Below are 57,671 nucleotides of genomic sequence, written 5' to 3' on the forward strand. Positions count from 1 at the left end.
AGGCGCTTTTGTGGCGTTGGCATGTACGCGCAGAGGACAATGACTGTCCGCGGTTGTGCACGCGGAAGACAGTTGGGCGCCTTAGCCTGCGAGACCAGTCATTCACGGCGACTAAGTGCAACGAATCGATGTGCTAGCATGGCGTGCCACACGAACACTCAAGCAGGCCCATCCTGCCCGCCGTGAGAACATGAAGCTCGACAACATCGATCGCCGGATTCTGAACGCCTTGCAGGAGGATGGACGTTTGCAGAACGTGGATCTGGCCAAGCGGGTGGGGCTGTCTCCTTCGCCCTGTTTGCGGCGCGTCAGATTGCTGGAGGAGGCGGGAGTTATCGAGCGCTACGTTGCGGTTGTGAACCCGGCGAAGGTGGGCGTGGGCCTGACGGTCTTCGTGCGAGTTTGGCTCAAGGGGCAGGACGAGGAGACGGTCAACAGCTTCGTGGCAGCCATCAAGGACATGCCCGAGGTGACGGAGTGTCACCTGATGGCGGGCGACTGCGACTTTCTCTTGCGCGTCGTGAGCCAGGATCTGGACGCGTACCGGCAGTTTCAGATGACCCATCTTGCCCGGTTGAAGGCCGTCCAGAACGTCAAGAGCGAAATCCCGATGCAGCGGATCAAGCAGACGTCCACGATCCTCCTTTGAAGCTGCATTGCGTGGCGCGATGCAGATCTCGCCGTATCAAAGCCGTCGAGGCTGCATGTGACCGCCGAGGTGGCCACATGCTCGAGTCAGCCCGCGGCAGGGAAGTTCCAGCGTTGCGCTAAATCGTGGCGCCTTGGATTTTGCGCAAGGTAGCCGGGGCACCGCACAAGAATATGTCGACCTTTTGTCGGATGACCGCTTCCATGTCGTCCGGCACACTGAGTCCATACACCCACTTGCGCACGCCCAGATAGAAGATTGCCGCGTGCAGGCTCCAGACCATCTCGATCGCGGCATCGTTTTCCGCGGCATTGCGCGGCGCGGCAATGCCGAACGCTTCGCGTATCTCAGCCAGGACCGGCAGGAAGACCTTGCTGCGCAGCATGTCCATGTACCTGTCGTTGATGCCCTCGTGGGTCAGGCCGGAAAAGATGAACAGCCGGATCCATTCTTCGCGCAGGATCACTGACGAGTAGTCGATATAGAAGGCATAGAGCCGCTCGATCAGTGGGAGCGAACAGTCGGCGATCTGCTGTTCCCATTCGGGACGCCACTGGAAGACCTCGTTGTACACGCGCTCGATGAGGGCCTCCTTGTTCTCGAAGTACCGATAGAGCAGCGGCTGGGTGATCCCGATCTGCCTGGCGAGATCGCGCGTACTGCCTCCGAAGCCGCTCCGGGTAAAGTGTTCGATCGCCTTTTCGACAATCTGCTGTTGCCGTTCCGCGGGCAGGAGCCGACGGGCAACTTTGTCGGAGGCGCTATCCCAATCCGCTACTTTGCTTGTTTCCATGATGTATGGCCCGACTTTGCCGCGGATCGCGCCCGTGGGAACCCGACCATGCCGCGGATGCTCCGGTTAAGGGCCCCTCTCCCAGGTGGGAGAGGGTAGAAGTCATGCCCTTACGCCTCGGCCGTCCCCTTGGTCCCCATCCCCAATTCACAAGCCACGCGCTGATTCTGATACGCCGCACGCTCCCACGCGCCTCTTGCCGAACGGTCCGTCACCGAGAAGGCGTAGATGCCGGCGAACGCGACCAGCATGGAGAACAGTGCCGGATACTCGTACGGGTAGATTGCCGAGGCATGGCCCAGTACCTGCACCCAGACCGTTGGGCTCAGGATCGTGAGAACCACAGCCGTGACGAGTCCCAGCGTCCCGCCGATTACGGCGCCACGCGTAGTCAGTCCCCGCCAGTAGATCGACAGCAGCAGCACCGGGAAGTTGGAGCTGGCGGCAATCGAGAACGTCAGGCTGACGATGAAGGCGATGGTCTGCTTCTCGAACAGGATGCCGAGCAGGATCGACAGCACACCCAGCACCAGCGTAGTGGTACGCGAGACCCGCATCTCATCCTTCTCAGATGCCTTGCCTTGGCGAATGACCGTTGCATAGAGGTCATGCGAGATGGCGGAAGAGCCAGCCAGGGCGAGCCCGGCAACGACGGCAAGGATAGTCGAGAACGCCACGGCGCAGATGAAGCCGAGGAACACGTTGCCGCCGACCGCATGGGCCAGGTGCACGGCCACCATGTTGACGCCACCGATCACGGCACCTGTGCCATTGTGGTACAGCGGATCGCCGGCGACCAGTGCGATCGTGCCGAAGCCGATCACGATGATCATGGCGTAGCCAGTGCCGACGATGCCGGTGGCATAGAGCACGCTCTTGCGCGCGGCCTTGACATTGCTGACGGTGAAGAAGCGCATCAGGATGTGCGGCAGGCCTGCGGTGCCGAAGATCAGCGCCAGGCCGAGCGACACGGCCGACACCGGGTCGGACACCAGACCGCCTGGACGCATGATGGCGTCATGCTTGCCATGCGTGGTGACGGCATGCTCGAACAGGCTGTTCAGGTTGAAGCCAAAGCGGCTCATCACCATGAAGGCCATGAAGGCGCAACCGGCAAGCAGCAGGACGGCCTTGATGATCTGGATCCAGGTGGTGGCCAGCATGCCGCCAAAGAACACGTACACGACCATCAGCACGCCGACCAGCACCACGGCCGAGGTGTAGCTGAAACCAAACAGCAACTCCACCAGCTTGCCCGCGCCCACCATCTGCGACACCAGATAGAGCAGGACGATCACGATCGAGCTCGACGCCGAGAACGCCCGGATGGGTCGCTGCTTGAGCCGGTACGAGAGCACATCGGCGAGCGTATAGCGGCCCAGGTTGCGCAACGGCTCCGCGATCAGGAACAGGATGATCGGCCAGCTTGCCAGGAAGCCGATCGAATAGATCAGGCCGTCATAGCCGCTGGTGAAGACGAGCGCCGAAATGCCGAGGAGCGATGCGGCGGACATATAGTCGCCGGCAATGGCCCAGCCGTTCTGCATGGCGGTGATCTTGCCGCCCGCGGCGTAGTGGTCGGCGACGCTGTTATTGCGCTTTGCCGCCCACCGCGTCACGACAAGCGTCGCGGCTACGAACACCAGGAACATGGCAATGGCGATCAGGTTCAGGCCCTGGCCAACCGGCGGGGTGGCTGCCAGCACGGGAGTGGCAGCCGTGAGGGCAGCGGCTGCAGTCAGTACGCGTTTCATGACGGCTCTCCCTGGCGGATCTCGTCGATCATCTTGTCGTAGACGGTGTTGCTGCGGTACACGTAGACTGCCACCATCGCGAACGTGAAGGCAAACATGCCAAAGCCGATGGGAATGCCCACCGTCATCGGCTGTCCCGGCGTCAGCGGCACGGCAAGCAAGTCCGGGCGGAAGGCCAGCGTGAGAATGAAACCGAAGTAGACCAGCAGCATGACAGCGGTGAGCGTCCAGGAGAAGGCGCGACGCGCGCGGTGCAAGCGCTCGAAGCGCGGTTGCCTCAGCATCGGGTGCGGGTCCACCGAGCCGTCGATGCGGGCTAGTCCTGGCGCCGAAGGAAAGGGGGCGGTGTGGGTCATGACATTGTCTCCATATGCCTGTTGTCTGGATCTGCGTCAGAACTGACGGGATACTGCTGTCTCGCGCATGACCGCCTCCGGTGTGCGATAACGTTCGGCCATTTCGCGGTCCTGATCGCTCTTGAGCTGGGCCTGCATGTAGGCGCCGAGGTGGCGCGCGTGCTCGACAATCGCATGTCCGAACTGGACGCGCTCGGTACTGTACGCGTCGAGGGCCGTCTCGACGGTCGAATGTTCGCTGAGGGCGCGCACGATTGCCATCGCATCTCCCGCAGCCTTGGTGACGCCCATGCCGCAGTGAGGGCGGGCGACAAAAGCGGCGTCACCGAGCAAGGCAATCCTGCCGAAAGCCATGCGCGGCACCGTCAGATCGAAGATCGGCTGGAACAGTGGTTGGGCTGTCTTGGTGACGACCTCGGCAAACTGCGGGGCGAGCAAGGATGTCGCCGCATCTTCCATGTCGGCGATCACGTCGGGGCGAATCAGGCCCGGCGGGATGCCGTTGGGCCAGCGCTTGCCGCTGGCGTCAGTCAGCAGATCGGGCAATTCGTCGTCCTCGCGCGTCGCGCGATACCAGACGAAGTTGTAGCGACGCTGCCCAGGTTCGGTGCTGTTGGCTTCACCCGCCACCGGATACCCGAGGATTTGCTCGCGCGGAGGCAGGCAGAAGGCGAACTTGTCAAAGATCGCCGCGTGAGTGTCGGGCGAAAGCTGTGACTCGTCGACCAGGCCGCGCCACGCAATGTATCCGGCGTATTCCAGGCCGGCCGAAGGCAAGAGCTGTTCGCGCACGCTGGAACGGAAGCCGTCGGCGGCGATAACCAGATCGGCCCGGTGGGTCGAACCGTCCTGCAGCGTCACCGTAGCGTGGTCCCGGTACGTATCGACGGACGTCACGAACGCGCCCGTCCGATAGGTGCCCGTGAAAGCCTTGCCGAGCACGTCATACATCTTGCCCCAGGCGGTCAGCGTCTGAGGCATGTCCCGATCGGCAAGCGACACACCCTCCCGGGAGAGCGTGATTCGGGTATTGACGTGCACGCCAATGCTTTCATCGACCACCACGCCCGCCGATGCCAGCGCGTCGAACAATTCCGGGTGCGTGACGATGCCGGCGCCGCGCCCAGTCAGCGCTTCGGGCGTGCGCTCGAAGATCTCTACATTCCAGCCATTGCGGCTGAGCATGTTGGCCGCAAACAGCCCGCCCAGCGATCCACCTACGACAATCGCCTTCGGCTTGTTGTGCAATACGGTATTCATGCCAGTGCTCCAGTCTTTGCTTGTGCACTGTCGGGCAGTGCCAGTCCTGCCACTTCGGCAGCGGGGTAGTTGAGTTCGATCGTGACGCCGGAAGGATCCTCGAGGAAAACCTGATGCAGGCCGAGGCTTGGTACCGTGCGATCACGCCAGGAGATGCCTTCAGCACGCAGGGTCGCCCACATCTGCTCGACGCCCGTGGCCAGGAAGGCGATGTGGTCCAGCGTGCCGGTGCCAGACGCGGGCAGGGATTTGTCGCCCAGATAGGCGGACAGGCCGGAAGGGTTGTCCGGATCCACGCCAATGATGTGAACCGTCCCGTAGTCGCTCTCGTCGTCACCCATATAGAGCCATGCGCCGGGAAAGTCGAAGGGTGGTCGATAGCCGCGCCGGAACCCCAGGACGCGTTCGTAGAACGCGCAGGACCGCTCCAGGTCCGTGGTGCGTATCGAATAGTGTGCTAGTTTGGCCAGTGCCATCGAAGCCTCCTGTAAATTATCAACCGATCAGTGATCGATGGATAAATAGTAGGGCGGAAGCTGTTGGAGGCCAAGAACCTCTAGGGTGGGACATACCCTAACTTCCTGATTATTTTCGGCCGATAAATGACCTGGGGTGCACCTTTAGACGCCGAAGCGTGGAAGCCGGCGAGTTCGTCAGTCTGATTGCTGCTGCGCAAACTGAAAAGCGATCCGTTGGCAGGGTAGACGGGAGGTCACAATCACAGCGGCAGCCTTGCCCAAGGCGTCCTCAGACCAGGTGTACTTCTCCGGGTTTTCCCTTCGTATTTATCATTTGACAAGCAATTTGACGTATATCAAAGTTATCGATAGCTAAACAAAGAACCGGGCTGCATCGAATAGCTGCGGCCTAACAGGAGACCTTCATGGGACATGCAGTCATGGGTGCGCAGCGCACCGCTCGTCGCTTCTGTATTGGGGTGTTCGCTGGCTTGCTCGCCGTGGGTGCGCAAGCACAGACGATCAAGATTGGGCTTCCTGTACCGCTTACCGGTCCCTACGGCGCGGAGGCAAAGGACCAGGTGCGAAATGCCGAGCTGGCCGTCAAGGAATTCAATGATGCCGGCGGTCTGAACGGCCGCAAGGCCGAGTTGCTGGTGCGTGACGACAAGCTCAATCCCGGTGAGGCAGCCACGCGGACCCTGGAATTGCTCGAGAAGGACGGTGCGCAGTTCATCGTAGGTGGTCTTTCTGCCGCGACGCAGCTATCCATCAACAACGTTACCAAGCAGCGCAAGGTCATCTATATCTCGATCAGTCAGTCCGACGTCATTAATGAGGCGACCGATGCGAGCCCTTACACGTTTCATGAGGCAATGAATCCCCACATGACGACGCAGGCCGTGGGCCGCTATGTCTTCAAGAAGGGGATGCGTATTGCCTTCCTGACCGCTGACTACGCCTATGGCCACGAGATGACGCGCGGCTTCACGCGAGTGGCCAAAGACCTTGGCGCCGAGGTGGTTGGCGAAGTGCGGCATCCGCTTGGGCAACAGGACTACTCCACCTTTCTGCCACGGCTGATGGCACTCAAGCCGGATGTGCTGATATTCAACAACTTCGGCCGCGATAACCAGATCTCCATCAAGCAGGCCTCGGACTACGGCATGAAGAAGTCCATAAAGTTCGTCACCCCCGTGATGACTTACACCTCTCGCGTCGCAGGCGGGGCTAACACATATGAAGGTGTCATTGGCGGGACGCAGTACTTCTGGGAGATGGAAGCGACAACGTCATCCGCGAAAGCCTTCAATGCGGCTTTCCGGGCCAAGAACGAGGGACGCTACCCGTCTGACTATGGCGCGATGGCATACTCGGCCGTCAAGTCATTGCTCCTGGCGGTCAAGTCCGCCGGTAGCAGCGAGACGGAAAAGGTCGCGACGGCGCTGCGCAACCTGAAATATGACACCTACAAGGGGCAGCAGTACTACAGACCCTGTGACCAGCAATCCGTTCAGTCGGTACTTGTGATCCAGTCGAACTCCAAGGAAGCGGCCAATCCCGACGACGTGTTCAAGGTTTTGCACGTCGAACCAGCCAGCGAGAAGCTGTTGCGTCCGTGCACCGAACTCGGCTTCAAGGGCTGAGCTATCGGCAGGTCGGTATGGGGCGATCCGTTACAACGCTGGTCGTCCCTACGGAGCATGATGTCACTGATCGTGGCTAGCGCCTTGCACCTGCAGCGTCGCCAGAGGAAGTTTTAGGGCTGTCGTAGCGGGCGCACGGCGAGAGGCGGGAAAGCGATGGAAATCTCATTAGATCTACTGGCACTGCAGCTCTTTACAGGGCTGGCGCTAGGTGCAATTTACGTGCTGCTGGCGGTCGGCCTGTCCCTTATCTTCGGGATGCTGACAGTTGTCAATTTTGCGCACGGCGCCTTCTACATGATAGGCGCCTATGTTGGGCTGCTGGCTGTCGAAAAGACAGGAAGCTTCTGGGCTGCGCTCGTAGTTGCTCCGTTGACCGTTGCGGCCATTGGCATGCTATGCGAGCGATGGCTGATTCGCCCCTTGTATGGTCGCGGTATCGACTACCCGCTTCTGCTCACCTTCGGCTTGTCATACATCATGGTCGAGGCCATACGTATCTGGTTCGGAAAGGCCGGGCTGCCGTTCGACACCCCGGAAGTCCTGCAAGGGGCTACTAATCTTGGCTTTGCCGATTTTCCTACCTACCGATTGTTTGTGATCGGCGTCGTTTCGCTTCTGCTGCTCGCCTTGTGGTTGCTGATCGAGCGGACGCCATTCGGCCTGATTGTCCGGGCAGGAGCCCGTGACCCGGTCATTGTTCGCGTACTTGGCATCGACGTCTCACGTGTCTGGCTGATCGTGTTCGGGATGGGTACTGGCATTGCGGCGCTGGCTGGCGTCCTGTCGGCGCCGTTGCAAGGCGTATCGCCGGAAATGGGGACGTCCGTTCTCACTGTAGCTTTCGTTGTTACCGTTGTGGGCGGGATGGGGTCCTTGATGGGTGCCGTCGTGGCGGGCTTGCTTGTCGGCGTTGTGGAGAGCATGGCCGTACTCTTCTTCCCTGAGGCAGCGAAGGTGTCCATGTTCGTGATCATGGCCGCAGTGCTTCTCATCCGGCCGCAAGGACTCTTCGGCCGAACAGGATTGATGACATGAAGAACTTCCATGTTCATGGCGCCATTCGCCTAAGGAATGAAGCTACCGGACTTGCAAGCCAGATGTGCAGGGTTGTCGCGATGCACCGCGTCCTGGCGACTGTCGTCTTCTTCGCGGCATTTCCATGGCTGGTGCCCTACCACTCATTGGCCATCAACGTTCTGATCTATGGACTGTTTGCAGTCGGCTTCAACCTGCTGTTCGGATACACCGGTCTCCTTTCGTTTGGCCATGCCGCATTCCTCGGGGTCGGTGCATATTCGGCGGGCATTCTTATCGCACAGTACCAATTGGCATGGTGGGCGGCGATTCCCGCGGCCATGGTCGCTGGCTGCATGGTAGCCCTCGTGATGGGACTCCTGGCCATTCGGACCAGGGGCATCTACTTTGCGATGGTGACGCTGGCGCTGTCCCAATGTGTTTACTTCCTGGTTTATCAGATGCCAAGCTCCGGGGGGGAGAACGGATTGCGAGGCGTGAACATTGCCGAGCTGGATCTCTTTGGATTCCGTCTGGACCTGCTCGATCCGTTGCAGAAGTACTACTTCATCTTCGCGCTCGTCTCGGTCTCTCTTTGGGTGCTCTCTCGCATCCTCGCATCTCCTCTGGGTGGCGTTATCGAAGCCGTCCGCGAGAACGAAGCTCGCGCCCGTGCCTGTGGTTTCGATATTGAACGCACGAAGCTGTTGGCATTCGTCCTTTCCGCCGCCTTCTGCGCCCTTGCCGGAGCGCTCAACGCTATCCATCTCGGAAGTGTTCCCATTGAAACACTCCATTACTCGACGTCCGGGATGGTTGTAATGTTGTGCCTGCTCGGAGGCATGGGCACTTATTTCGGTCCGTTCGTCGGCGCGGCGCTGTTCCTGCTTATTCAGGATTTTGCTTCAGGCTGGACTGAGCACTGGCAGCTGATTGTCGGGGCGGTCTTCGTGGTCTTCGTGCTCTTCTTCCCAAAGGGCGTCTGGGGCACGTTTCTGGAGAAGGTGCACCATGAGCGCTGACGCCATTATTGAAACCAGAGGGGTCAGCAAGCGCTTCGGTGACTTCAAGGCGCTCACTGATGTGAGCGTGAGCATTCGCCCCGGAATGCTGACGTCTATCATCGGCCCTAACGGCGCTGGAAAGAGTACCTACTTCAACCTGCTGTCCGGTGCGTTCGCGCCTAGTGAAGGTCGGATTCTGTTCATGGGCAGGGATATCACCGGCATGCGGCAACACGAGTTCGCGCATATCGGGATCGCCAAGTCGTTTCAGATCACCAGCCTTTTTCCGAACTTCACCGTGCTCGAAAACGTACGGATTGCTTTGCAAGCGCACGTTTCGCGCTACGGTATGTGGCGCCGACGCTCAGCCTTGTCGGGGCTGACGGAGCAAGCCAGCGTCCTGCTGGAGACAGTGGGACTTTCTGGCCGCGCAAAGAGCTTCGCCAGGGAACTCGCGCATGGGCAGCAACGGTGCCTCGAGATCGCCGTCGCTCTTGCTGCTCAACCGAAGTTGCTACTGATGGATGAGCCGACCGCGGGAATGAGCCCGGAGGAAACAAAGGTGATGATGGGACTTATCCGCCGACTCGTGGAACAGCGGACGGTCGTGCTTGTCGAGCACAAGATGAAGCTTGTCATGGGGATCAGCGAGCGTGTCGTAGTCCTGCATCACGGTGAACTGATCGCGGAAGGTACGCCGGATGATATCCGGGCCAATGATTTGGTGAAGCGCGTGTACCTTGGACAAGGCAACCATTGAGGGCACATCATGCTGGAAGTTGCGAATCTCAACGCCTGGTACGGGTCGAGTCACGTATTGCAAGGTGTCGACCTCAAGGTTGGTGAGGGCGAGCTGGTCTGTCTTATCGGCCGCAATGGGGCAGGTAAGACCACTACCGTGAAGTCCATCGCTGGTCTCATGTCCAAGGTCACCGGGTCGGTAAAGTTTGAAGGCGTTGAACTCCTGGGGCAGCCTGCGCATAAGAGATACTTGCGGCAACTCGCCTACGTCCCGGAGGAGCGTCGCATCGTACCTGGTCTCACTGTTCGGGAAAACATTCGACTCGGACTGCTCGCGTCGCCGCACCGTACACGAGAGTCGGATGTCATTGATGAAATTGCCGAGACTTTTCCTCGACTGAAGGAGCGGCTCGACCAGCAGGCAGTGACAATGTCTGGCGGTGAGCAGCAAATGCTTGCCATTGCGCGGGCAGTGGCATCGAAGCCGAAGATGGTGCTGCTCGACGAGCCGTCCGAAGGGATCATGCCAGTTCTCGTGGATGAAATGTTCGAGTATTTCGCGGCATTGAAGCGCGCCGGAGTCACGATTCTCCTCATCGAACAGAACGTGGGCCTGGCCTTGAGAATTGCCGACCGCGCCTATATTCTGGATCAGGGCGAGGTAGTCTACAGCGGTACGGCGCAAGCAATGCTGGGCGACGAGGAAATCCAGGAGCGGTATTGCTCGGTCTGATCAGACGAGTGACGGAGGGCCAGAAGCCATGAAGACTGATGACACCGAACGGCGTGCGAGAGTTGTCCTTACCGGCGCGACGGACAGCAAGAAGGCCTTCGAGTTGAGGGACTTCCTGAACCGTAGTGTTGTCGCGTTCGACTGGAGGCCTTTGCAGTCGGATGAGGACGCCAGGACGATACCCGGCATCCGTGGATTGGACGATACACGTTTGCCCGTTTGTGAGTTTCCGGACGGAACGCGCTTGTTTGATCCGAGCGTCAAGGAGGTCGCCGCGCGACTGGGATGGGTGCAGGTACCGCGGCTGCGAGAATACGACGTTTCCATCTACGGTGCGGGCCCAGCCGGATTGAGTGCGGCCGTTTACGCTGCAAGCGAGGGGCTCAAGACCGTTCTTATCGAACGTCACGCGGTAGGTGGACAGGCGGGCTGCTCATCGCTGATCGAGAACTACATGGGTTTTCCGCAAGGCATCAGTGGTGCCGAGCTGGCGGAACGCGCCCGCCAGCAAGCCGTTCGATTTGGTGCCGAGATTCTCCAGATGCGCGAGGGTGTCAATGCTACGTTCGAGAATGGTCAAATCATCGTCGACATGGCCGATGGCTCGAAGCTCAGGGCAAAGACCAACATCTGCGCGACGGGCATCGAATGGCGAAGGTTGAACCTGCCGAACGAGAGCCGCTTTTTGCACGCGGGGTTGTTCTACGGGGCGGGCGCAAGCGAAGCACCCATATGCAAAGGTGAAACGGTTTATGTGGTAGGCGGAGGTAACTCCGCCGGTCAGGCGGCCATGCACCTGTCCGAGTACGCCGACGAGGTTGTGATGCTTGTGCGAGGCCCGTCGCTGGCCGCAACGCTCTCGGACTATCTCGTGAAGAAGATCGAGCGATCGAGTGTCGTGCGTGTCGTCAGCAACTGCGAAGTGGTTGCTGTCGACGGGGACCATCGCTTGCGAGAGGTAACGGTTCGCGATCGCGTGAACGGCGGGACGGAAACACTTGCCGCCACGCGCATCTTCGTGTGTATCGGCGGGGCACCACATACCGAATGGGCTCGCAATACCGACATCGTGCGGGACGCCGCCGGGTATCTGGTCACGGGGCCTGATTTGTTGCGGGATGGACGTGCCCCCGAGTCGTGGCCGCTGCAAAGAGCGCCGTTTTATCTCGAGACGAGCGTGCCAGGCTCGTTTGCAGCAGGCGACGTTCGGCACAACTCGATCAAGCGGGTTGCGTCGGCTGTGGGCGAGGGCGCCATGGCGGTGTCGTTCGTTCATCAGCACCTGGCCCATCAGGGGTGAGGCGCCGTTACTTGCGTCGTGCGTCAATTAGCCGAGCAAATATCGCAGTGTCCCCGCAGAAGCGATGCCGATCACGACGGTAGGAAGGATCGAGAGCCGCGTGGCGGCCGCTAAAGTCAGTGCGAGGGCTGCGAGGTCGGCGGGGCGATCCGATACAAAATATGGCGCAATGACTGAAATCAGTACGCATCCCGGTGCGACTTCCAGCGTGGCGGCAGCGCGCGGACTCAGTTTCCTGTTGTGCAGCAGGAGGTACCCTCCGATACGCGTCAGATAAGTGACCGAGGCCATAGCGAAGATCGTGGCAAGTGTAAGGAATGTCACTGCTTCGCCTCCTTGCGATCAGCCATCCAGTATGCGGCGGTGACGCCGGACAAGGCACCGGCCAACACATACCAGGCGCCAGGCACCAGAAGATGTGTAATCGCCGCGACGGCCAGGCTGACAAGCCATGGCCTGGCTGTGCGAAGGTCTTTCCACATGCCACGCATCAGCACCAGAAACACGGCAGGGAAAGCCATGTGGAAGCCGTAGGCCTCAACATCACCAAGTATCGGTCCAACTGCCGCGCCGATGGCAGTGCACCCGACCCATGTCAGATAGAACGGGGCTGCGACGCCCCAGTAATACGGCAGGCTCAACACGGGCAACACGGGCGTTCGCTGGCGTTGGGCGCGTTGTTTTGCATCTGCCAGCCCGAACGCCCAGCTTTCGTCGCACATCACGAACAGCGCAGCTAGTGCCTTGCGCCGAGGCAGGTGGTGAAGCAATGGTGCGAGCACTGCGCCCATCAGGAGATGGCGGCTATTGACCAGCAAGGTGATCGCAACAATCAGAAGAACGCTGGGCGGGGACGCCCACAAGGCGATTGCGGCAAATTCCGAGCCGCCGGCAAAGTTCAGGCCGGTCATCAGGGAGACTTCCGCAGGGTTCAGGCCGTGGCGAGCCGCCTGTGCGCCGAGTACGAGGCCAAAGGGAACAAAGCCAACCAGCATGGGCACGCTGTCCCTAGCTCCCCGCTTCAACTCCGCAAGTTGCTGAACCTGTGCCGGGCGTCTTCCAACGTTCTGGCCCTCTACTGCTTCCATCTCACTACAGTCCTTCGTTGGCCGGATTTGTCAGGCCACAATTCAAAGAAAGCATTGTATGCGCTTTTGGTAGCAATTTGCTTGTTTTGTTGTGGTAAATTGATTGGTTGCTTGGTGTCTGATGCCAGAAATGTCAGAAACGTTGGCAGTCAATGCCAGGTAGGTTTCTTGGTGCCGCGTGATACATTCGCCGGGGACTTGATAGGTTTCGCGGGGCCTCGTCAGAAGTGGAACGTGAGATCTTCTTCGCAATCGGAGGGCCAATGGTTCGCCCCTGCCTTTGCCTTACAATTTATCGCCTGATTGGTAGAATGGAGGCGTAACACGCCATTGTCTGGTGCCAGGGGGATGCATGGAGCGAGGGGAAACAGGGGCGAGGGGGGAAGCGCCCGAGAAGACCGGTAGACGGCTTCCACCAGAGGAGCGGGAAGAGCAGATTGTCCGCATGGCCATCGAGCACTTCACGCGCAATGGCTTCTCCGGCAGCACGCGTGAACTGGCCAAGCAGATCGGTGTGACCCAGCCGCTGCTGTACCGCTACTTCGAAAACAAGGAAGCGCTGATCGACCGCGTCTACAACGAGGTATTCCAGTGGCGCCGGGAGTGGGAGCGGCAGATTGCCGATCGGTCCGTGCCGCTCGTCGAGCGCCTGCCTGCCTTTTATGTCGACTACGCGTCGGTGATCTTGCGCGAGGAGTGGATCCGGATCTTTATTTTCGCCGGCCTGACGCGGGAAGGGATCAACAACAAGTATCTCAGCAAATTGCGCAACCGAGTCTTCCTCCCGGTGCTGGCCGAGGTGCGGGCCGAGTTCGGCATCGGCGAGCCGCGCAATGCGGCGGAGCTGGAGGCGGAAATCGAGATGATCTGGAGTCTGCATGCGTCGATCTTCTATCTCGGGTTGCGCAGGTGGGTGTATGGTCTGAAGGTACCGGTGGATATTGATGCGGCCGTGCGGCAGCAGGTTGATATGTTCCTTAACGGCGCGCCGGCAGCCATGCGCAAGCTGCGGCAGGCGCGCACCTGAGCAGGCGCAAGCTCGGAGACGCATGGCATGGATAAGCTGCTGGCACTGAAGATGTTTGTCGAGGCCGTGGATGCCAAGGGATTTTCGGCAGCGGCCAGGCGGCTGAACCTGGCCACCTCGTCGGTCACGCGCACCATCGATGGACTTGAGGAGGAGCTCGGCGCCGTGCTCCTGAACCGTTCGACGCGGCAGGTAACAGTCTCCGAAGCCGGTGCAGCCTACTACCAGCGGGCGCGCAAGATCCTTGAAGCCGTGGCTGAGGCGGATTCACTGATTGCTGACCGGGGCGATACGCCGGTCGGTCAGTTGCGCGTATCTTTGCCCGTCGCATTTGGACGTCGCTGCATTGCCCCGTTCCTCGGCGGCCTGATGGCCAAGTATCCCCAGCTGGAACTTGAGGTGACAATGACCGACGAGATCGTCGATCTGATCGGCGAGCGCATCGACGTGTCGATCCGGCTCGGCAGCGCGGCATCGTACGACGATGTCGTGGCGCGCCAGGTTGGCGTATTCCGGCGAAGGGTCGTTGCCAGCCCGGCATACCTGCTTGAGCGTGAAATCCCGGCATCGCCGATCGAACTGGCAAACCATTCGTGTCTGCGCTTCAACTACGGGGCCCATCCTCAAGTCTGGACATTCCATCGCGAGGGCGAGGAGGTTCAGGTGCCTGTCTCAGGGCGATTCCGCAGCAACAATGCCGAGGTGCTGCGCGAGCTGGCGCTCGCCGACGGCGGCGTCGGCCTTTTGCCGGATTGGATGGTCGATGAGGACGTGCAGGCTGGCAAGCTGACGTCATTGTTCGATGACTGGACGGTCAATCCCAATCGTGCCAGCTCGGCAATTACAGCGCTGTATCTGCCTAACCAGCGCGGCTCCCGCCGTATTGCGGCCTTCCTCGACTTTCTGGGCGAGATACCTGGCCCGACTCACAGGGACAGGGCCGCGGCTTAATTGCCCGTTGTGTACCTCGCATTGCGGGTTACATTCAAGCTGATTCTCCAGGCTTGCGATCCTGATGCCTCCTCCTCCAGGAGGATGTCCCCCAGAGGCGTGGCCAAGTCCGCGCTGTGCTTTACGACAACATTCCTGCAACTCGAGATTTCCTACACGGCGTATCCGATTCGCTTCTGATAAGTGAATGAGGCCGAGGGTGCTGCGGGCGTATGCCGTGTCGTCGCGACGAACATGTCGAAGACAAAGTGTCTCTCGCGCGGGCATTTCGCTGCGCGCTGCCAACGGCTGTTCCAGTTGGTCTTATGCAAACGCTTAATTGCGCCGTGGCATCGGGGTCCGTTGTTCTGCTGCTGGCATAGGCCTTGCTGATTGGCTCGGGCCCGATAGGCCAACAACAACAGACAGGAGATACCCATGCGTTCGAACTACAGCGATGCCGAGTGGAAGACGCGCTGCGAACTCGCAGCGCTCTATCGAATCCTAGCCCATCACAGAATGACGGATCACATCTATACGCACATCAGCGCGCGGGTGCCCGGCACGGATGAACATCATTTCCTGATCAATCCGTATGGCCTGATGTTCCATGAAATCACGGCTTCCAGTCTGGTCAAGATCGATATGCATGGCCGGATCCTGGAGAGCGGAAGCAAGGGACCGCAGCGGGTGAATACCGCGGGCTTCATGATTCATTCCGCAGTCCACATGGCCCGCCATGATATTTCCTGTGTCGTGCATACCCATACCGCCGCAGGTATCGCAGTATCCGCACAGGAACAGGGGTTGTTGCCCATTAGTCAGCACGCGCTCAAGTTCTACGAGCGAATCTCTTACCATGAGTATGAAGGAATCGCGTCAGACGAAGCGGAGCGGGCCAGGCTGGTAGCTGACCTTGGAAACAACAAGGCAATGGTCCTGCGCAACCATGGACTGCTGGCGGCGGGAACCACGGTCGCGGAGGCGTTTATTGTCATCTACTATCTGGAGCGTGCATGTCAGGCGCAAGTGGCGGCACTTGCCGGCGGCTCCAGGCTGACATATCCGCCTGTCGCGGTGAGGCAGCACACCGCGCAGCAGTTTGCAGAACTCGATATTGCCGACAACCTCGCCATCGATACCGGTGGCCTGCAAAGCTACCATCAGGTCGGCTTTGACGCAGCGATCAGATTGATCAAGGACGACGCTCCGAGATACGACAGCTGACGCCTGGCGTCGCGCAGCGCCGGGCCTCTCCGGCTTCCGAAAGTCTGTACGAAAGGTGTATCGCCCCGAATTGCGAAAGCGAGCAAGGCAGGCGGTCAACCGCGCACGCCTGCTCGCCTGGTACAACGCATAACTATATAAGGATGGAAGAGACATGACCCCAGTCGATCAGCGCTGTATGCGCAAGATCCTCATCCGGTTCCTCCCCTTGTTGCTGATCTGCTATGTGGTTGCGCACCTGGATCGCGTCAATGTCGGCTACGCGGCATTGACGATGAACCACGATATCGGCTTGACGACGGCGGCCTTCGGGCTGGGTGCGGGCCTGTTCTTCATTACGTACTTTGCTTTCGAGATTCCGTCCAACCTGGCCCTGGAGCGGTTCGGCGCGAGACGCTGGATTGCCCGCATCATGCTCACCTGGGGACTGCTGTCCGGTGCCACGGCATTCGTGCAGGGCGAGACGGGCTTCTACGTGGTCCGCCTGCTGCTTGGTGCGGCGGAAGCCGGGTTTTTCCCAGGCATCCTCATTTTTCTGACGCTATGGGTGCCGGGCAAATGGCGGGCAACCTTCGTCGGCAGCTTTATGGTGGCGATTCCGCTGGCAAGCGTGGTCGGTGCGCCGGTCTCCGCCTTTCTGATCAACAGCCCTGGACTCTGGGGGCTGAAAAGCTGGCAGACGATGTTCCTGATCGAAGCCGTGCCCGCGATCTTCCTCGCCTTCGTTGTGCTAAGGGTGTTGCGTGACACGCCGGACCAAGCTGAATGGCTGGATCCCGAAGAGAAGCGGTGGTTGCAGCAGGCACTGGCCGCAGAACGGCAGCAGGCGAGTGGAGGGCAGAAGGAGACGCTGGTCGATATCCTGAAGAATCCACGGGTCTGGTTGCTCGCCTTTGTCTACTTCGGCATCACGGGATTTTCTTATGGCATGGCCTTCTTCCTGCCCCTGATCTTGAAAGATGCAAATCTGTCCGTGATGCAGACCGGCGTGGCTACGGCGTTGCCGTTTGCCGTCGGAGCCATTGGCATGGTGGTCTGGGGCAGGCGCTCCGATCGGTTGGGGGAACGCCGGCAGCATGTCCTCATCCCGTTGATGATTGCCGTGGTGGGTCTTGCTGCGTCCACGATGGCGCCGTCTCCCTGGCTCAAGATCGTCCTCATCAGCGTTTCGGCCTTCGGGGTCATGGCGGCACTGCCGGTGTTCTGGACGTTGCCGCCACTGCTGTTCGGCGCCTCGATCGGGGCGGGAGGCATTGCGATGATCAATTCGCTTGGCAACATCTCCGGCTTCGCGCACTCGCTGCTTATGGGAGTCATCAGGGATAAGACGGGAAGCTACACATATGGCCTGATTCTCATCTCGGTGGTCGGTGCCTGTGGCTTCATCGTGTTGATGGTATTGACCCGGAAGCTGTCTGGCCGACCGGGGAACAGTCTCTCCCTGACACCACAGCGACAACCGACAGGTTGCGGGAGTCATACGGACTTCGTAACCACAGGAAGCCGCGCTAGCGCAGCCTATGGCGGGCCCGCCTCCTCCTTCGGCAGGGGCCGTTCGTCGACGCATGTAAAGGAAAGAGGGGAAGCGGATTCACATGCTGCTTCATGATCCATCGGGGCGCGCTCCGCGGCGCTACGCGTAAGGAAGCAGCGGCCACCAGCCCATCTTGCGCGCGCTGCCCATTCTCCAGGCGTGCCGCGGACAGGGTTTTCTGAGCCTGGCGGCACGTCTTTGCGGGAGAACAGGGTGGGGCATGTGTGCCGCCCGGGCTGACTTGAGCCAGACGTTGCGCCGCGCGCAACGCAGACTTGCGCTACGAACCCATTCTCAGCGAAGGGCGGCTTGCCTACGCTTCAAGGCACCGGAGCCCTGTCGGGCCAATTGCTCGCAGGACATCGAAGCTCCGCGCGTATCGTTCGCCGCCTCACCATCACCGGGAGCTCGCGGCGCAACAGGATCGAAAGCACTTCTCCACGCATCAGGAAGTCCATCCATGACTACTCATCTCTTCCGTCCGATCTCGGTCGGTCCGCTGTCCCTGCCGCATCGCGTGGCGATGGCGCCACTTACCCGTTCGCGTGCGGGCCAGCCCGGCAACATACCGACCGACATGAACACGACGTACTACCGGCAGCGTGCATCGGCGGCGTTGATCATCTCGGAAGCGACCCAGATTTCGCCGCAAGGTCAGGGCTACGCCTGGACACCCGGTATCCATACCGAGGCGCAGATCGATGGCTGGCGGGCCGTGGCCGATGCCGTTCACGCTGAAGGGGGCAGGATGTTCCTGCAGCTGTGGCACGTGGGCCGGGTTTCGCACCCCATGTTCCAGCCCGGCAACGCGTTGCCGGTCGCCCCCAGCGCCTTGCCTGTTCCTGGCAAGACCTTCGTAACCGATGCGGACGGCAATGGCATCTGGGCCGAAATACCGGTGCCGCAAGCCCTGACGGCGGCGGGGATTGCAGACATCGTGGCGGACTACCGCCAGGCTGCACGCAATGCCATATCTGCGGGGATGGACGGCGTGGAAATCCATGCAGGCAACGGCTACTTGCTCGACCAGTTCATCAATTCCGCCAGTAACCATCGGCAGGACAACTATGGCGGCAGCATCGAGAACCGCGCGCGCTTCCTGCTCGAGGTGGTTGACGCGGTCAGTGCGGAGATTGGTGCCGAGCGCGTGGCCGTACGCCTGACGCCAATGGGTCGCTTCATGGGCATGGGCGATGCGACGCCGGAGGACACCTTCGGCTACATCGTCGGGCGCCTCAACGACTGGCCGCTCGCCTACCTGCACCTCGTGGAGCCCGCCATCGTCGGCACTGTGCGGGATGAGCAGGTTGATCCTCGCTGGGACGCCATCATCCGACAGTTGCGCAAGACCTATCAGGGGGTGTTGATGCTGGCGGGCGGCTATGACGGTGAGAGCGCCGAACGAGCCGTCGCGGATGGCCGTGCCGACATCATTGCGTTCGGTCGTCCGTTCATCGGCAACCCCGACCTGCCTGAACGGCTGCGTGGCGACCATCCGCTGAATACGCCCGACCCTGCCGCTTTCTTCGGTGGCGGCGCGGAGGGCTACGTGGATTATCCCGAACTGGACCAAAGTCAGGCGGCGTGAATACCCCTGCCTTTCCGGTACACGACCCAATAAATAGCTGACATATGAACATGCCAATCAAATCAGTGGACACCAACAGAGTGCCCTGGGAGTTCCTTGAAATTCCTGAGTTAGGCGCAAAGCTGCCGGTCAAGACCTGCCATGTCGACGATGAAACCGGCGTCTCCATTTCCAAGATCTGCTACAAGGCAGGCTTCATTAATCGGTCTCACTGGCACAATTGCTCTCATGGTATCTACGTTCTGGACGGGATCCTGAAGACGCATGCCGGAGAGTTCGGCCCGGGGAGCTTTGTGTGGTTCCAGGAGGGCACCACCATGTTCCATGGAGCGACCGAGGACAATGACGTGACGTTCCTGTTCATTACCAACAAGGCTTTCGATATCCACTACGAACATATCGAAGGCGCCAGAGCCGGGTAGTTCAGCATAGTAGTGCTTCTCGCCAATGAGAAACCCGCCAGCCGGCGGGTTTCTCATTCTTGCGTGGCACTTGCTGGAAGGGGCCTTGCCCGTCAGGGCTTCAGTGCTAGTTTCACGACTCCATCGCGCTGATGACCGAATAGTTCGTATGCCGCAACGACGTCATCGAGCGAGTAGGTGTGCGTGACGAGATGATCGAGCTTGATACGCTGACTCGATACCACATTCAGCAGCCGCCGCATGCGTTCCTTGCCGCCTGGGCAGGTGGAAGTCACAATGCGTTTGTTCGCAAGGCCGGCCCCGAACCCGTCGAGCGGGATGGGGATGCTCTTGGAATAGATGCCGACGCTTGAGATCGTTCCGCCCGGGCGTGTCACGTTGACGCAGGTAGCGATCGTCTCATCCCTGCCCAGGCATTCGAGCGCGACATCCGCGCCCACGCCTTGCGTAAGCTTCATCACTTCCTCGACGACATCGCACTTCGTTGGATTGAGCAGGACATCTGCACCCATTGTCTTGGCCTTCTGCAGGCGGTCCTCGACCGGATCGACTGCGATGATCAGGCCGGCGCCCATCAGCCGCGCACCGCTTGTCGCGCACAGTCCGATAGGCCCTTGCGCCACCACGACCACAACGTCGCCGATCTTGACACCGGCAGATTCGGCAGCGGAAAAGCCGGTACTGACGATATCCGGCACCAGTAGCACGTCCTCGTCGGTGAGGTTGTCGGGGATCACGGTCAGGTTGGCTTGCGCGTCCGGTACAACAAAGTATTCCGCCTGGCAGCCATCGAGGTAGTTGCCGATCTTCCAGCCCCCCGCGACTTTCCAGCCGCTGGCGGAATTGCTGCCGCACTGGGAATGGAACCCCATCAGGCATGACGAGCACTGGCCACACGGGGTGACCGCCGCGCACAGCACGCGCTGGCCCTCATGATAGCCCTTCACTTGCGAGCCGAGTTTCTCGATGATTCCGATCGGCTCGTGCCCCAGCGTCAGGCCCTTCTCGACGGGATACTCGCCTTTCAGGATATGGATGTCGGTACCACAAATGGTTGTAGTGGTAATGCGGATCAGCGCATCGGTCGGACCGACGTCGGGAATGGGTTTGTCCTCCAGTGCGATACGGCCAGGCTCTACGAACACAGTTGCTTTCATGGTTGCCATGCGGGTCTCCTGTTGGCGGGGCATTCTGATCGCACTACGGGCCAGGGCAGCCCGTCGTACGATCGGCGTCTCCAGCGGCAATCAGCATGCCTCTGAGTCAATGACGCTTGATAGTTATCGATCGACCACTTATCGAGCGAGCGCCAACCATCCTGGTTCCTGGTTCGTTCTTGCCAGCAATGGTTTCAGGTGGGGAATGATCATGGTGCTGTCCGGGCAGGTCCCGTTCAGCGGCTCTCGCCAATGCAAGATGGTGATCGATGGATAAATTGTAGAATGCGCTTTCGAGGCAGGGTAGCTCTGTGGGCTAGTGGTTTACCCCTTTGGGTCGGCGTAATCATGGCGTTGGTACCTACAGTACTTCGACGATCTTAGGGGGCTGCACCGTGCCACCGATCATGCGGATGCACTCCAGGATTGAAAACTGGAGCCGTGCAATACATGTCGTCGGCTACTACAGTTTGTCCACAACGAATACACCGAGATCGTGACAACACGGAGAGCTCAAAAGCTATGCGCGGACGCTCCTCGTCCGTATCGCATCTTTTATCTCGTGCCATCAACATTGATACCGCGCTCGATGGAGTTGGACTATTCTAGTCACGGCCGCTCATACATTGCTATCAGCGCTTCGGGCGGTATCACTGTACCGTTAGCGTCTAACGTACTGATTTTCAGGCGGAGGAGTTCTTGTGGCTGCGGTTCGACTAAATAGGGAGCACTCTGCCCGCATTCAGCACGCCCACAAACATCCGGCGCGAGCCAATGAGGTCGCGCCATGCACCAAAGGAACCCCAACATGAAGAAGCTCACGACCGCATTTGGCGCTCCTGTCGCCGACAATCAAAATATCCAGACTGCCGGTGCGCGCGGACCTGCACTGCTACAGGATGTCTGGCTCTTGGAGAAACTGGCGCACTTCGACCGCGAGGTCATCCCCGAGCGCCGCATGCACGCAAAAGGCTCCGGCGCCTACGGCACATTCACGGTTACGAAAGACATCGCCAAGTACACGCGTGCCGACCTGTTCTCGGAAATCGGCAAGAAGACGGAAGTGTTTGTGCGCTTCTCGTCAGTGGCCGGCGAGCGTGGTGCGGCCGATGCCGAGCGGGACATCCGCGGCTTTGCGATCAAGTTCTACACGGAAGAAGGCAACTGGGACCTGGTGGGCAACAACACGCCAGTGTTCTTCCTCCGCGATCCGCTCAAGTTCCCCGATCTGAACCACGCCGTGAAGCGCGACCCGCGTACCGGCTTGCGAAGCGCCGAGAACAACTGGGACTTCTGGACCAGCCTGCCCGAAGCGCTGCACCAGATCACCATTGTCATGAGCGACCGCGGCATCCCGCGCAGTTGGCGTCATATGCACGTCTTCGGCAGCCACACGTACAGCTTCATTAGTCAGGACATGCAGCGCTACTGGGTAAAGTTTCACTTCGTGACCCAGCAGGGCATCCAGAACCTGACCGACGCCGAGGCTGCCGAAGTCACGGGGCAGGATCGCGAGTATCACCAGCGTGACCTGTACGAAGCCATCGACCGTGGCGATTTCCCGCGCTGGAAGCTCTGCGTGCAGATCATGCCCGAGGCCGATGCCAGCAAGGTGCCGTACAACCCATTCGACTTGACCAAGATCTGGCCGAAGAAGGACTATCCGCTGATCGAAGTTGGCATGCTGGAGCTCAATCGCAATCCGGACAACCACTTCGCCGAAGTCGAGCAAGCATCGTTTGCACCGTCGACAATTGTTCCTGGCATCGGCTTCTCTCCGGACAAGATGCTGCAGGGCCGTCTGTTCTCGTATGGCGACGCCGCGCGCTATCGTCTGGGTGTCAACCACCATCTGATCCCGGTGAATTCGCCGAAGGCCGCGAAGTATGTCAACAGCTATCACCGGGATGGCCGGATGCGCACGGACAACAACCAGGGTGGCACCATCGCGTATGAGCCAAATACGAAGGGCGAGTGGGCTGACCAGCCCGACTTCCTCGAGCCGCCGCTGACGCTGGAAGGCGCGGCCGACCACTGGAACCATCGCGCGGACGACGACTACTTCTCTCAGCCGGGGGCGCTGTTCCGCCTGATGTCGCCAGCGCAGCAGCAGTCACTGTTCGACAACACGTCTCGTTCGATCAAGGGTGTATCGAAGCACATTCAGCAACGCCACATCGACCACTGCACGGCCGCCGACCCGGCCTACGGTGCCGGCGTAGCTGCGGCGATTGAACGTATCGAAAGCCAAAGGTAAGAACGGCCCTGCGTCTGACCTGTACAGCTCTCTCCCGCCTTGCGGGGGAGAGAACAAGGATAATGACCCAAGCTATATCAGACTGGAAACGGAACATGACGCCTGAGGAAGAGGCTCGCGTGGTCGCCGCGCTGGCCGAGGTTTTCAACCTGGTGCGCCAAGGGGATGCGGGTTCGCTTGCTGCCCTGATTGCGCGCGGCTTGTCGCCGGACCTGCGCAACGAGAAGGGCGACAGCCTTGTGATGCTGGCCGCCTACCACGGACAGGTGGACACCCTGCGCACTTTGCTTGATGCCGGAGCCTCGCCTGACATGTGTAACGCGGCTGGCCAGACACCAATTGCCGGAGCGGCCTACAAGGGCTTCAAGGACGTAATTGAAGTACTGCTGGCGTATGGCGCCGACGTCGAAGGCGCGTCGCCAGACGGCCGCACTGCGCTAATGGTCGCCGCGATGTTCGACAGGACTGAAATCGTAGATCTACTAGTCTCAAGCGGCGCCAACCTCGGCGCGCGCGACAATTGGGGCATGACCGCCGCCGATGCAGCCGCCTTCATGGGAGGCCGGCACCGCGGTCATTGATACGCTGGCCGCGTCGCCTCTTAGCGATGCCGCTGAACGTGAGCCAATTTACCCCAATACCGACGCTAAAGTGGTATTGACGATTCGAGAGTTCGAGCAGTCTCTGATTCAGGAGATCGGAAAATTTACCGTCATGCCACCCACCGAGGTCTACAGGGGGACAATGGCGGGTAGCCACGCTACAGGTTCCCTTTACAAGTCACCCTCTGACGCCTTGTGTGCATTGTGCAGTCTCTGCGAAGGAAGTGCGGGACGATCCAATCCGATGGGTTTGCGCTGTTCCCTCTCCGCTACTGGCATCCGCTCTTTGCAGCTTGGCAAGTTGCAAAGCGTCAGGTCCTACGCGGCTGAGGAGGTCGCCCATGGACTAGCGGCTGAGGAGGTCGCCCATGGACTCCGCGGCATACTGGTGCGAGCGCATCCGCGCCTGCGGGTCGTAGATGCGGCAGTCGATCATCAGCTCGTCGGCACCGGTCTGGTCAACGATCTTCTCAATCCACGCGCCGACGGTCGGCTTGTCGCCGGCCACGGTGCAGGCCATGACCTGGTCCAGGACTTCGCGCTCGTGATCGGGCAAGCGCCGCACGTAGTCCTCCACGGGCTTGGGCAACAGGCCAAGGCGCCCCATGTGCAGGTTCAGCATCCATTGTTGGTGCGAACTCGCCAGGTACTCCGCTTCCTCGTTTGTCTCAGCCGCGAATATATTCACGCCGACCATGACGTACGGCGTGGCGAGTTGCTGCGAGGGCCGGAAGTTGTTGCGGTAGTGGGTGATCGCCTGGTGCAGGTAACGCGGCGCGAAGTGCGAAGCAAATGCATAGGGCAGGCCGAGCTTTGCCGCAAGATCGGCACCGTACATGCTGGAGCCGAGAATCCAGAGCGGTACGTCATGCCGTTCCGGAACCGCGCGCACCGGCTGCTTGCCGTTGTCGGCCAGATAGTCCATCAACTCGACGACATCCTGCGCAAAGTCGCGTTCCCTGGCGCCGCGTCGCAACGCCTGAACCGTCGGGCCGCCGCTGCCTGGCGCGCGTCCGAGGCCAAGATCGATTCGACCTGGATATAGCGCTTCCAGGGTGCCGAACTGCTCGGCGACAACCAGCGGTGCATGGTTGGGCAGCATGACGCCACCGGACCCGACACGGATGGACGACGTGGCCGAGGCGATATCGCTGATGATCAGCGAGGTGGCGGCCGAGCCAATGCCTGGCATATTGTGATGCTCCGCGACCCAGTAGCGACGGAAGCCATGCTGCTCGACATGCCGGGCCAGCTGGCGCGACTCATCCACGGCCTCGGCAAGACTCTTGTCTTGTCCGATCATTACCAGATCCAGGACGGACAGGGCGGTCATAGGAACTCCATTGAGAGGTTGCAAGGGGCAGGGCAGCGGCCCACGCCCCTGGTTTTGGTGAGCAAGTCTGAGGCGGCGCTATGCCTTGTCCGCCTGTCATGCCTGGCGGTGGCTGGCCTGTCTTTCATGGGTCGGCTCGTTTGCCGGTGCTCTGGCCGGATCGTAAGCCGGGTAGTCGATGTACCCACGGGCGCCGCCACCATAGAAGGCCTCACGCCCGGCTTCCGCCAATGGCCAATCGTTGCGCAAGCGCTCCACCAGGTCCGGATTCGAGATAAACGGCCGGCCGAACACAATCACATCGGCCTGCCCTGCGTCCAGGGCCTCTCGGGCGCTTTCCGAATTGAAACCGCCTGCCAGCATTAGCGTGCCCTGGTAGGCCTTGCGGAAAGCCTGCTGGAATGCGGGCGATTCGAGGTGACTCGCGTGCATGTAAGCCAGGCTGCGGCGGGACAATGCCTCGGCCAAAGCGAGCCAGGTCGCTTCCTCTTCTTCGAACGCATGCAGGTCGTTAAGCCGGGCCTGCGGCGACACGCGCACGCCCACGCGCGCATTGCCAATCTCACCGGCGACCGCATCGACGGTCTCCAGCAGGAGGCGCAGCCGGTTGTCGATGGACGCGCCCCCATATTGGTCGGTGCGGGTGTTCAGGCCGGCATTGATGAACTGCTCGAACAGGAACCCGTTACCCGCATGGATTTCGACGCCGTCAAAGCCAGCGGCCATGGCGTTGCGTGCGGCGTTGCGAAAGTCCTCGATCACGCCGCGGATGCCGGCCAGGTCCAGGGCCGCCGGCGCGCTGACCTGCACCTGGGCCGGCTGACCGTTGGTGTCGTAGGCGAGTACCTGGGTATCGGCTGCCGTTACCGCCACCGAAGAGACCGGTGCATTGCCGTCCGCTTGTAGCGAAACATGCGAGACCCGCCCGACATGCCAGAGCTGGATGAAGATCCGGCCGCCGGCGCGATGCACTGCGTCGGTGGTGCGCTGCCATCCTGCGATTTGCTGGGGCGTGTGGATCCCTGGCGTGTACAGGTAGCCGCGGCCCTGAGCCGAGACCTGGGCGCTTTCGGTGATGATCAGGCCGGCGCTGGCACGCTGGGCGTAATACGTGGCCATATCCGTCGGCGGGACGGTGTCGACTGCCCGGGCGCGTGTCATCGGCGCCATGACGACGCGATTTGGCAACTGCAGGCCGGCAAGGTCATAAGGATCGAAGAGGGATGTCATGGCAAGGGCTCCGGGTAGCAGGTGCGAGTATTGGCGTGCGTGCTGCCGGTTCACGGATGCGAAGGGAAGTGTGGCAACACGTACTCCGCCAGTTCGTCCAGGATCTCGCCATAGGGCTGGCGGCTGACCTTCGGATTGAGGGCAACGTGGGAAATGCCGGCTGCCTGAGCCAGTTCCAGATAGTCACGCAGCCCGTTGCGTCCGGCGCGGAAACCGCCAGGGAAGCGCTGGAACGGCACATCCGGGTCTTCGGCCAGGTCGAGGTAGCCTCCCAGCCCCAAAGGCTTGAAGGCTTGCTCACCCGCCGCAGCGTGCACGTGCTTGCGCCACTCTTCGCCGAGCTGTGCCAGCCCGTACGGAGCGGGCGCTCCTCCCAGGAATCCGTCCAGGTTATGCGCCAGCCATTCCATGCTTTGCTGTGCCTGGCCCACGGCGATGGCGGGAACTCGCCCGAACGGCGCCTTGGGAACCAGGTCGAGGGCGCCAGGCGATCCTCCGAAGCGTGCAGACTGAAAGCTCGGAAAGCTTTCTTCAGACAGCGTCCGGAAGACGCCATAGGCGTCGCGATAGCGCTCGCCGCGGCTCTCGTAGTCGATGCCGAACATCGGGTAATCGCTATAGCGGTCGCCTGAGGACAGCCCGAGCACCAGCCTGCCACCACTGAGTTGGTCCAGCGACGTCGCCTGCTTGGCCAGGTTCATCGGCTCGCGCGTTGGAAGCACGATGCCAGTGGTACCCAGGGCAATTCGTTCGGTCGCAGCAGCCAGGTACGAGATGTAGACCATTGGCTCGAAAATCTGTGCCACATCGCCGTAATTCGGATCGAAGAAGGGTACGTCGCGCATCCAAAGTGCGCCGAAACCCAGCTGCTCGGCGCGCTGGGCCATCTGCACGTGGCCGCGCATGGTCGGCGCGGGCCGTCCCGGATGGGTTTCGAGCGGGAGGATCAGCCCGATGGTCAGGGCACCTGGCTGGAACAGGCGCTGGAAGCCCGGATGCTGTTGCAGGGCCGGGTGCGGGCTCGGCAGCTCGGCAGGCAACGCCTTTGGGGTGGCAGAGGCTGGGACAGTCATGGCAGAGGACCACTGGGGATTGGGATGTCGTAAGTCTCATTGAATCCCGTGTGGAGATAAACCGCTTTGCGAGACCGGCACTCGGTCCTCATGGGCCCCAATCCCACCCCCCAACACTCTCCTGCAGCCCGCTGTTCAGCAAAGTGGCGCGAGTCAGGTATTGGCCTGTGTACCAGGCTCCCATGGCACACCAGCTTCCCACCGTGCCACCAGCAGGTCGATGAACGCCCGGATGCGCGGCGACAGGTGGCGCTTGCTGGGATAAACGACCCGGATGGGGTCAGGCGTTGTGCGATACGCGCCAAGCACTTCCACCAGCGTGCCCGCGCGAACGTCGGCGCCCGTGAGATAGGACGGCAGGCAGACCAGGCCGAAGCCAGCCAGCGCCGCTTCGCGCATCGCCTCCGAACTGTCGATGCTCAGGCGTCCCGGGCCATCAAACAGATAGTGGCCTTCAGGCGTGTCAAAGCGCCACGGACGTGGCCGCTCCGCGCTCTGGAAGACAATGGTGTCGTGACCGGCCAGGTCCTGCGGAACTTGTGGCACCCCACGCCGGGCTAGATACTCCGGTGAGGCGCACGTGAGGAACTGCTGCTCGGCAATCGTGCGAGTGAGGATCTGCGAGTCATCCTTCGGGATGCCGATACGGATGGCAATGTCGAAGCCTTCTTCGATGAGGTCCACGAAGCGGTCGGTGAACGAGATATCCGCACGCAGCTCGGGCCACTGCTTCAGGTAGGCATCAAGGACCGGCAGGATGTGGCGCTGTCCGAAGGACAAGGGTGCCGTCAGCTTGAGGGTGCCGGTTGGCCTGCCGCGGCGCAGTGCCATGGTGGCATCCACCTCCTCGAGGTCTTCCAGGATCTGGCGCCAGCGTTCATATACCACCAGGCCCTCGTCAGTCAGGCTCAGCTTGCGCGTGGTGCGGTTGAGCAGGCGCACGCCCAGTCGCCCCTCCAGGCGCACGATGCTCTTGCCAATGGCTGAACGGGTGAGGCTGAGCGAATCGGCGGCGGCGGTAAAGCTGCCAGCCTTTACTGCCGCCACGAACGCGGCGATGTCGCCGAATCGGTTGGGCTCCATGGTGTTGTGTCCTCACACCCACAGCGGGGCATCAGCGTTCCCTGACACGGGAATCCAAATCCCCAATCATCGCCTTATCCTTGCTACCTGTCCACAAGGCAGAGCAATGCGGGCTAATGCGGCGGGCCGAGTTGCTACCAAGGCATTGGGTCAACGCAGACCTCGGAGCGTGCCGCTCGCCGTTTAGCGGAGTCATCACTATGAATAACCCTTCAATCGGTCCAGTGCCTGCGGAATTGCAGGCCCACCCCGGATACCGCCGGGTCTTCCAGCCTGGCCGGCTGACGTTTGGCTTCATCATGCCCCTGGAGGGCTATCCATCGTCGCCGTTCCCCACTCTGCAAGACCATCAGCGCCTGGCCACGATGGCTGACGAGGCGGGATTTTCTGCGCTATGGATGCGCGATGTTCCCTTCTACGACCCCAACTTCGGGGATACCGGGCAGATGCTGGACCCGATGGTGTATCTGGGCTTTCTCGCTGCTCACACCAAAAAGATCGCGCTGGGCACAGCCGGCATCATCCTGACGCTGCGCGACCCGCTCATCGTCGCCAAACAAGCCGCATCCGCTGATCAGCTGCTGCAAGGCCGCTTGCTGCTGGGGCTTTCAACTGGTGACCGCGCCATCGAATATCCGGCGTTCGGGGCGGACTACGAGAGCCGCGGGGACCGCTTCCGCGAAGCCTTCGGTCTGATCAAGACGGTTACGGAGCAGTCCTTTCCGCGCGCGGCCACTAGCTACTACGGCACCTTCCGCGGCGAGATCGATCTGATTCCGAAGCCGGTGGGTGGGCGCATGCCCATGCTGGTGATCGGCCGGGCCCGCCAGGATCTCGGCTGGATCGCCAGGCACAGCGATGGCTGGATCTGGCACCTGAGCGACCTCGACCGGATGCCGCAGCTATTGGAAAGCTGGCGGGCCAGCCATGAGGAGGGGTGGCTGCGGCCATACGGCTATGCCGCGTTCTTCGACCTGTCCGAGAACCCCAACGCCCCGTTGCAGTACGTCGGCAACGGCATCCGCGCCGGCCGCAACGCTTTGATCGCCCTGTGGCGAAGGCAGCAGGCTCAGGGCGTCAGCCACGTCGCGCTTAACCTCAAGCCCTTGCGCCGGCCCGCGGCAGAGGTGCTGGAGGAACTGGCGGAATTTGTCCTGCCCCACTTCCGGGCCGACTGAATGGAGAAATCAATGTCGTCCACTGTTACACGTCATCAACTTCTGGATCTGCTTGCTGCCTTCTGCGATACGTGGGCCGGAAGACCGTCGATGCCTGCGGAAGATCTGCTGGCCGATGCAGTCGAGCTGTTCAGCAGCCACCGTGGCCATTTCCGGGGAGCCCATGATGTCCTTGGGGCGCTGGCCAGCGACTTCCCAGGCCTGGAGGCCGTGCATATCGCCGCGACCAATCGTGTTCCTCGGGCATATGGGAGCGAGAGCATGGTCAGCGCCTATTTTCATGGCGAGGCGCGGCAATCTGCCGGCAACGCTGAAGCGGTAGCGTTCGGCGGCGTGGTGATCCTGTCTTTCGAGAGCCAGGGAAGCCGTGCGCGCATACGCGAAATCAGGATCCAGCTCCATTGGGTCCATGGCGAGTCGGCCAGGCTGACGGGCTGGCAGCTGCCGCCGACCGACAGGGCATGGCAGCCCGGCGATCCGCCTGCCGTCGTCGTCAGCGAGCTGGATGCACCGTGGCATCGAATCCCGGTGTCGGAATTGGCCACCAGCAACGAGGAGGCGGCCGCCGAGGCTTGGTTCCGCTATGCCTGGGCCCTGGATCAAGCCGATTTCGTGTTGTTCGGTCAATGCTTCAGCGAGGATGCCGAGGCTGAACTGACGCCCATGGGACATCTGAAAGGGCGCCGCGAGTTGATGGCAACGCTCAAGGCGTTCCGCCTGCCGTGGCCGTGGATGCAGCATTATGGTGAGCCGCTGCAGGTCGAGATCCAGTCCGACGGGAGCAGCGCGGCGCTCCTGTTGGGACGCGTTATGCCCGGGCGGACGACAACGCCGGAGAACAAACCGCTCTACGGCGCGCACTATCGCATACAGCTGATCAAGGACGATGGCGAGACATGGCGGATTGGCCAGATGGCATACGTGCCGGGCTGGTTCAGCGTCTGATTTGGACACGTGCAACGGCGGGAGCGCCTCGCGTACAGATATTGTCCAGGTGCGCGAATCACACCTATGCTTCACCGAGTCTCCGGTTGTCGAGCGTAGCGCCAAAATCGGGGGCACCGAAAGCCACGTCACGATCGGGAACGAGCCATGGACCTACTCAATCACGCTTATGAGCGCACCCTTGCCGCCGGGCAATTGACCGTAGGCTTGATGACCCCGCTCGGGCGCAAGCCCGGTGAGATGGCCGACATCGAGTCTGAGCTGCGCCTGGCCGCACGCGCCGACGCCCTCCAGTTCGCTGCGCTTTGGGCCCGCGACGTACCTCTGATGATCCCGCAAGGATCCACCATGGAAGCCGCGGCGCTGGATGACCCGTTCGTGTGGTTGTCATTCCTTGCCGGGGTAACCCGTTCGATTGCACTCGGTACGGCCGCAGCGGTGCTTCCACTGCGACACCCGATCCACCTGGCGAAGTCCGCCCTGTCGCTGGACCGGCTGTCGCAGGGCCGCTTTATCCTGGGCTTAGGCTCCGGTGACAGGGAGGCCGAATTTGCGGCGTTTGGCCTCGACCCTGAACAAAGGGCAGAAGCGTTCCGGACGCGATGGGCGATCGTCAGGGCGGCGCTGTCGCCTTCGCAGGCCGATCGTGCCGCCTTGCTGAGCGCCACCGATGGCTACGATCTTGCTGTGCCGCCGGCTGCTCGCGTGCCGATGATGGCGGTGGGTTCAGCCCGGCAAACCTTGCAATGGATCGCAGCCCATGCAGACGCATGGGCCACGTACCACAGAGAGGAAGTTCGCCAGCAGGGGCGCATTGGCCTCTGGCAATCCGCGCTACGAGAACGGTCCCCTGGTATGCCAAAGCCGTTCGTTCAGTCCATACACCTGGACCTGGTCGACGACCCTTCGACCGAGGCAGTACCTATCGAACTGGGCCTGCGAACTGGCCGCTGGGCATTGATCGATTATCTGAAGCGACTGGAGGCCAATGGTGTCGCCCACGCCATGCTGCATCTCGCCCCCGGTCCGCGGCCTCTTTTGGGCGTTGTGGAAGAACTTGGTATGGCTGTTCTTCCGGCTTTGCGCCAGTGAATTGTTTCTGCCGGTCCGACTTTACCAGGCCTTCTTCACACCAGGCGATCCTCATCACTCGATTGCCGATGAGGATTCCCCAGTCGGTCATGTGCGTGCCTTTCGTCAGGCAGCCTTGCGGTTTCGCTCTTCGCTTCAGCGTATCGGCAACGATTCACAGCGGCGCCTCGATCAGGTCTAAACACCCCACCAAGTTCAAACACGAATGCTTGGACGCGCCTGCCAAGTGGAACCTGGTGCGCGCTAAACGGTGTGGAAGGGTCATAGTTCCGGAACGCAAACCAGCTGCCGATTAGGGATCCATTGTCCCGTATTCCGGGACACCATCCCTCTATATCACCAACATCAGATCCCTGACACTGCAGTCATTCAACAGCGGGGTTGGTGGGCAGCATTGAATAGCTGACTACCGCACCATCAACCGACGCACCGAGATGTCGTCCGGCCCAGGCAAGGCGGCATAAGGAGCGGAAGCCAGCCGAGTATGGCTACCCGTTGCACCACGCTCGCCTTTATCGAGGCGTTTCGTTTTCAGGCAGCGAACAGGGTATTCCTTTCGCGCCGAACACCCCGTGTCTTTTCAGGAGAAAGCGCACATGCCAAACCTATTTGATTCCTACCAACTCGGCGCGATCCCGCTCGCCAACCGTGTCGTGATGGCGCCGCTGACCCGCTCCAGAGCGGATGCAAACGATGTCCCTTCCGCATTGATGGAGCAGTACTACGTTCAGCGCGCCGGTGCAGGGCTGTTGATCTCCGAAGCGATCAATGTGACCCGCAACTCCCAGTCCTTCGAGGGATCGCCTGGCCTGTACAGCCCGGAGCAGACCGAAGCGTGGCGGCGCATCGTGGAAAGCCTGCATCTGGCGGGCGGGCGCATCGTAGCGCAACTTTGGCACACCGGTCGAGCGAGCTCTTTCGCGATCCTGAACGGGAATGCGCCGGTTTCTCCCTCGGCTGTCAACGATGACCTGCACCAGCTTCATGTCTGGGGAAAACTGCAGAACGGCGTATACACCAGGATCCATGCCACCCCATCGCGCGCAATGAGTACGCAGGAGGTGAAGGCCGCCATTCAGGAATATCGGTATGCTGCCGCCAATGCGCGCACTGCCGGCTTCGATGGTGTCGAAGTCCATGCGGCCAACGGCTATCTGCCACATCAGTTCTTGTCCGCAACGACCAACCAACGGGACGACGAATACGGAGGCTCCGTCGAAAATCGTGCCCGCTTCTTGCGCGAGATTATCGAGCAGGTTTCGCGAGTGATGCCGATAGATCGGATCGGGGTGAGAATCTCCCCATTCGCGGCATACAACAATGTGCGTGACCTCGATCCAGTGGGCACGTACCAATATGTCGCAGCCATGCTTCAGGATCTTGGCGTGGCTTACGTTCACATCGCGGATACCAATGGCTGGTTCGACCGTCCAGACTTGCCCAATATCCTCGAGATCGTGCGGCCAGCGTACTCCGGCTCGCTGATTGTCAACGGCGGTATCAGTCCGGAAAAGGCAAAGCAACTGGTGAGCGAAGGCACGACAGACCTGGTTGCATTCGGCCGTGCGTTCATCGCCAACCCGGACCTGGTGTCGCGACTGAAGCACGACATTCCGCTTGCACAATCCAGCCCGGAAGACTGGTATGGCGGTTCCGCCAAAGGCTACACCGACTACCCGGCGCATGCTGCCTGATGCAATGATCCTCCGTTCAACAGGAAAGGAGGAACACCTCATCGACCTGGTACCGGGAGCAATCGAGATTAATGATCATGAATTTTAGCAACCTGAAGAAATTTTCAAAGACCGCTGTTCTCGCTGTAGTTGGCGCACTCGCAATTGCCAATTTTAGTGTTGTGGTTTTAGAGCGCATTGAAGTGGCCGCCGTCGGCAGTCTGCCATCCATGAATTCAACGACAATGATTGCCGGAATGGACCGAACAGGGCCTTCGGAGCCGCCAAAGAGAACAGGCGAACACGAGCGCAATCGAGTGGCGTAACGGTTAATACTTGCCTCCTTCGTCTGCATTGAATGGCGTGATTCAGTGCAGACTTGGGCAGGAATCCAATCATGCTGACAAGAGAGCTGATTAGCACAGGTGCTTACCTGGAATCGTTTCAGGATCTGCCGGAGCAATTCCGCTGGTCCCGGGAGCGCATCGAAACCTCAATGCGCGAAACCCTGGCGCGACGTCCGCAACCTGAGGAACCGGTCTGGGTGTTCGCATACGGCTCGCTGATCTGGAATCCACTATTCCACTTTGCCGAGAAGCAACGGGCGACGCTGCATGGCTGGCACCGTAGCTTCTGCATTCGCCTCGTCACGGCACGCGGAACCAGCACGCACCCTGGTCGCATGCTGGGGCTCGAGCTGGCCGGAGAGTCGGTTGGTGTGGCGTTCAGGCTGAGAGAGGATGAATTGGTTCACGAACTCATGATGGTGTGGGTGCGAGAAATGGTGGGCGGTGTTTATCAGCCGACGTGGGGGGAGGTCAAGCTGGCCGATGGCAAGACCGTGAGCGCTATCACGTTTGTCGCCGATACGGCGCACGCCTTGTACGAGGATGATTCGTCGATCGCGACAACCGCTCCGATGATTGCGACCGCAAATGGGCATCTTGGAAGCAATCGCGACTATTTGCTGCAGCTCGACGAATCCCTAGTTGAGCACGACATTTCCGACGACTACGTTAAAAGTCTTGCCGAGGCGGTTCGTGTACACCGGACTTCGGGCGGTTCCTCTTCACCGAAAAGCTAACCAGGGCATGGTCACCGGCATTGGCTTGGCAAGCCAGAGGACATCCGTGCGATAGTCTGCCGATTAAGCCAGTTTGTCATACGCACGCATTACGGAAGTGCGTATGTGGACGCCTCCCGGGTTGCAAGCGGCTTGACATGGTGGTCAGCGGATCCGAACGTGAGGCTGGTGTTTCAGATCGAGCCCTGTGCAATCCATGGTGGTGATGCACCAGCGCCTTGATTGCCGGCATTCATGATCAAGTTCCGTGCCGTCGTCGCTTGAGACGGTGCTTGCAGGTATTCCCGGGGAAATTGGGTCTAATTGCTGTGTTGAAGCAGGCTTGCACCCTGTCCGGGCGAGATGCGCCGGACAAATCCGACCGATCGATGAGACCCCGCTGTCCTTCGAATGTCTTCCGTGACAGGCGAGCCTGCGTGAGAGAGCCGAACAGCTTTAAGGGAAAGGGGTGCACGCCGCAATCACGCGAAGATGTGCCGCGCGAGTTGGCTTGGCGAGGGGAAAGGAAGATGCGTCTCAACGGTCTGCAAGCCTGACCTTGGGGTGATATGGACGCATGCAGTACGAATTAATCGTCCTGGCCCGACGTGTACTGACCCGGATCGATATTGAGCTCGGCGAATTTTCGGTAGAGCGTGGAACGTGCGATGCCGAGCGCCTTGGCAGCGTAGTTGGCCTTCCGGTACTTGCGCAGCATCCCGATGATCAGTTGACGCTCATAATCCTGCATGGAAGACAGGTTGTCCGTTGGTGGCGGTTTCGGGCCGGCTTCTAGCCTCTCGGTTTGCTGAGGTGGTTGCGTGACTTCAGGCGGCAGGCAGGAAATATCGATGGGCCCTTCAGAACACAGCAGCGCCGCCTCGATGACATTGCGCACCTCGCGGGCGTTGCCTGGCCAAGTGTAGCGTTCGAGTGCCGCGCGGGCTTCTGGCGTGATGTCGACGGCAGCGATCCTGTGCTTCTCGCGCATGGCGCCGACAAACTGTTCGATCAAAGGGGGGATATCGCAAGGGCGCGCCCTCAGTGGCTTGACGGTCTTCTGCACGATCTTCAGGCGAAAGTAGAGGTCCTGGCGGAATTGTCCCTCGGCGACCAACTGCTCCAGATTCCGGTGGGTAGCCGCGATGATCCGACACTGTGCGCGCTGCGATTCGCACGAACCGACCCGTTGGTACGAGCCATCTTCCAATACCCGAAGCAGGCCGGCCTGCATTGCCAGCGGCAGTTCGCCGACCTCATCAAGAAACAGGGTGCCACCCCTCGCTGATTCGAAGTATCCGGCGCGGCCGCGTGGATCGGCGCCGGAAAACGCGCCTCTCACGTAGCCAAAAAACGTACTTTCCATCAACTCCGCGCTGATGGCGCCGCAATTGACTGGCAGATAGGGCTCATTGGAGCGGTGACTGCACGCGTGCAGATGTCTCGCCAGCAATTCCTTGCCGGTGCCGGTTTCGCCAATGATCAGCACATTGACGTCCGTCGTTGCCACGCGCTGGAGTTCGTCCAGCATGCGCCGGGTTTCCGGGTCGCGGGTCAGGAACTGGCCGAACCGCCTGACGGGATCCGCATCGCTTTGCGGAAAGGGCGCGCGTTCGGAAGTAGGCAAGCGGATTTGCGGCTCGCTGGCCAGCAGGATAATCGCGCCAATTCTCTCGCCGGATTCAGGCGAAGAAACGTCGATCGTTTGCCTGACCGGCGTGACCTGCAGCGATCCCGCCCCCCAGGCTGCGACGATCTTGCTGCAGCGATCGGTTGGCGAGTGAGCAACCACGCGTCCGACGTGATCCAGCGCTAACATTTCGTCGTGAGGGTAGCGGCGCGCCGTTTCGCCGAACGCTGAGATCAGCCGGCTACGCTCCAGTTCCCTGTACATGACCATGCGCGCTTGAATCGAGTTGGCCATCGACACAGTCAATGCCAATGCCTGGTCGCGGAAGGCGGATTCTTCAATAGTGAAGTCAACGACACCAAGGACGGTGCGCCCGTCAATGTCGAATATCGGCGCCGCGGCGCACGACCACGAATGCCAGCCTTCGCAAAAATGTTCCGTGGCAAAGACATGGACTGGCTGCCCCGTGGCAAGCGCGGTGCCCATTCCGTTCGTGCCTGCGGAAGCCTCGTTCCATTTGGAGCCCTCCACAATGCCCGAGCGAGTGGCAGCCTGTTCGCGGATCCTGGGAGCGCCCGTGATATGCAGGACACATCCCGTGGCTTCAGTAAGGATGATCAGGCCGGGAATCTCATCGAGAAAATGCCCTACATCCTGGATGACTGGCACAGAGGCGTTCAGCAGGCGCTGGCCCGACTGGAGACGCTGCCGGAACTCTTCCTCGTTGAGTCGCTGGGCTACCGTTAACGCAACGTCGACGCCGAGCGTGGTGCAGCGTTGCCATTCGTTGAGCAGAAACTGCTGGTAGGGCGGCCGCCGGTCGCTGATATCGATCAGCCCTGCATTGAAGCGTTCCCACAGGCTTCGCACGCCACGGGCATCTTTGTCGAAGCCGAAGTAGGGGCTTTGGTTTGAAGTCACCGCTTGTCTCCTTCTGGCTGCACAGTCTGAAGTGCGAGACCAGTTACCGGGCCTTTCCAGGCAGCCTTTTCTTTATCTTTAGATCATTACACAACTCCGTTTGGGAAGAAAGGGGGACGATTCGCCAGGCTTTGTCGCAGCCGGGTGAAGCTGCGGGCAAACTCGTGTGCACCACCACATCGTCCAGCGAGTACTTGTGCGTGACGAGGCAAGGAAGCCAGATGCGCTGGCTGAAAACGACATTGCGCATTCGGCACATGCGCTCCTAGCCGCCCGGGCACGACGACCGGGCCAGCGCCTTGCTTCGGCTCCATGACGTCGCGCACCACATTGCGTTTCGTCGGATCCAGCACGAAATCGGCACCCATCGACTTCTCGTTTCCAGGCGGGCGTCCACACGATCCACTGCGATGAGGCCTGCAACCTGCGGTCGTGCGCCAGCCATGCCGCTAGCAAGTCCACTCGCTCCAAAGCCGGCGTGTCCTGTCCCAAGACTCGCGAGACATTTTTGTCCGACCGGCCTCGGACAGATGCGGCACGTCCACTTGAAATCAGCGCATTTTCACAGGGAAAACCCTTGCTTTCTGTGCCAAAACCGGGTGGCACAGAACTTGATCTATGAGGTTTGCCCGTGATGTCGCATCTACAGGTAACACCAATGCATCTGGGGGCGGCGGTTCGCGACGCGCCGACCCGATGCAAAGGGAACTGACTACTACTCACAAGACTGAAAGGAGACGTATGGCTAGCGTTGAATCTGAAGCGCTCAAGACCTTGTATGCAGGTTGGGTCAAGACAATGAGCGAGAAGCCCGACATGTCGCTGGAAGAAGTGCGACAACTGTTCTCCCATTGGGGCGATGTCACCGCCGAACCTGGTGGTGTCGACTACATCGAAGTCAATGCCGCAGGCGTGCCGGCAATGTGGGCCATTCCCAAAGGGTGCGATCCGGACCGCGCACTGCTCTGCTCGCACGGAGGTGGCTATGTCGTCGGATCGATGTACACGCACAGGAAGATGTTCGCCCACATTGCCAAGGCCGTAGGCTGCCGGGCGCTGATTGTCGACTATGGCCGGGCTCCGGAGAATCCGCACCCGGGTCCGGTCAATGACATGACGACAGCTTATGAATGGCTCCTGAAGGATCAGGGCCTGAAGCCCCGGCATATTGCATTGGTGGGGGATTCGGCAGGCGGCGCACTTGCGTTGACAACCATTGCGTCAGCACGTGCGCGCGATCTTCCGCTGCCGGCGGCCACCATGCCGATTTCGCCGTGGGCGGGCTGGGATATCTCCGGGAAAACCTACGAGACCAACGCACATCGGGATGCCTTTGTGTCGAAGGACACCACGGAGTTTCTGGGGCCGCTGTTCATCGGTCCGGAGGGAGACCGCTACGACCCGTTGGCGAACCCGCTCTACACCGACTACAGCGGATATCCCCCGATCTACCTGACGGTGGGTAATGCGGAGACGCTGCTCGATGACAGCATTCGCATCGTCGAGAAGGCAAAGCAGGCCGGTGTCGAGGTGAAGTTCGATTGCTACGACGATATGCAGCACGTCTTCCAGTTCCTGGCCGGCGTGGCGCCCGAAGCGGATGACGTCATCCAGAGGATGGCGCAGTGGGTGCGCCCCCGCATCGGATTGGCATGAATGGATAACGCCAACCACGAACTTTCGACAATCGCCTTATACGAAGATTTCATCATGAACAGCGCTATTTCCTCAGCAACGACTCCTTCCGCCAGTCATGCAGCGGGCGACCACTATGACGTCCTGATCGTGGGCGCAGGCTTCTCGGGCGTCTACCAGCTCTACAACCTTCGCAAGCGCGGCTTCAAGGTGCGCCTGCTTGAAGCCGCGCCGGACATCGGTGGGATCTGGTACTGGAACTGCTACCCGGGCGCCCGGGTGGACACTCAGGTCCCGATCTACGAATTTTCCGATGAGACCCTGTGGAAGGACTGGACCTGGAAGGAACTCTTCCCGGGTTGGGAAGAGCTGCGCGAGTACTTCCACTATGTCGATTCCAAATGGCATGTGCGCAAGGACATGCAATTCAACGCGCGCGTGGCATCTGCAAACTTTGATGAGGCAAAGAAGCAGTGGACGCTGGAGACGACCGGCGGCGAGCAGTTCCAGGGCCGCTATGTGATCCTGTGCACGGGCTTTGCCGCGAAGCCGTATATTCCGAAGATCGATGGTCTGGAGTCCTTTTCCGGTCCGAAGCCGCATACCGGCGTCTGGCCGCAGGAGGGGCTGGACTTCAAGGGCAAGCGCGTGGGTGTCATCGGTACCGGTGCTAGTGCGGTGCAGGTTATTCAGGAGGCGGCCAAGACAGCATCCCACCTGACCGTCTTCCAGCGCACCATGAACATGGCATTGCCGATGGGGCCTCGCCAAACCAATTCCGAGATGCAAGCGAGGATGAAGGAAGCCTATCCCGAACGATATGCCTTGCGTCGACGGACATTCGCCGGATTCGATATGGACTTCCTGCCTGTAGGCGCCATGGAAGTGTCGCCGGAGGAGCGTCAGGCAACCTATGAGGCGGTCTGGGCGAAAGCGGGATTCCACCCATGGTTGGCGACGTTCAACGACGTGCTGTCAAACAAGGAGGCCAACGACACGGCGTACGCCTTCTGGCGGGACAAGACGCGTGCGCGCATCAACGACCCGGAAATCGCCAGTAAGATGGCTCCCGACACCGCACCCTATCCATTTGGCACCAAGCGGCCGTGCCTGGAAAACGGCTACTACGAGGTCTTCAACCAGACTAACGTCACACTGGTGGACATTCGCGAGAACCCCATCCACCACGTCACACCGACGGCGGTGGTCATGAACGACGGGGCGGAGCACGAGCTCGATATTCTTGTCCTCGGCACCGGCTTCGATGCGGTCACCGGCGGCATCCTGAGCATCGATATTCGCGGCACCGATGGTTCGACGCTCAATGATCGCTGGAAAGACGGCATTCGCGCTAACCTGGGCCTGGCAACCGCTGGTTTCCCGAACCTGCTTTTCGTGTATGGCCCCCATGCTCCCACAGGCTTCCTGAACGGGCCGACCGCTGCCGAAATACAGGGCGATGTGGTCATTCAGTGTCTCGAGCACCTGCGGGACAACGGATACCAGCGCATCGAGTCGACGACGGAAGCCGACGAATCCTGGGCCGAGCACGTGAATGACGTGGCATCCAAGTCGCTGTTCGTCCAGACCGACTCGTGGTACATGGGCGCCAACATTCCTGGCAAGAAGCGCGAGATGCTCAACTACCCGGGTGGCCTGCCTTTGTATCTGGAGAAGTGCGAAGAGAACGCCCGGAACGGCTATGAAGGCTTTGTGCTGTCGAGCTGAGCCGGCCAGGTAAGTCGGCAAGTCTGCCTGGCGTGAGCAGCGCCAGGTCAATCCGCTTTGCCCCGCGGGCGGTGCTGTCTGGTCTTGATCAGACGGCACCGCATTCACGTGGCACATCACCCTGCGGTCGCATCTCACCATGCATTGCGCCAGTCGGAATGCCGCCTTCGCATGCGGCGCTTGACGCAGAACATGGCGGGCGCATGTTGGCTTACCGAAGCCGTTGAGGGTCCACTGAGATGCCGAGGAGAAACCCAAACATGAGTCAATTTGATTTCCACACCACCCCAAAGATTACGTGTCAGCGCGGCGCAATCCGTCATCTTGGCACATTGGCCCGCGAACACGGAATGCGGCACGCCTTCCTGGTCACGGACGGCGGACTACATAAGGCCGGTCTGACGACATCGGCTATCGAGGCACTACGAGACGCGTCAGTGGAGGTCACGGTATACGCTGATGTGCTGGCCGATCCGCCAGAGGCCACCATCATTAATGCCGCCGACAGCGCGAGGCAGGCCGGCGCCGATGGCGTGATCGGCTTCGGTGGGGGCAGTTCGCTCGATACGGCCAAGCTGGTGGCCTTGCTCGCCCGTACCCCTCAGGCGATGGACGAGATCTACGGTGTGGGTCTGGCGCGCGGGCCCCGGCTGCCGCTGATCCAGATCCCGACCACGGCGGGCACTGGTTCCGAAGTTACGCCGATTTCCGTGGTGACTACACCCACGCATGAGAAGAAGCCGATTGTCGCAGGGCTGCTCCTGCCGGATCTCGCGCTGCTCGATTGCGAATTGACCGTCGGCTTGCCACCGGCGGTGACGGCCATGACCGGCGTGGATGCCATGGTTCATGCCATCGAGACCCTCACCACGCATCTGAAGAAGAACCCGTTGTCGGATGCGCTGGCGATAGAGGCGTTGAAGATGCTCTACCGCAATCTTCCGCTGGCGATCCACGACGGCAAGAACCTCGATGTTCGGGAACAAATGTTGCTCGGCTCCCTTTTTGCCGGCATGGCCTTCGCCAATTCCTCCGTCGGTGCCGTCCATGCACTAGCTTATCCGCTCGGGGTTCACTACCACGTGCCGCACGGGCTCTCCAACTCGCTAATGCTGCCCCATGTGCTGCGATTCAATCTCGAATCGGCAAGCGCCATCTACGCGCGGATGGGACGCGCATTGCTGCCGGAACTCGAATCGACCACCGACACCTACGCTGCGAGAAACTTTGTCGACGCCATCTGCAAACTGGTCTCCGACATGCCGTATGCGCACAGCCTGCGCGAGGTGAAGGTAAGGGGGGAGGACATCCCGATGCTGGCCCGGGACGTGATGAATATTCGGCGCCTACTGGTCCACAATCCCCGCGAGATCGAATACGACCAGGCGCTGGCCCTGTACGAGGCAGCCTACTGAATCACTGATATGACGACATCCATTCACAGAAACTACATCGGCGGCGAGTGGGTCGAAGGCCCGAGAACCGGCCAGAACATCAACCCCTCTGATACCGACGACGTAATTGGTGCCTACACCCGCGCCGACGCCAAGCAAGCCGAGCAAGCCATTGACGCCGCCTTTGACGTCCGAGGCGTTTGGGAAAGGTGGACGGCAGAGCAAAGAGCCGATGCGCTCGATCGAGTTGGCACGGAGCTCCTGGCTCGGTGCGAAGCGTTGGGGGAACTATTGTCGCGCGAGGAGGGAAAGACCCGTGGCGAAGGCGTTGCCGAAGCAGTGCGTGCTGGTCGCATCTTCAAGTTCTTTGCAGGCGAAGCGTTGCGCGTCAGCGGAGAAAAACTGCCGGTCATTCGCCCGTGTGTCGACGTCGAAGTGACGCGCGAACCCGAGGGCGTTGTGGGGATCATTACACCCTGGAACTTCCCGCTTGCTATTCCGGCCTGGAAAATTGCTCCCGCGCTGGCCTACGGCAACACCGTCGTATTCAAGCCCGCCGATCTGGTGCCCGGAAGCGCCTGGGCGTTGGCGGAAATTATCGTCCGCGCAGGAAAACTGCCCGCGGGCGTTTTCAATCTGGTCATGGGACCTGGTTCCAGTGTTGGTCAGGCCATCGCAGCTTCGCGAAAGGTCAGGGCCGTCAGCTTCACGGGCTCGGTCGATACGGGCCGGCACCTCGGAGTCACGTGTGTTCAGCGTGGCGCAAAGGTGCAAATGGAAATGGGCGGCAAGAACCCGCTGGTGATTCTCGATGATGCCAACCTGGACGTTGCGGTCTCCGTCGCCATTCAGGGGTCGTTCTACTCGACCGGGCAGCGCTGCACAGGGTCCAGCCGCCTCGTGGTGCAGGAGGGTATCCACGATGCCTTCGTGGCGGCGATGACAAGGCGCATGTCCGAACTTCGCATCGGCCATGCGTTGAAAGACGGGACCGATATCGGGCCGGTGGCGTCGCAGGATCAGCTTGAACAGGACTGCCAATACATCGACCTGGGAGTTTCGGAGGGCGGGCGCCTGGTTTCTGGTGGCGAACGTCTTGAGCGCGACACCCCAGGCTTCTATCTTTCTCCGGCACTGATCACGGAGACACGCAATGATATGCGTGTCAATCGCGAGGAAATCTTTGGCCCTGTTGCGACGGTGATTCGAGTCAAAGACTATGAGGAAGCTTTGGCCGTGGCCAATGACACCGACTTTGGGCTGTCGTCCGGCATCTGCACAAACTCCCTGAAGTATGCGACTGACTTCAAACGGCGCTCGGTCGCAGGAATGGTGATGGTCAACGTTCCGACTGCCGGGGTCGACTACCACTCGCCTTTCGGGGGTCGCAAAGGATCCAGCTACGGGGCACGCGAGCAGGGTACTTATGCGCGCGAGTTCTACACTGCGGTCAAGACGGCCTACACGCTGTCGTGATGGTGGCGCGGGGCGGTCGGCGGTTCAAGCCGGCCGCCTCACTACGCATCGAGTAGCGTACGAAGGGCCACGCGGTCTGCGCGACCCCATGTTAGGCTCAGGCAAGCACGTCGCGATGAACCTGCGCAATCGTTGGCGTGCCGAGCATAGCCATGTTCCTATCGACTTCCTCCCTGAGCAGGCTGATAGCATGTCTTACACCATGTATGCCACCGACAACCGCTGCATACATGAATGGTCGACCCAGGAAGACGAAGCGAGCGCCCAGCGCCAGCGCCTTGAGGACATCGCCACCTCGCCGGATGCCACTGTCCATCATCACGACCGTCTGGTCTCCGACCGCATCGCAGATATGCGGCAGTACGTGCAGGGGTTCGACTGCGCCATCCAGTTGGCGTCCACCGTGGTTCGAGACGATGATGCCATCCGCACCAAGCGAAACGGCGTGCCTGGCATCGTCAGCATGAAGAATGCCTTTGATGACCAGGTTTCCGGTCCAGCGCTGGCGGATCCGCGCAATGTCCGCCCAGGACAGGTGGTCCCGGCCAGTCGTGTCACGTATTGCCGAAGCCGAGAGCATGGGCGCGCCGCGGGTCGCGAAGGAGTTCTCGAAATGGGGCATGCCATGAGCGATGAGGGTTCGCAAGAAGGTTCCAGCGAGCCAGCGGGGGTGGGCCAGTCCGTCCATTGCGAGTCGGAGGGAGGGGCGCAACGGCAACGAGAACCCCGTCCGTACGTTGTTCTCGCGGTTCGCCCATACCGGGATGTCGACGGTAATGACGAGCGTCGAGAAGCCTGCTGCGCCGACTCTGTCTATCAACGCGTCGATGCGCGAGGTATCACCGGGAAGATAGGCCTGAAACCATGTGCCGGGGGCAGCGGCATGGACGGCTTCCATCGGAATCAGGGACGAGCCACTCATGATCGCCGGAATGTTCTCCTCCTGCGCCGCCTGCGCCAGCGCGATGTCGCCCCGATATGCCGAGATGGCGCTGATGCCCACCGGTGCAATGCCGAATGGAGATGCGTAGGTCTTGCCAAATATGGCGGTGTCTTGCGATCGATGGGATACGTCGATCAAGACCTTGGGGAGAAATCTAAGCTGCTCGAATGCGTTTCGATTGGCATTGAGGGATATGCCGTCCTCGGCGGCGCCGGAAATGTAGCCGAACAACGGCCGTGGCAGATGGCTGCGCGCGGCGGCTTCGAAGTCGGCCAGGGAAAGGATCTTCTGCAGCTTGGGAGGGAGATGTTTCTTCGCCGCATAGGCGGCGAGATGGCGCTGCGTGGCAGGCAGCCCCTCCGGAATTCTTGTGCCTTCGTGGAGTTTCATTTGTCTTCCTGCATTCTGCTCGTTCGAGTGGCGCGGCATCCGCATCGACACGATCGCAATACGGGATTAACAGCGCCAGCCCATCTCATGATGCGAGGGTGCCGCGTTGTCGCATCAGTTCACGGAACAGCGACTCATTCTTCTTGAAAGGCGCCCGACCGTGGAGGTAGAAATAGTTGTTCAGCACGACGAGGTCGCCGACCGGAAGGGAGACTTCCTTCGTGCCGGCGGACGCCTCCATGGAGGCCGACAACGCATGGAGAAAGGCCGCTTCGTCGCGGTCGGCGGGCTGGACGAACTGATCAATGAACGACATCGACAGTCCGAACTGGCTCTGGAAGAAAATGGGGCGCTCGACTCTATCGGAGACATTCTTGGAGCCTGGCGCCTTGTACTGGAAGGGCCTGGTCCCAAGTTTGTGATTGACGAATTGCTCGATCTCGTCCCAATCATCAAGATGCAAGAAACGCGATTCCCCACCGATGGCATTTTCTTCGGAAAATTTCATCATCAGCAGCCAGTCTGTCGCCTCACTGACAAACGTCCCGTCAGTGTGCATCGTGAACAGGCGATAGGCCTGGCGCAGGTAGGAGTCGCTGTCGTCCGTGTGTTTCACGATGAAGCGGGCGTAGTATGTCCCGGACATTGCATCGTGATTGCTGGGGCCGAGGATATGGCACACGGCCGTACCGAGCCGGACGAAGTCTGCAGAGTCATCCGAAAGGCCCTGGAGACCCATCGTGAATCCACCGTGGCGGCGGTTCTTGACCAAGTCAATCAAGGTTTGCGCGAAGCCGTTGCCAAGGCGCTGGACCAGCAGGTTGGCGAGGTGGTAGCGCATGAACGGGACGTACTCGAGATTCTGGACATCGACATGTCGGGCGTCGTCAAGAAAGCCGGAAAGTGCGGCCTCGTCGGCCGTGACATGCATGAGGCGATGGTGATCGGCGTGGGGCAACAGATGGAAGAGGGGTTGCTCGGGGGTGGAGAGAATCGCGTCTGCGAGCGGTGCGTTCATTGGGGTCTCCTTCTAAGTTCGGGACTCCATTTCAGCCTGCTTCCTGGTCGGCATCCAGCGGCCCGAACATAATCTTTATTCGGAGATGGAGATCAAATGATCGATGCCCGGCAATTGCGATACTTCACTGCCGTGGTCGAGGAGCTGCACTTCGCCAAGGCGGCAGATCGCCTCGATGTGGCGCAATCCGCCCTGAGTGCGCAGATTCAGCGGTTGGAGCAGGACATGGGAGTTCGCCTGCTGAATCGGAACAAACGGCAACCGGTGACGCTCACGGATGCGGGGCGTCTGTTCCATGCGGAAGCCGTGGGGGCGTTGCGACATCTGGAACGAGCCGATCAGGTCGGCCGGCTGGCGGCACGAGGCCTTGCGGGCATTGTCCGAATCGCATATGTAGCTTCTGGCGTGAGCAGCGGTGTGCTGACGCGATTAATGCGCCATTTCCGCGTTTCCCATGGAAATGTGCGCGTTGAGGTCGTGGCCATGGATACGCCACGGCAGTTTGAAGCGCTGGATAGCGGCGAGATTGATGTCGGCATTGTGCGGCTGCGGCGCCAGTATCCGGCGGGCTTGACGGCAACGCTCATACAGAGTGAACGTGTGGTCGTTGCCATGGCGGAGAGCCATCCGCTGGCGAGGAAGCCAAGATTGGTTGCCAGTGACCTGAAAGATCAGTCCTTTGTTTCGCCGCAGTTCGACGAGGAGGAGGGCTTCGGAGAGGTACTGTCGGCGTTGGGATCCGCCGGAGGATTTTCGGCGATTCTCGACTATCGCGTTCAGGATTTCATCTCTGCGATTAGCCTGGCTTCGGCTGGGTACGGCGTGGCTGTCGTACCCGAGTCCATGCGGAATTTTCTACAGCCGGAGGTTTGTTACAGAGCCATCCAGGACTTTGAGTATGCTGTTGATTTGGCAATCGCTAGCCGGAAGCGAGAGCTTTCCCCTGCAGTTCGCGCCTTTGTTGAGGAGTCATTGTCTTGTGAAACTCGGCCATAGCGTTGCCGTATTCAAGTGACGGGCTTTTTCGGCTTGTCTCTCGCAGGGCGGGGCGGTTCTTTGAGCAGGTCAGCGGGCCGCAGCAGATCGGGCACCCAAGCACTGATTGAAACCGGAATCAATTGGGCGTCTAGTGGCCTATAAGGCGGGCCGAAGTGGTGGAGAGTGATATGTGCTTCACAAAATGTCGGTTCGAGAATCCAATTGCGGCAAAATTCAAGAGTGCCGCGCCAAGCTGACATGCGTCTGTCCACGCTGTGGCAACTAGTGTCCTGTCCCACTAATACGTGAGCAAAGTCGGTGCAACTTTTCGAGAATCGAGTCGGCAGTGGCAGTCCAGCGAAACGGCTGGCAGTCCGCGTTGTAAGCGGTCACGAAATGATCGATGCGTTGGACCAACTGCTTGACGCTAGTGAACGAGCCGCGGCGGATAGCCTTATCGGTAATGAGGGAGAAGAAACGTTCGACCTGATTGAGCCAGGAACTGTAGGTCGGGATGAAATGCATGTGCCAACGCGGACGCGCTGCCAGCCAGGTCTTGATCTTCGGGTGGCTGTGCGTAGCGTAGTTATCGGCGATGCAGTGAATGTCCAGCTCGGCGGGCACGGCCTGGTCGATCTCTCGGAGGAACGACAGGAACTCCTGATGGCGATGGCGCGGTTTGCATCGCGCCAGCACGGCTCCATTCAGGATGTTCAGCGCCGCAAACAGCGTGGTGGTGCCATGACGTTTGTAGTCGTGCGTGACGCCCTCGACGTAGCCGAATCCCATGGGCAGCATCGGCTGCGTGCGCTCCAGTGCCTGGCACTGGCTTTTCTCATCCACGCACAGCACCAGCGCGTTGTCACGTGGGCTCAGGTACAAGCCCACCACGTCGCGCAGCTTCTCGACAAAGAACGGGTCGGTAGACAGCTTGAAGCCTTCGGTACGATGAGGTTGCAGCCCGAAGAGTTGGAAGTAGCGCTGCACGCTGCTCTTGGAGATGCCGGTCTCGGCCGCGACAGCACGCACGCTCCAGTGTGTCGAGCCAGTGGCCGGCTTCGTATGCAGGGTGGTCTGAATCAATTGCGCCACCCGTTCGTCGTCGACCGTGCGAGGGGCCCCCGGGCGAACGTCGTCATACAGACAGGCGATTCGGCGTGCAATGAAGCGCGCACGCCATTTGCCGACCGTGGCGTTGCCCATCTTCAGCCGCTCGGCGATCGCGCTATTGAGCTCACCGTCGGCGCTGCAGAGGATGATGCGCGCCCGATTGCTCAACGCAGCAGGCAACGACCGGCTGCGCGCGAACGCCTGCAACTGCGCGCGTTCGTCTTCGCTCAACACCAATTCGGCCTTCGGTCTGCCCGTAATCATCTCGATATCTCCGTTCCCAGAATGCCGAAACGGTATGCAAGACTAATGCCAGTTATTTACGGGACAGGACACTAGAGTCGAGCCCAATAACCAAGTATTGCAGTGAGTGTGGCGCGCCTCCAAGTGCAACTCCACTTGCGGAGTTTGCCCCGGTTCATTACACGCCACCCCACCTGGCCGAGCGCACCTTGCCCGAACAGGCAACGCTGGAAGCGAGGGGGAGCGCGCGGGCGAATGCAAAACGATCACGGCACTATTTGCCGACATGGCCGGATCGACGGCGTTGATCCACGACTTGGATCCCGAAGAAGCACGCCATCTCATTGACCGTGGTGGCCTCATGATGGAGACCGTGCATCACTACGAAGGCTACGTCGCCAAGTCCCTGGGCGACGGGATCCTCGCACTGTTCGGGACTCTGGTCCCGAGGAGAACGCGCTGGTGGGCGTGCCCGAAAGTTACCAGATCGAGGAGACGCTCCCCAGCTTGCATATTCCGACAAAGAAGGGGTGCTTGCCGCCCGCATCGACCGGCTTTCCATCGCGGAGAGGGCACTGTTGCAGACGCTTGCGGTGATCGGCAAGCGGTTCCCTCTGAGCCTGATCCGGCAGGTTGTCGGGCAGCCGGAAGATGAACTCGCCCTCCTGCCTGGAGGGCGAGTTCATCTACGACCTGCCCCCCTTTCCCGAGATAGAGTATTCGTTCAAGCACGGCCTGGCGCAGGAGGTCGCTGGCAGTTCCCTGCTTACGGAACATCGCATTGCGCTACATGCACTGGTCAGGGACTATGAGCGGCGTCCCGGCGTATTCGAGGCCATGGTCTATATTGCAATGGGCGGACTTCTACTGCGCAGAGCCGCCCATCCTTGAACTTTCAAACTGGCTCTCAGAAGGTGTGACGGACTCCCACGGCAGCACCGAACATGTTGTCCTTCCCTGTGGCAAGCGCGTAGCTGTTGCCGAGCGCGAGGCTGTTTGCGAACACTGTCGCGGCCGAGTCAAGCATTAGCCCGGCATGTTTCGAGAATGCGCTGGTGAGATAGAGGTCAGTCCGTTTGGAAAGCGAGTAGCTGGAAAGAAAGCCTACTTGCCAAGGATTCGGTGAAGACGTGCTGTCCAGGAGTCTCTTCAGATTCTGGTAGTTGTATGAGAGCGCAATGCTCAATGCGGGTGTGACTTGAAAGGTTCCACCGATCCAGTATAGATCGTCGCGCTGAAGCGTGTCCCCATTGGGTGCCTTGTTTTGTCCCCAGCGATAACCCCCCATGAGTTTCGCCGCGCCAAAGCTATAGCTGACGGCAGTAGCTGCTTTCTTGAAGGAACCGCTGCTAATGGAGCCGCCAGTGATACCCATCGACGGATTGAGCTGATCGTAGCTGATCGCCAGGCCAAGCGGCCCGGCGAAATAGTTCAGCCCGGCGCCATACGCCGTATCACGCCGAAAGTGCCCAGGCGCTTCGCCATTGCCGCCTAGTGCGACACCGGGCGCTACGACTTGTGGCAAGGCAACGCCCGAACCAAAGGACCAATGCGCAACCGCCGTAACCGGACCGAATGTGCCGGAATACTTGAGCAAATTGTCTTCCCGGAAGTTTGGGCCGGTGAGTGCAACAACCGGATCATACTGCGTAGCAAATGCCATTGGTGAGAAGTTTGCCAGCGCATCAAAGGCAGAGGTGTACTGCCGGCCAAAAGATAGCTGGCCATAGCGTTGGTCCTGCAGTCCGACGTATGCCTGCCGTCCGAAAAGCCGTCCACTTTGTTCACCGACTCCAGTATCGATGGCAAAGCCACTTTCGAGCACGAAGACTGAGTTCAAGCTACCAGACAGTGCTTCAACACCTCGCAGGCCCCATCGCGACCCGGCGACGCCGCCAGAGTTCATGCGGTAGACATTATCCCCGGTGCCGGAAGTGAATTGATTGGATGCCGACGGTACGCTGCCGACGTGGTTGGCAAACTCGACGTTGATATCTGCCACGCCATACAGCGTGACAGTAGATTGCGCGTTGGCGTTGAATGTGGCGCCCAGGGCCAGCAGGGCTGACACCGTGGCGGCAGAATGCTTTGCGCAACGACTCATACTTCGTCTCCTGTGTTGGCGTGCGACAGAGCGACGCCAGTTCTTTGATGTGTTCGGTTCGGTCGCGATGACCTTGTCGAAGGGGCGTAAATATTTCTGTTGCACAGCCGCCCAGAGCCAGGCTTTGGGGTGCGAGCCATGCCGCAAGCAATGCGCAGCTGGTGTGTTCGGCGCTGCGATTGCGGTGATGCATGATCAAGTTCTGTGCCAAGGAGGATTAGGTGCAATTTTCGAGGGTAATCCCGTAATTAATGCTGTCGAACTCAGCTCTGAAGTGAGCCTAAGCAAATCCCAGAAGACAGCCGGCGGACATAAGTGTCCGGTTGGGAGACAGAAATGTCCCACGCTTCGAATTATGGAAGAGGGATGTCTCTGCTAGGGAAGCGCAGCAAGAGCGAGGGGGCTGTCAGGAAGGCGGAAACCGATTTACTTCACGCCCCAGCATGGACCTAGCTGCATCAAATATTGTCTTTCTTTCTTCTCGTAATTTATCACTTGACAATGTGTGCGCTTCGACCAAGAATTATCGAACGATAAAGACAAAAGGAGACAACATGTTGCCCATCCGCCCTTTGCATCCGTGGAACGGCATTCCGTCCTCGATGCCGCTCGCTTCCACCTCTAATTTCGTCAGGCGTCCCTAGGTCGCCCCTTCAGTTGGCTCATGCGTCGCAGCAGCAACGGTGACCGTCTGTCATCGGCGCGAGAGCAGGAACCTCATGTATTCGTCGGGCCACATCTGCAACTGGCCTCTAGTCGACGACCTGGAAATACATATGAAACCCACATCCTTTGAATACCGCCGGCCCGGCACGCTGGATGACGCCCTGCGGCTGCTGGCACAGTCCGGCCCGGACGCCAAGGTAATTGCTGGCGGGCAAAGCCTTGTGCCGATGATGAACTTTCGGATGGCCCGGCCCGATGTGCTGATTGACATCAATGGCGTGAGCGAACTGGATTATCACCGTCGCGACGGCGATATCCTCCGTATCGGCGCGTTAATGCGGCACGCCGATCTGAAGGATTCAGCGCTAGTCCAGGAATGCTGTCCTTTGATGAGCGAAGCCTATCACTACGTCGCGCACGGAACCGTTCGGAACCGCGGCACCCTTTGTGGAAATCTGTGCCACGCCGATCCGGCTTCGGAGATGCCGGCAGTCATGCTCTCTGTAGGGGCCACTATGGTGGTTCGAGGCATTGGCGGCGAACGCCGCATTGCGGCCGAGGACTTTTTCCAGGGCATCTATGCCACGGCACTTGAACCGAATGAAATATTGGTCGAGGTGCAAATCCCGGTGCCGGCGAGCCGCCGCGGTTACGCGTTTGAGGAAGTGTCGGCGCGCCAGGGCGACTTCGCCATGACTTTAGTCGCCGCGCTGCTCGATATTCGCGGTGGACGTATCGAGGAAGCGTCGGTCGCCTACGCGGGTGTGTCAGACCGGGCGCGGCGTCTGCCTGCGGTCGAGCAAGCTCTGACAGGCCAGTCGCCGTCAACGGAGTTGTTCGACCGCGTCGCTGCGCTTGCTAGTGAAGGGTTCGACCTTATCGAAGACATCCATGCGGACAGGCAGTACCGCCACGACCTGATTCGTACGCTGACCGCCCGAGCGCTCGCCAGGGCGGCGGAGCGCGCCCAAGGGCATGCCTGACTGCAACGCACCACTGGAGTTGAAGCCATGACAGTCCACAAGATCGATGTTGCCGTCAACGTTAACGGCAAAACTTATGAGCGGAGCATACCGACCCGTATGCTGCTTTCCGATTTTCTTCGTAATGAATGCCATCTGACCGGAACACACGTCGCCTGTGAGCATGGGGTCTGCGGCGCCTGTAACGTCATGCTTGATGGCAAGACGGTACGCTCGTGCCTGACGTTCGCCGTACAGGTGCAAGGGGCGGCTGTAGAAACAGTCGAAAGCCTCGGCACGATCGAGAAGTTGCATCCGTTGCAACAGGCGTTCTGGGAAAAGCACGGCCTGCAATGTGGCTTTTGCACGCCGGGGATGCTCATGACCGCCAAGGAGCTGCTGAGTGTCAATCCCAATCCCACGCGTGAAGAAGTCGCAGAAGCCATCTCGGGCAACCTCTGCCGATGCACGGGTTATCAGACGATCGTCGATGCCATCATGTCGGCAGCCGAAACCATGCGCCAACAACAAGGAGTGCAGCCATGACCGAGCGATATATCCCGGACGTAAAAATCCCGGCGTCGCGGCAATCGGAAGCGCCTCGTCAGAATTTGCGCTGGATCGGCAAGAGCATGAAGCGAGTCGAGGATCCGCGACTGCTCACTGGTCGCGGTAAGTACGTCGACGATATCGTGCTGCCGAACATGGCTCATGTTGCGTTGCTGCGAAGCCCGTTCGCTCACGCCCGTATCAAATCGATCGACGTCAGTCGTGCGCGCGAGTTGCCCGGGGTGATCGCCGTCGTCACCGGCAAGGAGTTTGCGGAAACGACTGGACCGACGGTGACATTCTCGAGCCCGCCTGTCGTTCAGCACGCGATCGCCATCGACCGGGTGCGCCATGTCGGCGAAGCGGTTGCCGCTGTCGTTGCGGTGGACCGGTACATCGCGGAGGATGCACTCGAACTGATTGATGTGGATTTCGAGGAGCTGCCGGTCGTTGCAGATTTCGAGGCGGCGTTGCATGCCAAGGGTGAAGCCGTTCTCCACCCGGACCTGGGTGACAGTAATGTCGCGATGGACCGTACCTTTGCGTTCGGTCCCGTTGACGACGACTTCGCTCGCTCCGATCTAGTTATCAAGCGTCGCCTGCGGTGGAACCGGTCGGGGCCGCAGCCACTGGAGACTGTCGGCGCGGTTGCGGAGTACGATCCCGGCACCGGGAAGTTTACGGTCCACTGCAACACGTCGATGTATACCTATGTCGGGTGGCTCTGCGCAGCTTCTCTCGGCGTCCCTTCGACGCAGCTCAATATCGTGCCGACGCTTGCCGGTGGCAGCTTCGGCTCGAAGCTGTTCCTGCACAAGGTTATTGTTCTGACGGCGGGGCTGGCACGCATTGCAGGTCAGCCGGTAAAGTTCATCGAGGACCGCCTCGACAATATGACCAACGCTGACGGACACGGCTCCGACCGTGTCTACGAAGCCGAGCTTGCGGTCAAACGCGATGGCACTATCCTGTCCCTTCGCTATGAAGTCATGGATGATTATGGCGCTTACCTGCAGTATGGGTATGGGACACACGGCAATGCATTCTCTCAGATCGTTGGGCCCTATCGTATCAATAGTGTGCAGGCGAGAATCATCGCAGTGCTGACCAACAAGTGCCAGCAGGGCGCGTATCGTGGCTTTGGTTCGGAAGTATCCAACTTCGTGATAGAGCGGATGGTGGATGCTGCCGCGCGAGAGCTAAATCTGGACCCGGTCGAGATCCGCCGGCGCAACCTGATCCGCCCGGAGGAATTTCCCTTCGTGATTCCCACGGGCAATGTGTATGACAGCGGCAACTACCAGGCGGTCATGCAAGAGATGCTCAGGATGTTCGACTATGAGGGATGGCGTGCCCGGCAGGAAGCCGCGCGCAAGGAAGGCAAGTACATCGGCATCGGCGTGGTGACCTGCCAGGAGCGCAGCGTGTTCAGTTCGACCGAGTTCTGGTCGCTGAATCCTCCGGAGCAGCCTGGATTCGCGCTGACCAGTTCGCCCGAGGCGGTGTCGATGCGGATCGATCCCACCGGTAAGGTATTTGTCAAGCTGAACGCGCCATTCTGGGGCAACAGTCCCGAGACCGTGGTGACGCAGATTGTTTCGGAGGCGCTCAGCGTTGAGCCGTCTGACATCTCGGTCAGCTACGCTGATACGGACGCGGGGTTCAACGGTACAGGGCCGGGCGGCAGTCGATATACGGTGATGGTTGCAGGGGCCGTCGTGGCGGGATCAAGGACGCTGCGCAACAAAATGTTCCGGTTTGCCGCACATATGCTGGAATGCAGTAGCGACGACCTGGAACTGTCCGGCGGTCGCGTTATCATCAAGGGCATCCCGGGATCGGGCAAGACGATTGCGGAACTTGCATCGGCTATCCACTATTTCCGTCTGGACTTCCCGGATACGCCAGAATTCTCCAGCGGCCTGGAAACAACCTCGGTTTACGACCATCCGCTGACAACCATGCCGGCGTCCGATCGTAGCCATCTTGGCATCTTCTACCCGATCATGGGGCATATGGCACACGCGGCTGCGGTCGAGGTTGATCCGCAGACTGGGAAAGTGACCATCCTTGACTATGTCGCTGTACACGATTGCGGCACTGTGGTTAACCCCATGACGCTCGATGGCCATGTGCGAGGCGGCGCGGCTCAAGGAATCGGCACGGCCCTGTATGAGCAATTCCACTACGACAGCAATGGCCAGTTGCTCACGGCGTCTTTTGCGGACTACCACATGCCAACTGCGCATGAGGTGCCTTTGAATCTGCGTGTCGGTCACGTGGAGACGCCGTCGCCCTACACGGAATTCGGTATTAAGGGTGGCGGCGAGGGCGGACGCATGGCTGCACCGCCGGTGATGGTGCAAGCCGTTGAGGATGCGCTGCGACCGTACGGTGTGGAACTGACCGAGGTCCCGCTTACCCCTAGCCGTATTCGCCGGATTGTACGGGAAGCGCAGTGCAAAAATGGCTGATTGCGCCGCTCAGCCACGCGCGCCTCAGGATTGAGGTTTGATCCGGGGAGATTGGGCGCAGCCACGGCCCGCTCCCTATCGCATTAACGTTTGAGTTGTCTGACCATGGAACTTTCGAACCATCAGCATGTAAATGCCCCGCAGCAAGCCGTCTGGGATGCATTGAATAACCCGGAGATCCTCAAGTCCTGCATCGCAGGCTGCGAGAGTATCTCCGCAACTTCCGATAACGCATTTGAAGTTGTGGTGGCAGCGAGGGTCGGTCCTGTCAGCGCTCGCTTCAAGGGCAAGTTGACCATTGTCGACGCACACGCGCCGACCTCGTATTCACTCGTTTTTGAAGGGCAGGGTGGCGCAGCTGGGTTCGCCAAGGGTGGCGCTGATGTCGTGCTGTGCGCCGAGGAACAGGGTACGCGGGTTCAATACACCGCCAAGGCTCAAATCGGAGGCAAGCTCGCGCAGATTGGCTCCAGGCTGGTTGACAGCGCGGCCAGGAAGATGGCTGACGATTTCTTTACTGCCTTCGAGCAGACGTTGGCAGCCGCAGCGCCGGCCGTCACTACTCCGGCAGAAGAGGTCATGGCGGCGCCCATTGCACGAACGAGCAGCGGCATCCCCTACGCCCGCCTGCTTCCTTGGATCATTGGCTTGAGCGCGGCTGCTGCCACGGCATTCACGTTGCTCCGTTAGGGGCCTGCGGCCGGAACGAGGCGCCAAGGAGCCTACATGGACAGTATTGACCTGCAAGTACTGAAAGACGCTAAGGCCTGGTTGGAGGCTGGTCATGGAGTAACGTTGGCGACCGTCACCAGGACCTGGGGTTCCAGCCCGCGTCCGATCGGGGCAATGCTGGCCCTGCGCGACGACGGTCGTGTGTCTGGCTCGGTGTCAGGTGGCTGCATTGAGGATGACCTGATCTATCAGAATTCCAAGAGATTCCTCTCCTTCGACACGCCGGAGATCGTGACCTACGGTGTTAATGCGGAAGAGGCGCGGCGAATGGGTTTGCCCTGCGGCGGTACGATTCAACTCGTACTTGAATCGCATCGCGACTTGGCCCGCATCGGAGAAATGCTAGAACGGGTAGAGCGTCGCGAACTGTTTGCTCGTGTGCTCGATTTAAGGTCTGGTGCGATTTGCTTCCGACCGGCGCAACCCGATGATGTCCTGAGTCTCGATGCGCAGCACCTCGTGACGGTGTACGGCCCACGGTACCGGCTTTTGTTGATCGGCGCAGGGCAATTGTCTAGCTTCCTGGCGAGCATGGCGGTTGCATTGGAGTACCAGGTGACAGTTTGCGACCCTCGCGACGAGTACGTCGGCGATTGGGACGTGGCGGGAACGACGCTGGTGAGAACCATGCCGGACGACACGGTCATCGCCATGGGGCCTGACCGTAGGACAGCGGTGATTGCCCTGACGCATGATCCTAAGCTCGACGACCTTGCGTTGATGGAGGCGTTGCAATCGGACGCCTTTTATGTCGGTGCGATCGGCTCGCGCGCAAATAACCGGATGAGACGTGAGCGCCTGCTTGAGTTCGGCGTCACAGAAGACCAGGCTCGCTGCATGCATGGACCGATCGGGATTCACATTGGAAGCAAGACCCCTCACGAAATCGCTGTCTCGATCGTCGCGGAACTAACCGCAGTAAAGAATGGCATCGTACTGCCTGACGGCTGGAACATTATGGCCCGCAAGGCGGGAACGGACACGCACGCCTGTGCGGTCCTGTGAGTCCAACTGTGTCCGGACATCAAGACGGAGTGCCTTGAAGAATCGTAATTACCCCGTCAACACCACTTGGTTGGCGTCGAGATGGTCCAGCGATGACGAAACCATCGCCATGTTCGAGCAGAATCTCTCGGAAAATTTGTACAAACTATGGAACCGAGTGTCATTGGGGTGGAAGATCCGAGGGCCGAGCCTTCAGTAGACAGGCGAAGGCAATATGGGTAGCCGAAAGCTGACCAACAGGGCTATCTCACTTCGGCGGGGGGCGCGACAGCACGATGACAAGGATATGCTAAGCAACTGGAAAGCCCTACTCGTCCCGGTGTGGCGCTGCGGAAACGTGTGCGCCCGCCAGCAACTGTGAAGCTTGTCATCACGCCTTCAGGCTCCCCCCATGTACTTGCTAACTTCCTGGTTCGCAGACGGGACCTTGATGAGAGTCGCTTCGCGAACGTCTTTCACTGCTCGCCGCAAATCGCTTTCCGCTGAGCAAATGGCAAGCTGTGGGCCATGCGCGATGGCGTCCGGCTACGCAATCGCCAACCGCTGCTCCGCCTGAGACTGGCTGAGCCGAACGGCCAATTCCCGCGCGCGGGTGGTGTGGAGTTCGCTCAGTTCGGCCGCGCGCGCGCTGTCACCTGCTGCAATTGCCTTGGCAATTGCCTCGTGTTCATCCCAAATCGGTTCGCGCTGCGTGGCGAACTGCAAGCCGGCACCCATTGCGCGTCGCAGATGGGCCCAGTAGACCTCGGCGCTCTCTGCAATGAGGGGATTGCCGGATGCGTCGTAAATCGCCCGATGGAAGGCCATATCCGCATCGACCATGGCCTTGACGTCCTTGCCCTTGATAACCCGTCGTCCAGCCGCGAGGAGCTTGGGATCGATCTCATAGCGGCGCTCGGCGGCAAGGCGGGCGGCAAGCGCGTCGAGGGCGCCGCGGATCATGTAAAGGTTGGAAATAGCGGTGGCGTCCATGGGCGCAACCTCTACACCTCGACCGGGGACGTCCTGCACAAAGCCGTCCTTCTTCAGCAGAAGGAGGGCCTTCAGCACTGGCGAGCGGGAAACCTGCATCTGTTCCGCGATTTCCTCTTGCTTCAGGCGGGTTCCGGCCTCGAGGGATCCATCGCTGATGGCATCCAACAGCGTCTTGTACACCTCCTCCACATAGTCCGGTCTGGCAGAAATCTTCTGCAGCTTGATCACACTGGCCTCCAAGTTTGTACCTTGTACTCTGGATCCAGAGTACATCGCGCACTAGCAACCGTCAAACGTTGAATGTGAGTGCAGCGCCATTTCGATTCCGGCAGAAGGGTAAACCCATAAATACAAGGGCGATGCATTGTCCTATTCTTTGGATCCAGAACCCAGAATCCAGAACCCCGGATTCTGGAGCCAGCAATAAGCCGCAGCCCAGAGCCGAACCCCGCCAGTGCGAACAGCCGCGACCGCACGCGCGGAATCAGCACCGTGTAGGGCCAAGTTTTAACAGGTGCGTCGAAC

49 protein-coding genes and 2 pseudogenes are annotated in these 57,671 nt (G+C 60.2%); 33 read left to right on the plus strand and 18 right to left on the minus strand.

Going from position 1 to position 57,671, the window contains the following annotated elements:
- Nucleotides 1-190: 190 nt before the first annotated feature.
- Nucleotides 191-649, plus strand: a complete 459-nt coding sequence (locus tag AC3WQZ_RS03565) for an Lrp/AsnC family transcriptional regulator (RefSeq protein ID WP_058697548.1) — start codon at nt 191-193, stop codon at nt 647-649.
- 118 nt (nt 650-767) lie between these two features.
- Here the strand turns inward: AC3WQZ_RS03565 and AC3WQZ_RS03570 are convergent, their stop codons facing one another.
- From AC3WQZ_RS03570 to AC3WQZ_RS03590, 5 genes are all read right to left on the minus strand, one after another.
- Nucleotides 768-1,442, minus strand: a complete 675-nt coding sequence (locus tag AC3WQZ_RS03570; RefSeq protein WP_081050226.1) for a TetR/AcrR family transcriptional regulator — start codon at nt 1,440-1,442, stop codon at nt 768-770.
- A 110-nt stretch (nt 1,443-1,552) separates the two neighbouring features.
- Complete coding sequence (locus tag AC3WQZ_RS03575) at nt 1,553-3,196, minus strand: cation acetate symporter (protein ID WP_058697549.1); 1,644 nt, start codon at nt 3,194-3,196, stop codon at nt 1,553-1,555.
- The gene (locus AC3WQZ_RS03580) at nt 3,193-3,552 is read right to left on the minus strand and encodes a DUF485 domain-containing protein (protein WP_058697550.1); all 360 of its coding nucleotides are present in this window, start codon (nt 3,550-3,552) and stop codon (nt 3,193-3,195) included. Before AC3WQZ_RS03580 ends, AC3WQZ_RS03575 begins: the two co-directional genes overlap by 4 nt.
- 36 nt (nt 3,553-3,588) lie before the next feature.
- Nucleotides 3,589-4,812, minus strand: a complete 1,224-nt coding sequence (locus AC3WQZ_RS03585; protein WP_058697551.1) for an FAD binding domain-containing protein — start codon at nt 4,810-4,812, stop codon at nt 3,589-3,591.
- Entirely contained in the window at nt 4,809-5,288 is a 480-nt protein-coding gene (locus AC3WQZ_RS03590; RefSeq protein WP_058697552.1) for a VOC family protein, read from the minus strand. The genes AC3WQZ_RS03585 and AC3WQZ_RS03590 overlap by 4 nt, the downstream gene beginning before the upstream one ends.
- A gap of 407 nt (nt 5,289-5,695) precedes the next feature.
- Between AC3WQZ_RS03590 and AC3WQZ_RS03595 the strand changes: the two genes are divergently transcribed.
- The 6 genes from AC3WQZ_RS03595 (at nt 5,696) to AC3WQZ_RS03620 (ending at nt 11,711) form a co-directional block, all read left to right on the plus strand.
- Nucleotides 5,696-6,916, plus strand: coding sequence for an ABC transporter substrate-binding protein (locus tag AC3WQZ_RS03595; RefSeq protein WP_233528042.1), 1,221 nt, complete (start codon nt 5,696-5,698; stop codon nt 6,914-6,916).
- Nucleotides 6,917-7,072: 156 nt separating this feature from the next.
- Nucleotides 7,073-7,954 (plus strand): branched-chain amino acid ABC transporter permease, encoded by an 882-nt coding sequence (locus AC3WQZ_RS03600; protein WP_058697554.1) that lies wholly within the window; start codon nt 7,073-7,075, stop codon nt 7,952-7,954.
- Nucleotides 7,951-8,955: a branched-chain amino acid ABC transporter permease gene (locus AC3WQZ_RS03605; protein ID WP_058697555.1), complete on the plus strand. Its 1,005-nt coding sequence runs from the start codon at nt 7,951-7,953 to the stop codon at nt 8,953-8,955. Before AC3WQZ_RS03600 ends, AC3WQZ_RS03605 begins: the two co-directional genes overlap by 4 nt.
- Nucleotides 8,945-9,697: an ABC transporter ATP-binding protein gene (locus AC3WQZ_RS03610; protein WP_058697556.1), complete on the plus strand. Its 753-nt coding sequence runs from the start codon at nt 8,945-8,947 to the stop codon at nt 9,695-9,697. The genes AC3WQZ_RS03605 and AC3WQZ_RS03610 overlap by 11 nt, the downstream gene beginning before the upstream one ends.
- A gap of 9 nt (nt 9,698-9,706) precedes the next feature.
- Nucleotides 9,707-10,411: an ABC transporter ATP-binding protein gene (locus AC3WQZ_RS03615; RefSeq protein ID WP_058697557.1), complete on the plus strand. Its 705-nt coding sequence runs from the start codon at nt 9,707-9,709 to the stop codon at nt 10,409-10,411.
- 28 nt (nt 10,412-10,439) lie between these two features.
- Nucleotides 10,440-11,711: an NAD(P)/FAD-dependent oxidoreductase gene (locus AC3WQZ_RS03620; protein ID WP_058697558.1), complete on the plus strand. Its 1,272-nt coding sequence runs from the start codon at nt 10,440-10,442 to the stop codon at nt 11,709-11,711.
- 27 nt (nt 11,712-11,738) lie between these two features.
- Here AC3WQZ_RS03620 and AC3WQZ_RS03625 read toward each other — a convergent pair whose 3' ends face one another.
- A complete protein-coding gene (locus AC3WQZ_RS03625; RefSeq protein WP_256333794.1) occupies nt 11,739-12,035 on the minus strand; it encodes an AzlD family protein in 297 nt (98 codons plus the stop codon).
- Entirely contained in the window at nt 12,032-12,799 is a 768-nt protein-coding gene (locus tag AC3WQZ_RS03630) for an AzlC family ABC transporter permease (protein ID WP_058697559.1), read from the minus strand. The genes AC3WQZ_RS03625 and AC3WQZ_RS03630 overlap by 4 nt, the downstream gene beginning before the upstream one ends.
- A gap of 445 nt (nt 12,800-13,244) precedes the next feature.
- On the opposite strand from AC3WQZ_RS03630, the gene AC3WQZ_RS03635 reads away from it, so the two are divergent.
- The 6 genes from AC3WQZ_RS03635 (at nt 13,245) to AC3WQZ_RS03660 (ending at nt 19,527) form a co-directional block, all read left to right on the plus strand.
- Entirely contained in the window at nt 13,245-13,826 is a 582-nt protein-coding gene (locus AC3WQZ_RS03635) for a TetR/AcrR family transcriptional regulator (protein WP_058697560.1), read from the plus strand.
- 27 nt (nt 13,827-13,853) lie between these two features.
- Nucleotides 13,854-14,777: a LysR family transcriptional regulator gene (locus tag AC3WQZ_RS03640; RefSeq protein WP_058697561.1), complete on the plus strand. Its 924-nt coding sequence runs from the start codon at nt 13,854-13,856 to the stop codon at nt 14,775-14,777.
- A 411-nt stretch (nt 14,778-15,188) separates the two neighbouring features.
- Nucleotides 15,189-15,983 (plus strand): class II aldolase/adducin family protein, encoded by a 795-nt coding sequence (locus AC3WQZ_RS03645; protein WP_256333795.1) that lies wholly within the window; start codon nt 15,189-15,191, stop codon nt 15,981-15,983.
- A 154-nt stretch (nt 15,984-16,137) separates the two neighbouring features.
- Nucleotides 16,138-17,592, plus strand: coding sequence for an MFS transporter (locus tag AC3WQZ_RS03650; protein WP_070940824.1), 1,455 nt, complete (start codon nt 16,138-16,140; stop codon nt 17,590-17,592).
- Nucleotides 17,593-17,977: 385 nt separating this feature from the next.
- A complete protein-coding gene (locus AC3WQZ_RS03655) occupies nt 17,978-19,105 on the plus strand; it encodes an alkene reductase (RefSeq protein WP_058697563.1) in 1,128 nt (375 codons plus the stop codon).
- A 44-nt stretch (nt 19,106-19,149) separates the two neighbouring features.
- Complete coding sequence (locus AC3WQZ_RS03660) at nt 19,150-19,527, plus strand: cupin domain-containing protein (protein ID WP_058697564.1); 378 nt, start codon at nt 19,150-19,152, stop codon at nt 19,525-19,527.
- A 92-nt stretch (nt 19,528-19,619) separates the two neighbouring features.
- On the opposite strand, the gene AC3WQZ_RS03665 is transcribed toward AC3WQZ_RS03660, so the two are convergent.
- Nucleotides 19,620-20,693, minus strand: coding sequence for a zinc-binding dehydrogenase (locus tag AC3WQZ_RS03665; RefSeq protein WP_058697565.1), 1,074 nt, complete (start codon nt 20,691-20,693; stop codon nt 19,620-19,622).
- A 799-nt stretch (nt 20,694-21,492) separates the two neighbouring features.
- Here AC3WQZ_RS03665 and AC3WQZ_RS03670 point away from each other — a divergent pair.
- Complete coding sequence (locus tag AC3WQZ_RS03670; RefSeq protein ID WP_058697566.1) at nt 21,493-22,941, plus strand: catalase; 1,449 nt, start codon at nt 21,493-21,495, stop codon at nt 22,939-22,941.
- A 95-nt stretch (nt 22,942-23,036) separates the two neighbouring features.
- Nucleotides 23,037-23,522, plus strand: a complete 486-nt coding sequence (locus AC3WQZ_RS03675) for an ankyrin repeat domain-containing protein (RefSeq protein WP_199414554.1) — start codon at nt 23,037-23,039, stop codon at nt 23,520-23,522.
- A 367-nt stretch (nt 23,523-23,889) separates the two neighbouring features.
- On the opposite strand, the gene AC3WQZ_RS03680 is transcribed toward AC3WQZ_RS03675, so the two are convergent.
- From AC3WQZ_RS03680 to AC3WQZ_RS03695, 4 genes are all read right to left on the minus strand, one after another.
- On the minus strand, nt 23,890-24,876 hold the full coding sequence (locus AC3WQZ_RS03680) for an LLM class flavin-dependent oxidoreductase (protein WP_058697567.1): 987 nt from the start codon (nt 24,874-24,876) through the stop codon (nt 23,890-23,892).
- A 96-nt stretch (nt 24,877-24,972) separates the two neighbouring features.
- Nucleotides 24,973-26,106 carry an alkene reductase gene (locus tag AC3WQZ_RS03685; protein WP_058697568.1) on the minus strand — a complete coding sequence of 378 codons (1,134 nt, stop codon included), beginning with the start codon at nt 26,104-26,106 and terminating at the stop codon, nt 24,973-24,975.
- Between the two features lie 50 nt (nt 26,107-26,156).
- Nucleotides 26,157-27,179: an LLM class oxidoreductase gene (locus AC3WQZ_RS03690; RefSeq protein WP_058697569.1), complete on the minus strand. Its 1,023-nt coding sequence runs from the start codon at nt 27,177-27,179 to the stop codon at nt 26,157-26,159.
- Between the two features lie 153 nt (nt 27,180-27,332).
- Nucleotides 27,333-28,262, minus strand: a complete 930-nt coding sequence (locus AC3WQZ_RS03695) for a LysR family transcriptional regulator (protein ID WP_058697570.1) — start codon at nt 28,260-28,262, stop codon at nt 27,333-27,335.
- 200 nt (nt 28,263-28,462) lie between these two features.
- Here AC3WQZ_RS03695 and AC3WQZ_RS03700 point away from each other — a divergent pair, with 200 nt between their 5' ends.
- The 6 genes from AC3WQZ_RS03700 to AC3WQZ_RS03725 all read left to right on the plus strand — a co-directional run bounded on the left by AC3WQZ_RS03700 (nt 28,463) and on the right by AC3WQZ_RS03725 (nt 34,234).
- Nucleotides 28,463-29,440, plus strand: coding sequence for an LLM class oxidoreductase (locus AC3WQZ_RS03700; protein WP_058697571.1), 978 nt, complete (start codon nt 28,463-28,465; stop codon nt 29,438-29,440).
- 12 nt (nt 29,441-29,452) lie between these two features.
- Complete coding sequence (locus tag AC3WQZ_RS03705; protein WP_081050243.1) at nt 29,453-30,385, plus strand: nuclear transport factor 2 family protein; 933 nt, start codon at nt 29,453-29,455, stop codon at nt 30,383-30,385.
- 147 nt (nt 30,386-30,532) lie between these two features.
- Entirely contained in the window at nt 30,533-31,477 is a 945-nt protein-coding gene (locus AC3WQZ_RS03710) for a TIGR03571 family LLM class oxidoreductase (protein WP_058697573.1), read from the plus strand.
- Between the two features lie 596 nt (nt 31,478-32,073).
- Nucleotides 32,074-33,171, plus strand: coding sequence for an alkene reductase (locus AC3WQZ_RS03715; RefSeq protein ID WP_058697574.1), 1,098 nt, complete (start codon nt 32,074-32,076; stop codon nt 33,169-33,171).
- Nucleotides 33,172-33,248: 77 nt separating this feature from the next.
- Nucleotides 33,249-33,476 (plus strand): hypothetical protein, encoded by a 228-nt coding sequence (locus AC3WQZ_RS03720; protein ID WP_143010701.1) that lies wholly within the window; start codon nt 33,249-33,251, stop codon nt 33,474-33,476.
- A gap of 71 nt (nt 33,477-33,547) precedes the next feature.
- Complete coding sequence (locus AC3WQZ_RS03725) at nt 33,548-34,234, plus strand: gamma-glutamylcyclotransferase (protein WP_058697575.1); 687 nt, start codon at nt 33,548-33,550, stop codon at nt 34,232-34,234.
- 568 nt (nt 34,235-34,802) lie between these two features.
- Here AC3WQZ_RS03725 and AC3WQZ_RS03730 read toward each other — a convergent pair.
- Nucleotides 34,803-36,764: a sigma-54-dependent Fis family transcriptional regulator gene (locus AC3WQZ_RS03730; RefSeq protein WP_058697576.1), complete on the minus strand. Its 1,962-nt coding sequence runs from the start codon at nt 36,762-36,764 to the stop codon at nt 34,803-34,805.
- A 741-nt stretch (nt 36,765-37,505) separates the two neighbouring features.
- Between AC3WQZ_RS03730 and AC3WQZ_RS03735 the strand changes: the two genes are divergently transcribed.
- The 4 genes from AC3WQZ_RS03735 (at nt 37,506) to AC3WQZ_RS03750 (ending at nt 42,997) form a co-directional block, all read left to right on the plus strand.
- Nucleotides 37,506-38,420 (plus strand): alpha/beta hydrolase, encoded by a 915-nt coding sequence (locus AC3WQZ_RS03735; protein ID WP_058697577.1) that lies wholly within the window; start codon nt 37,506-37,508, stop codon nt 38,418-38,420.
- Complete coding sequence (locus AC3WQZ_RS03740) at nt 38,421-40,127, plus strand: flavin-containing monooxygenase (protein WP_199414555.1); 1,707 nt, start codon at nt 38,421-38,423, stop codon at nt 40,125-40,127.
- 260 nt (nt 40,128-40,387) lie between these two features.
- Nucleotides 40,388-41,542, plus strand: coding sequence for an iron-containing alcohol dehydrogenase (locus tag AC3WQZ_RS03745; RefSeq protein WP_116318645.1), 1,155 nt, complete (start codon nt 40,388-40,390; stop codon nt 41,540-41,542).
- Between the two features lie 9 nt (nt 41,543-41,551).
- Nucleotides 41,552-42,997 (plus strand): aldehyde dehydrogenase family protein, encoded by a 1,446-nt coding sequence (locus AC3WQZ_RS03750; protein ID WP_058697579.1) that lies wholly within the window; start codon nt 41,552-41,554, stop codon nt 42,995-42,997.
- A gap of 97 nt (nt 42,998-43,094) precedes the next feature.
- Here AC3WQZ_RS03750 and AC3WQZ_RS03755 read toward each other — a convergent pair whose 3' ends face one another.
- Both AC3WQZ_RS03755 and glaH read right to left on the minus strand, forming a co-directional pair.
- Nucleotides 43,095-44,330 carry an alpha-hydroxy acid oxidase gene (locus tag AC3WQZ_RS03755; RefSeq protein ID WP_058697580.1) on the minus strand — a complete coding sequence of 412 codons (1,236 nt, stop codon included), beginning with the start codon at nt 44,328-44,330 and terminating at the stop codon, nt 43,095-43,097.
- An 85-nt stretch (nt 44,331-44,415) separates the two neighbouring features.
- The gene (gene glaH, locus AC3WQZ_RS03760; protein WP_058697581.1) at nt 44,416-45,348 is read right to left on the minus strand and encodes a glutarate dioxygenase GlaH; all 933 of its coding nucleotides are present in this window, start codon (nt 45,346-45,348) and stop codon (nt 44,416-44,418) included.
- A 96-nt stretch (nt 45,349-45,444) separates the two neighbouring features.
- Here glaH and AC3WQZ_RS03765 point away from each other — a divergent pair, with 96 nt between their 5' ends.
- On the plus strand, nt 45,445-46,344 hold the full coding sequence (locus tag AC3WQZ_RS03765) for a LysR family transcriptional regulator (protein ID WP_058697582.1): 900 nt from the start codon (nt 45,445-45,447) through the stop codon (nt 46,342-46,344).
- Nucleotides 46,345-46,608: 264 nt separating this feature from the next.
- Here AC3WQZ_RS03765 and AC3WQZ_RS03770 read toward each other — a convergent pair whose 3' ends face one another.
- On the minus strand, nt 46,609-47,700 hold the full coding sequence (locus AC3WQZ_RS03770) for an IS630 family transposase (RefSeq protein WP_058697583.1): 1,092 nt from the start codon (nt 47,698-47,700) through the stop codon (nt 46,609-46,611).
- An 86-nt stretch (nt 47,701-47,786) separates the two neighbouring features.
- On the opposite strand from AC3WQZ_RS03770, the pseudogene AC3WQZ_RS03775 reads away from it, so the two are divergent.
- Together AC3WQZ_RS03775 and AC3WQZ_RS03780 are read left to right on the plus strand one after the other, a co-directional pair.
- Nucleotides 47,787-48,115, plus strand: a pseudogene (locus tag AC3WQZ_RS03775) (adenylate/guanylate cyclase domain-containing protein); the annotation flags it as partial.
- 359 nt (nt 48,116-48,474) lie between these two features.
- Nucleotides 48,475-48,570: pseudogene (locus AC3WQZ_RS03780) on the plus strand (IS5/IS1182 family transposase); the annotation flags it as partial.
- Nucleotides 48,571-48,586: 16 nt separating this feature from the next.
- Here the strand turns inward: AC3WQZ_RS03780 and AC3WQZ_RS03785 are convergent.
- Nucleotides 48,587-49,783, minus strand: a complete 1,197-nt coding sequence (locus AC3WQZ_RS03785; RefSeq protein ID WP_058697585.1) for a porin — start codon at nt 49,781-49,783, stop codon at nt 48,587-48,589.
- 776 nt (nt 49,784-50,559) lie between these two features.
- Between AC3WQZ_RS03785 and AC3WQZ_RS03790 the strand changes: the two genes are divergently transcribed.
- The 5 genes from AC3WQZ_RS03790 (at nt 50,560) to AC3WQZ_RS03810 (ending at nt 56,171) form a co-directional block, all read left to right on the plus strand.
- Nucleotides 50,560-51,432, plus strand: coding sequence for an FAD binding domain-containing protein (locus tag AC3WQZ_RS03790; RefSeq protein ID WP_058697586.1), 873 nt, complete (start codon nt 50,560-50,562; stop codon nt 51,430-51,432).
- A 27-nt stretch (nt 51,433-51,459) separates the two neighbouring features.
- Nucleotides 51,460-51,957: a (2Fe-2S)-binding protein gene (locus AC3WQZ_RS03795; RefSeq protein WP_058697587.1), complete on the plus strand. Its 498-nt coding sequence runs from the start codon at nt 51,460-51,462 to the stop codon at nt 51,955-51,957.
- The gene (locus tag AC3WQZ_RS03800; RefSeq protein WP_058697588.1) at nt 51,954-54,434 is read left to right on the plus strand and encodes a xanthine dehydrogenase family protein molybdopterin-binding subunit; all 2,481 of its coding nucleotides are present in this window, start codon (nt 51,954-51,956) and stop codon (nt 54,432-54,434) included. The genes AC3WQZ_RS03795 and AC3WQZ_RS03800 overlap by 4 nt, the downstream gene beginning before the upstream one ends.
- Nucleotides 54,435-54,539: 105 nt before the next feature.
- Entirely contained in the window at nt 54,540-55,124 is a 585-nt protein-coding gene (locus AC3WQZ_RS03805) for an SRPBCC family protein (protein ID WP_070940825.1), read from the plus strand.
- 36 nt (nt 55,125-55,160) lie between these two features.
- Nucleotides 55,161-56,171: an XdhC family protein gene (locus tag AC3WQZ_RS03810; protein WP_058697589.1), complete on the plus strand. Its 1,011-nt coding sequence runs from the start codon at nt 55,161-55,163 to the stop codon at nt 56,169-56,171.
- A gap of 525 nt (nt 56,172-56,696) precedes the next feature.
- On the opposite strand, the gene AC3WQZ_RS03815 is transcribed toward AC3WQZ_RS03810, so the two are convergent.
- Nucleotides 56,697-57,374 carry a GntR family transcriptional regulator gene (locus AC3WQZ_RS03815; protein ID WP_233528044.1) on the minus strand — a complete coding sequence of 226 codons (678 nt, stop codon included), beginning with the start codon at nt 57,372-57,374 and terminating at the stop codon, nt 56,697-56,699.
- Nucleotides 57,375-57,671 lie beyond the last annotated feature (297 nt).

Source organism: Cupriavidus sp. FW305-26 (genome assembly GCF_058787975.1).

Coding starts and splice junctions, on each gene's coding strand:
- AC3WQZ_RS03640 (WP_058697561.1), top strand. CDS start 13,854: ATGGATAAGCTGCTGGCACTGAAGATGTTTGTCGAGGCCGTGGATGCC.
- AC3WQZ_RS03590 (WP_058697552.1), bottom strand. CDS start 5,288: ATGGCACTGGCCAAACTAGCACACTATTCGATACGCACCACGGACCTG.
- AC3WQZ_RS03770 (WP_058697583.1), bottom strand. CDS start 47,700: ATGATTACGGGCAGACCGAAGGCCGAATTGGTGTTGAGCGAAGACGAA.
- AC3WQZ_RS03710 (WP_058697573.1), top strand. CDS start 30,533: ATGGACCTACTCAATCACGCTTATGAGCGCACCCTTGCCGCCGGGCAA.
- AC3WQZ_RS03810 (WP_058697589.1), top strand. CDS start 55,161: ATGGACAGTATTGACCTGCAAGTACTGAAAGACGCTAAGGCCTGGTTG.
- AC3WQZ_RS03740 (WP_199414555.1), top strand. CDS start 38,421: ATGGATAACGCCAACCACGAACTTTCGACAATCGCCTTATACGAAGAT.
- AC3WQZ_RS03725 (WP_058697575.1), top strand. CDS start 33,548: ATGCTGACAAGAGAGCTGATTAGCACAGGTGCTTACCTGGAATCGTTT.
- AC3WQZ_RS03575 (WP_058697549.1), bottom strand. CDS start 3,196: ATGAAACGCGTACTGACTGCAGCCGCTGCCCTCACGGCTGCCACTCCC.
- AC3WQZ_RS03585 (WP_058697551.1), bottom strand. CDS start 4,812: ATGAATACCGTATTGCACAACAAGCCGAAGGCGATTGTCGTAGGTGGA.
- AC3WQZ_RS03805 (WP_070940825.1), top strand. CDS start 54,540: ATGGAACTTTCGAACCATCAGCATGTAAATGCCCCGCAGCAAGCCGTC.
- AC3WQZ_RS03665 (WP_058697565.1), bottom strand. CDS start 20,693: ATGGCAACCATGAAAGCAACTGTGTTCGTAGAGCCTGGCCGTATCGCA.
- AC3WQZ_RS03650 (WP_070940824.1), top strand. CDS start 16,138: ATGACCCCAGTCGATCAGCGCTGTATGCGCAAGATCCTCATCCGGTTC.
- AC3WQZ_RS03705 (WP_081050243.1), top strand. CDS start 29,453: ATGTCGTCCACTGTTACACGTCATCAACTTCTGGATCTGCTTGCTGCC.
- AC3WQZ_RS03695 (WP_058697570.1), bottom strand. CDS start 28,262: ATGGAGCCCAACCGATTCGGCGACATCGCCGCGTTCGTGGCGGCAGTA.
- AC3WQZ_RS03660 (WP_058697564.1), top strand. CDS start 19,150: ATGAACATGCCAATCAAATCAGTGGACACCAACAGAGTGCCCTGGGAG.
- AC3WQZ_RS03685 (WP_058697568.1), bottom strand. CDS start 26,106: ATGACATCCCTCTTCGATCCTTATGACCTTGCCGGCCTGCAGTTGCCA.
- AC3WQZ_RS03675 (WP_199414554.1), top strand. CDS start 23,037: ATGACGCCTGAGGAAGAGGCTCGCGTGGTCGCCGCGCTGGCCGAGGTT.
- AC3WQZ_RS03720 (WP_143010701.1), top strand. CDS start 33,249: ATGAATTTTAGCAACCTGAAGAAATTTTCAAAGACCGCTGTTCTCGCT.
- AC3WQZ_RS03655 (WP_058697563.1), top strand. CDS start 17,978: ATGACTACTCATCTCTTCCGTCCGATCTCGGTCGGTCCGCTGTCCCTG.
- AC3WQZ_RS03595 (WP_233528042.1), top strand. CDS start 5,696: ATGGGACATGCAGTCATGGGTGCGCAGCGCACCGCTCGTCGCTTCTGT.
- AC3WQZ_RS03570 (WP_081050226.1), bottom strand. CDS start 1,442: ATGGAAACAAGCAAAGTAGCGGATTGGGATAGCGCCTCCGACAAAGTT.
- AC3WQZ_RS03565 (WP_058697548.1), top strand. CDS start 191: ATGAAGCTCGACAACATCGATCGCCGGATTCTGAACGCCTTGCAGGAG.
- AC3WQZ_RS03795 (WP_058697587.1), top strand. CDS start 51,460: ATGACAGTCCACAAGATCGATGTTGCCGTCAACGTTAACGGCAAAACT.
- AC3WQZ_RS03620 (WP_058697558.1), top strand. CDS start 10,440: ATGAAGACTGATGACACCGAACGGCGTGCGAGAGTTGTCCTTACCGGC.
- AC3WQZ_RS03735 (WP_058697577.1), top strand. CDS start 37,506: ATGGCTAGCGTTGAATCTGAAGCGCTCAAGACCTTGTATGCAGGTTGG.
- AC3WQZ_RS03615 (WP_058697557.1), top strand. CDS start 9,707: ATGCTGGAAGTTGCGAATCTCAACGCCTGGTACGGGTCGAGTCACGTA.
- AC3WQZ_RS03680 (WP_058697567.1), bottom strand. CDS start 24,876: ATGACCGCCCTGTCCGTCCTGGATCTGGTAATGATCGGACAAGACAAG.
- AC3WQZ_RS03635 (WP_058697560.1), top strand. CDS start 13,245: ATGGCCATCGAGCACTTCACGCGCAATGGCTTCTCCGGCAGCACGCGT.
- AC3WQZ_RS03630 (WP_058697559.1), bottom strand. CDS start 12,799: ATGGAAGCAGTAGAGGGCCAGAACGTTGGAAGACGCCCGGCACAGGTT.
- AC3WQZ_RS03765 (WP_058697582.1), top strand. CDS start 45,445: ATGATCGATGCCCGGCAATTGCGATACTTCACTGCCGTGGTCGAGGAG.
- AC3WQZ_RS03790 (WP_058697586.1), top strand. CDS start 50,560: ATGAAACCCACATCCTTTGAATACCGCCGGCCCGGCACGCTGGATGAC.
- AC3WQZ_RS03750 (WP_058697579.1), top strand. CDS start 41,552: ATGACGACATCCATTCACAGAAACTACATCGGCGGCGAGTGGGTCGAA.
- AC3WQZ_RS03610 (WP_058697556.1), top strand. CDS start 8,945: ATGAGCGCTGACGCCATTATTGAAACCAGAGGGGTCAGCAAGCGCTTC.
- AC3WQZ_RS03700 (WP_058697571.1), top strand. CDS start 28,463: ATGAATAACCCTTCAATCGGTCCAGTGCCTGCGGAATTGCAGGCCCAC.
- AC3WQZ_RS03715 (WP_058697574.1), top strand. CDS start 32,074: ATGCCAAACCTATTTGATTCCTACCAACTCGGCGCGATCCCGCTCGCC.
- AC3WQZ_RS03670 (WP_058697566.1), top strand. CDS start 21,493: ATGAAGAAGCTCACGACCGCATTTGGCGCTCCTGTCGCCGACAATCAA.
- AC3WQZ_RS03600 (WP_058697554.1), top strand. CDS start 7,073: ATGGAAATCTCATTAGATCTACTGGCACTGCAGCTCTTTACAGGGCTG.
- AC3WQZ_RS03690 (WP_058697569.1), bottom strand. CDS start 27,179: ATGACTGTCCCAGCCTCTGCCACCCCAAAGGCGTTGCCTGCCGAGCTG.
- AC3WQZ_RS03755 (WP_058697580.1), bottom strand. CDS start 44,330: ATGAAACTCCACGAAGGCACAAGAATTCCGGAGGGGCTGCCTGCCACG.
- AC3WQZ_RS03580 (WP_058697550.1), bottom strand. CDS start 3,552: ATGACCCACACCGCCCCCTTTCCTTCGGCGCCAGGACTAGCCCGCATC.
- AC3WQZ_RS03745 (WP_116318645.1), top strand. CDS start 40,388: ATGAGTCAATTTGATTTCCACACCACCCCAAAGATTACGTGTCAGCGC.
- AC3WQZ_RS03800 (WP_058697588.1), top strand. CDS start 51,954: ATGACCGAGCGATATATCCCGGACGTAAAAATCCCGGCGTCGCGGCAA.
- AC3WQZ_RS03785 (WP_058697585.1), bottom strand. CDS start 49,783: ATGAGTCGTTGCGCAAAGCATTCTGCCGCCACGGTGTCAGCCCTGCTG.
- glaH (WP_058697581.1), bottom strand. CDS start 45,348: ATGAACGCACCGCTCGCAGACGCGATTCTCTCCACCCCCGAGCAACCC.
- AC3WQZ_RS03605 (WP_058697555.1), top strand. CDS start 7,951: ATGAAGAACTTCCATGTTCATGGCGCCATTCGCCTAAGGAATGAAGCT.